This window comes from Stenotrophomonas sp. STEN240, assembly GCF_056756175.1.
The window spans coordinates 1-48,853 of the sequence record NZ_JBRRBO010000032.1 but is presented as its reverse complement, the minus strand read 5'-3'; the positions used below and the strand labels follow the sequence as shown (position 1 = coordinate 48,853).

Here is a 48,853-nt window from a genome sequence, read left to right as displayed (position 1 = left end):
GCCATGCTCGGCAGGGGGCTTTACCGGTAAGGCCTCTGCCGAGCATGGCTCGGCACTACAAGGTTGGCTTTACCGGCAGTGCCCCTGCCGAGCATGGCTCGGCACTACCTGGGCCTGGGTTTGGAATGATTTTTGCACGGCAATGGAAGAACCCTTCTTCCATGCCAGGCAATGTCAGAAAACGAACAGGCCGGGGAAAAAACCGAACTCCCCACCGAAAAACGCCTGCGCGAGGCGCGTGAGCAAGGCAATATCCCGCGCTCACGCGAACTGGCCACCGCTGCCGTCTTCGTCGCTGCGGTACTGACGCTATACGCGATGTCCGGCTCCATGGGCGGTTCGGCACGGCAATGGATGAAGGCCGCGCTGTCGCCCGAGCCCGGCCTGCTGGACACCCCCAACGCCTTGTTCGGCCACGCCGGCTGGCTGTTGCTCAAGCTGATGCTGGCCTTCAGCCCGCTGGTGCTGGTGTGCGTGGCCGCCGGCTTCATCGCACCGGTATTGATGGGCGGGCTGCGGTTCTCCAACAAGGCGATGATGCCGGACTTCAATCGCATGAACCCGATGAGCGGGATCAAGCGCCTGGTCGGCCCCGAAGCCCTGGCCGAACTGGTCAAGTCACTGCTGCGGGTGGCCTTTGTCGGCACCGCCGCCGGCCTGTGCATCTGGCATGGCGCGGATGCGCTGCGCGGGCTGCTGCACCTGCCACTGGAAAGCGCCATCGGCCGTGGCCTGGGCTTCACCCTCAAGCTGCTGCTGGCCACCGCCGGTGCGATGGCGCTGCTGGCCGCCATCGATGCCCCGTACCAGAAGTGGAACTGGCTGCGGAAGCTGAAAATGACCCGCGAAGAACTGCGCCGCGAGATGAAGGAAAGCGAAGGTAGCCCCGAGGTCAAGGGCCGTATCCGGCAGATGCAGATGCAGCTGTCGCAGCGCCGGATGATCGAGGCCGTCCCCACCGCCGACGTCGTACTGGTCAACCCCACCCACTACGCGGTGGCGCTGAAGTACGAAAGCGGGCGCATGAACGCCCCCACCGTAGTCGCCCGCGGCGTGGACGAAATGGCCCTGCGCATCCGCCAGGTGGCCGACGGCAACAAGGTCGCCATCGTCTCGTCGCCGCCTTTGGCACGGGCCTTGTATCGGGAAAGCCAACTTGGCAAGGAAATCCCCGTGAGACTGTATTCGGCTGTTGCCCTTGTCCTGTCCTATGTCTACCAGCTGCGCCAATGGCGTAGCGGCCCGATGCCGCAGATGGCGTCCATTGATATCGATGAATTCGGCAAGGGAGAAACCCGATGAGCAGCCAGACCTCGGGCATGTCCGCACGCCGCGTACTGGACATGCTGCGCCACGGGCTGGGCGCGCCGCTGATCGTGCTGGCCCTGCTGGCAATGGTGGTGGTGCCCTTGGCCGCACCGGTGCTGGACGCCCTGTTCACCCTCAACATCGCCATCTCGATGCTGGTGCTGCTGGCCGTGGTCTACGTGAAGCGGCCGCTGGACTTCACCATCTTCCCGATCGTGCTGCTGGTCACCACGATGCTGCGGCTGGCGTTGAACGTGGCCTCGACCCGGGTGATCCTGCTCAATGGCCAGAACGGCCATGAGGCCGCCGGCAAGGTGATCGCCGCGTTCGGCGAGTTCGTGATCGGCGGCAACTATGCGGTCGGCATCGTGGTGTTCGCGATCCTGACCATCATCAACTTCGTGGTCATCACCAAGGGTGCCGGGCGCGTATCGGAAGTGACCGCGCGCTTCATCCTGGACGCCATGCCCGGCAAGCAGATGGCGATCGATGCCGACCTCAACGCCGGTTTGCTGACGCGCGAGGAAGCCAAGCTGCGCCGCGAAGAGGTGCGCGAAGAAGCGGACTTCTACGGCGCGATGGACGGCGCCAGCAAGTTCATCCGCGGCGACGCCATCGCCGGCATCCTGATTCTTTTCATCAACATGCTCGGCGGCCTGGCCGTTGGCGTACTGCAGCATGACATGGCCTTCGGCGACGCCGCAGCCACCTACACGCTGCTGTCGATCGGTGACGGCCTGGTAGCGCAGCTGCCGGCCCTGCTGGTCTCCAGCGCCGTGGCCATGCTGGTCACCCGCGCCTCGCGCTCGCAGGACATGAGCGAGGCGATGATGGGCCAGGTGTTCGGCCAGTACCGCGCGCTTGCCATCACCGCCGGCATCATCGGCCTGGTCGGCCTGGTGCCGGGCATGCCCAACGTTGCCTTCCTGAGCCTGGCCCTGATCCTGGGTTTCATTGCCTGGAAGCTGTGGAAACGCGAAGCCAGCGCTGCCGCCAATGCGGCAGCCAACGCAAGTGCAGCCACCGAAGGCGGCATCAACGCACTGGGCCAGCCACAGCCCGCCCCCACCGCCGAGCTGACCTGGGACGAACTGCGCCCGGTTGATCCGCTGGGCCTTGAAGTCGGCTACCGGCTGATTCCGCTGGTCGACAAGACCCAGGGCGGTGAACTGATGGCGCGGATCAAGGGCGTACGCCGCAAGCTGACCCAGGACTTGGGCTTCCTGATCCCGCCGGTGCATATCCGCGACAACCTGGAGTTGCCGGCAACCCATTACCGCCTGTTGATCCATGGCGTCCCGGTCAGCACCGCCGACATCCACCCGGATCGCGAGCTGGCATTGGACCCGGGCAGTGCCATGGGCAAACTCGACGGCATCGCCGGCAAGGATCCGGCCTTCGGCCTGGACGCCACCTGGATCCAGCCGCACCAGCGCGCCCACGCCGAATCATTGGGCTACACCGTGGTCGACCCGGCCACCGTGGTTGCCACCCATCTGTCGCACCTGATCCGCGAGCACGCGCCGGAACTGCTGGGTCACGAGGAAGTGCAGCAACTGCTGGCCACCCTGGCCAAGAGTGCGCCCAAACTGGCCGAAGACCTGTCGCCCAAGGCGCTGCCGCTGTCCAGCGTGGCCCGTGTACTGCAGAACCTGCTGGTCGAGCGCATCCCGGTCCGCCAGCTGCGCAAGATCGCCGAAGCGCTGGTCGAAGCCGCACCCGTCACCCAGGACCCGGCCGCGCTCACCGCTGCGGTACGCAACGCCCTTGGCCGCTTCATCGTGCAGGAAATCGCCGGCTCCTCGCCGGAGCTGCCGGTGTTCACCCTCAACCCGCAATTGGAACGGGTCTTGCAGGAGTCAACACAAGGCAATGGTGCCGCACTGGAACCCGGTCTCGCCGAACGCCTCCACCAGAGTCTTGCCGAATGTGTCGGCAAGCAGGAGGCCCGCAACGAGCCCGCGGTTGTGCTGGTACCGGCCCCGGTCCGCGCCGCGCTGGCGCGCCTGGTCCGCCACAGCGTTCCCTCGCTGTCGGTCCTGGCCTACAGCGAAGTGCCGGAAGACAAACGCCTGAAGCTGGTCGGCACGATCAGTTGATGCAAGCCGAAAGCCGACGCCGGCAGCACTGCCGGCGACGGAAACCAGACACCTGCAGCAGCACGCACCCATTCCGCAAGAAGGAGCCCGTCACGCCATGTATGACATCGCCAACGCCACTCCTTCACCGCAACCCCACTCCCGGTACCAAAGCATGAAGATCAAACGTTTCGTCGCCGCTGACATGCGCACCGCCATGAACCTCGTGCGCAAAGAACACGGTCCCGATGCCGTGATCCTGTCCAATCGACGGATCGAGGAAGGTGTCGAGATCGTGGCTGCCGCACACTACGACGAAACCGCAGTACAGCAGGCATTGGAAGCGACCCGCCCGGCCCCGCCGGCACCGCCCAAGCCGCGCAGCGCCGCCGAAGCCATCATGGCCGCGATGACCCGCCGCAAGGCACCGGAGCCGGAACCGGTCACCGCCACCACCTCGGCCGTCGCCGCACTGGCGCGCTCGGCGGTAGGCGCCACCGGCCGCTCCATCGACAGCAGCGTTGAACTGGCACCGGGCAGCCGCTTCTCCGGCCTGCTCAAGTCGGCCGCGATCGAGCCGGTCGCACCGCGCCAGGCCGCCGTAACGCAGAGCCTGTTTGCCACCCAACCGGCCAGCGCCGACGAACTGCCGGTAGTGCCGGCATTCCGTCCCGCCGGCACGGCCGCAGTCGCCATCACGCCGCTTGCTGCCGCCCCGGTCAACACCGCGCAGGCCAGCTTTGCCGACGCCATTGCCGCCGTCACCATTGCGCCGCCCGCACCCGCACCGGTTGAACGCGCCCGCTTCGTGATCGATCCGCCGATGCCGGAGCCAGCCAGCCTGGCGCCCGTCGCGGCGCCGGCCCTGCCTGCCGCAGCGACGGCCGCTACCGCCTACATCGCAGCGCCGGTTGCAGCCAGCGCTCCGATCATCAACACCGCCGAAGTCGCGCAGCCCATCAACGCTGCCGTCACCGAAAGCGCGCCGGTTGCGGCCGCTCCGGCACTGAGCCCGGTGGCGACCAGCCCGGCCGTGGCCACCCGCGACGACGAACAGCTCAGCCAGCTGCGCCAGGAAGTAGCCGGCATGCGTCACCTGATCGAGCGCGAGATGAACCGCTTCACCGACGAACGCCTGCGTGGCAGCGCGGTGCGCGCCAACGCTTTGGACCTGATGGACGAGTACGGCTTCGACGCCGGCCTGGCCCGCGACGTCGCCACCCAGATTCCAGCCGATATCGATCCCAGCCGTGCCCGTGGCCTGATGCTGGGGCTGATTTCCAAGAAGCTGCCGATTGCCCCGGTCGATCCGATGGAAACCGGCGGCGTCATCGCCCTGGTCGGCCCCACCGGTGCCGGCAAGACCACCACCATCGCCAAGCTGGCCTCGCGCTTTGCCGAAGCCCATGCCGCCCGCGACGTGGCCCTGGTCACCACCGATACCCAGCGCATCGGCGCCCGCGAGCAGCTGTACGGCTTTGGCCGCCAGCTCGGCATCGCCGTGCACGAGGCCAACAGCGGCACCGATCTGAACCAGCTGCTGCAGAAGCTGGCCGACTACAAGCTGGTCTTGATCGACACCGCCGGTCTGGGCCAGCGCGACCGCGCCCTCACCGCCCAGCTGCAGTGGCTGCGCGCCGCCGGCCAGATCCGCACCCTGCTGGTGCTGCCGGCCAACACTGCTTTCCAGGACATGGACGAAGTGGTGCGCCGCTTCAGCGCCGCCAACCCGCAGGGCGTGGTGCTGACCAAGCTGGACGAGACCGGCCGCTTCGGTTCGGCCCTGTCGGTGGCAGTCGACCATCGCCTGCCGATCACCTGGGTAACCGACGGTCAGGACGTTCCGGAAGACCTTTATCGGGCCTCTGCCGCAAATCTGGTACTTCGCCTTGAAGATTTGCGCCGGGCGGCCGATATGCCCTGCAACACGGAGTTGAACAATGCAGTCGCGTGAGTACGCCAAGCTGACCAACACCTTCCCGCTGTCGGCTACCCGGCACGAACCGGCCGGCCCGGTACGCACCATCGCGGTGACCGGCGGCAAGGGCGGTGTGGGTAAAACCAATGTCTCGGCCAATCTGGCCGTGGCACTGGCAGGCATGGGCAAACGTACGCTGCTGCTGGACGCCGACCTGGGCCTGGCCAATATCGACGTGGTGCTGGGCCTGCAGCCCAAGCACACCCTGGCCGACCTGGTCGCCGGGCGCGCCACGCTGGAAGAAGTCATCATCGAAGGCCCGAACGGCGTGCTGGTAGTGCCAGCCGCTTCCGGCCGCCGGCACATGGCCGAGCTGCAGCCAGCTGAGCACGTTGGCCTGGTCAATGTGTTCTCCGAGCTCGAACGCGACCTTGATGTGATGATCATCGACACTGCCGCCGGCATCACCGACAGCGTGTTGACCTTCTGCCAGGCCGCCCAGGACACCGTGGTGGTGGTCTGTGACGAGCCGGCCTCGATCACCGACGCCTACGCACTGATCAAGGTGCTCTCGCGCGAGCGCGGCGTGGACCGCATCCAGGTGGTGGCCAACATGGTCCGCGACCCGAACGAAGGCCGCGCCCTGTACGAAAAGCTGGTGCGGGTCTGCGAGAAGTTCCTGATCGATGTCTCGCTGAATTACCTGGGCTGCGTGCCGCAGGACGACTGGCTGCGCCTGTCGGTGCAGCGCCAGCAGCCGGTGGTCAAGCTCTACCCTTCCGCGCCGGCATCGCTGGCCATCAACGAAATCGCCCGTCGCACCGCGCGCTGGCAAGCCCCAACCGCTCCGCGCGGCGGCGTTGAGTTCTTCCTGGAACGCATCATCCAGCAGAAGGTGAAGGCATGAACAATGCAGCCGCCCAATACCGTGAAGTCCAGCGCAACGCGGCCAATGACTGCATCGCCCGCCACGCCGACCTGGTCCGCCGCATCGCCCACCATTTGGCCGCGCGCCTGCCCGCCAGCGTCGAGGTCGACGATCTGATCCAGGCCGGCATGATGGGGCTGATCGAAGCTTCGCGCAGCTACGACGCCGAACAGGGCGCCTCGTTCGAGACCTATGCATCCATCCGCATCCGCGGCTCGATGATCGACGAGATCCGCCGTGGCGACTGGGTGCCGCGCTCGGTGCACCGCCGGGCCCGTGACGCCGCCGCCACCATTCGCCGCCTGGAGCAGAGTACCGGCCGTTCGGCCAGCGCCAGCGAAGTGGCCGAGGCGATGGAGCTGCCCCTGCCCGATTACATGCGGCTGGTCGAAGACGCCTCGCGCGGCCAGGTGCTGAGCCTGGAATCGCGCATCGAAGACCAGGGCGAACTGGATACCCCGACCACCGGCGGCCCCAATCCGCAGCAGGTTTTGGAGCGCAGCCAGTTCGGCGCCGAGCTGGGCAAGGCCATCGGCCATCTGCCCGAGCGTGAGCAGCTGGTGCTGTCGCTGTACTACGAGCAGGAATTGAACCTGAAGGAAATCGGCGCGGTATTGGGCGTAAGCGAATCCCGCGTCTGTCAGATCCACGGCCAAGCCATGCTGCGCCTGCGCGGGCGGCTGAAGATTTTCGAGGCGGCCGACGCCGGCCTTGAGGAACCATGAAGAGGAAAGTCTTTTGAACAAGAACATGCGCATCCTGATCGTTGACGACTTCTCGACGATGCGTCGCATCGTCAAGAACCTGCTCGGCGATCTGGGCTTCACCAATACCGCCGAAGCCGAGGACGGGCATGCCGCGCTGTCGCTGCTGCAGAGCCAGCCGTTTGATTTCGTCGTGACCGACTGGAACATGCCGGTGATGACCGGCATCGAGCTGCTCAAGGCGATCCGCAACGATGCCAAGCTCAAAACCCTGCCGGTGTTGATGGTCACCGCCGAAGCCAAGCGTGAGCAGATCATCGAGGCCGCGCAGAGCGGCGTGAACGGCTACATCATCAAGCCATTCACCGCGCAGACGCTGGAAGAAAAGCTCGGCAAGATCTTCGAACGCCTGGCTGCGAGCGCCTGATGAACCAGCTCGGGGAATTGAGCGACAAATCGGCCCTGGTGCAGCGCCTGCAGGACGCACTGGCAGCACTGGAAAGCGGCGACGAAGCCGGCTGGCGCAGGGAAATCGACGCACTGGCTGCGTTGCGTGCACAACCGATGATGTCCGGCCTGGGCCGGCTCGCGCGCGAGCTGGGCCAGGCATTGGGCGAACTGCCCAGCGTACCCAGCGAAGCCGGCGAGCTGGACGACGCCTGCGCGCGCCTGGACCACGTGGTGCAGATGACCGAACAGGCCACCCATCGCACACTTGATCTGGCCGAAGAATGCCGGGCGCTCACAGAGCGTCTGCGCAGCGACGGGCTCAATGCCGAACAGGGCGAAATCCTTGAGCGCATCCGCCACAACCTTACCGAAGTGGCACTGACCCAGAGCTACCAGGACCTTACCGGGCAGATCATCCGCCGGGTGGTTGGCATCGTCCGCCGCGTGCACGAAGGCTTCGGCGCGCTCGGCCTGCCGCCGCCGGAAGAAGACGCCCGCAACCAGGGCTTGGCCGGCCCGGCCGTCAATGGCCTGGACCGCCACGCCGTGTCGCAGGTGGATGCTGACGACCTGCTCTCGGACCTGGGGCTGTAAGCCATGAGTGCATTTGCCGACGACATCGCCGCCGACTTCATCCTCGAAGCGCAGGAGATCCTGGATCGCCTCGGCGAACAGCTGGTGACGCTGGAACAGGCACCGCACGATAGCGAGCAGCTCAACGCCGTGTTCCGCGGCTTCCACACGCTCAAGGGCGGCGCCGGTTTTCTGGCGATCCATCCGATGGTGGAGCTGTGCCACGCCGCCGAGGAAACCCTGGGCATGGCGCGTGCCGGCAAGGCTGAACTGCTGGCCCATCATTTCGATGCCGCCCAACAATCGCTGGACTGGCTGCAGGCCATGCTCGACGCGGTGTCTTCGGGCACCGAACCGGAGCATGCACCTGCGGCGCTGATCGCCCAGTTCGATGTCGGTGCTGCACCGGTCGTTGCAGTCGCGCAGCCGGTCGCCGCGTCTGCAGGTGGCAGCGAGCTGATCAGCGAAGACGAGTTCGAAGCCCTGCTCAACGAGCTGCACGGCAGCGGCACGCCCGGTGCCCAGCCCATCGCTGCGGCAAAGGCCGGCGATGAGCTGATCGACGAAGACGAATTCGAGGCCCTGCTCGACAAGCTGCATGGCGGTGCTGCACCCGGTGCAGTGGCCGTACACGCTGTTCCTGCGGCAGCAGCGGCGCCCAAGCCCGCCCCGCCGCGTGCTGCTGCGCCCGCACCGCGCCCGGCAGCAGCTGCCGCCAAACCGGCAGCCGCCAAAGCCGCCGAGCCCGAGCACACCGTGCGCGTGGACACCAAGCGCCTGGACGCCATCGTCAACCTGATCGGCGAACTGGTGCTGGCGCGCAACCGGCTCAAGACCCTGCGCGTGCGCTTGAAGGACGAAGAACTGGACCGCGCAGTTTCCACTTTGGATATCGCCACCGCACGCCTGCAGTCGGCGGTCATGCGTACCCGCATGCAGCCGGTCGGCAAGGTGTTCTCGCGTTTCCCCAAGGTCGCCCGCGACGTGGCCCGTTCGCTGCACAAGGAAGTCGATCTGGAATTGATCGGCGCCGATACCGAGCTGGACCGCAACCTGGTTGAAGCACTGGCCGATCCACTGGTGCATCTGGTGCGCAATGCCATCGACCATGGCGTGGAATCACCCGAACTACGTGAGGCCCAGGGCAAGCCACGGATGGGCCGGGTACGCCTGTCTGCTCAACAGGAAGGCGACTACGTCAGCATCGAAGTGCAGGACGACGGCGCCGGCATCGACCCCGAACGCCTGCGCGCCAAGGCCCGTGACAAGGGGTTGATCGACCCGGAAGCAGCCGCCCGCCTGACCAGCGAAGAATGCCTGCACCTGGTGTTCCTGCCCGGTTTCTCGACCAAACAGGAAGTCACCGACATTTCCGGCCGTGGCGTTGGCATGGATGTGGTGCAGTCACGCATCCGTGAACTCAGTGGCCAGATCCAGATCCAATCCGAGCTGGGCCGTGGCAGCCGTTTCCTGATCCGCGTGCCGCTGACGTTGGCGATCCTGCCAACCCTGCTGGTGCAGGCCGGCGACGACGTCTACGCGCTGCCACTGGCGCGGGTAATGGAAGTGCTGCATGCGCCGGCCACCTCGCTGGGCTGGTTTGACGGCCGCGCCGTGCTGGACCGCAAATCCCACACCCTGGCATTGCTGGACCTGCGCCAGTGGCTGGGAGTCACCCCGGCGCCAGCGACGCTGCTGACCATCGTCGTGCTGCAGATGGGCGAAGCCCGTTTCGGCCTGGTGGTGGACCAGGTACGTGGCCGCGAGGAAGTGGTGATCAAACCACTGCCGCGCGCACTGCGCGGCCTGAACGGTTATGCCGGCGCCACTTTGATTGGTGATGGGCGCATGGCGTTGATTCTGGATGTGGATGGGCTGCGCGGAGGGCAAGGGTAAGCGATGCAGCAAAACCCCCAGTTGAGCTTGCAATCACGCATCCCCTCTCCCGCCTGCGGGAGCACGCATCCCCTCTCCCGCCTGCGGGAGAGGGAGCCCCGCGAAGACGGGGCGGGTGAGGGCAGCTTTTAACCCGTAGAGCAAAACGCTGTCCCCTCTCCCGCCCGCGGGAGAGGGGCTTGAGCAAAGCCCCTCTATTCAAGACTGCTCCAACAGCGCCCTCACCCCAACCCCTCCCCCGCCTGCGGAAGAGGGGCTTAAGCAAAGCCCCCGATTCAAGACCGCTCCAACCAGGCCGATATACGCACCATGGACCGACTCAGCATCATTGGACTTTTCCTCGCCCTCGCCTCGCTGGTGGGTGGCAGCATCCTCAAAGGCGCCGGCCTGTCCTCGCTGTGGTCACCGGCTGCGTTTGTGATCGTCATCGTCGGCACCTTGGCGGCCATCCTGCTGCACACCTCGCCGGCGGTGTTCAAACACGCCTTCAAGATCGTGCGCTGGGTGATCCGCCCGCCGGCCAGCGATCGCCGCGCGCTGGTCCAGCAGATCGTGGACTGGAGCAATATCGCGCGCCGCCAGGGCCTGCTCGGCCTGGAGCCGCAGGTCGAGATGCAGGACGATCCGTTCATCCGCAAAGGCCTGCAACTGGTGGTTGACGGCGTTGAGCCGGACACCATCCGGCACATGATGGAAATCGAACTGGGCAGCCAGGAACAGCAGGATCTGGCCGCCACCAAGGTGTTCGAGGGCATGGGCATCTACGCCCCTACTCTGGGCATCATCGGCGCCGTGCTCGGGCTGATCGCAGTGATGAAGAACCTGGCCGACCCGAGCAAGCTGGGCCACGGTATCGCTGCCGCCTTCACCGCCACCATCTACGGCATCGCCTCGGCCAACCTGCTGTTTCTGCCGGTCTCGGCCAAGCTCAAGGGCGTGATCGCCAGCAGCTGCCGCGAACGCGAAATGATCATCGAAGGCCTGATCGCCATTGCCCAGGGCGAAAACCCGCGCAATATCGAAAACAGCCTGGCCGGCTTCGTGAACTGAACCATGGCCCGTCGCAAGCGCCACGAAGAGCACGCCAACCATGAAGCATGGGCCATCCCCTATGCCGATCTGATGACGCTGCTGCTCGCGTTCTTCGTGGTGATGTACGCGATCTCCTCCTTGAACGAAGGCAAGTACCGGGTCATGGCCGATGCGCTGACCACCGCTTTCGGCGGCGCCCCGCGCACCATCAGCCAGGTACAGGTAGGCAACAAGCAGCTGCAGGGTGGCGGTTTTGATTCACCCTCGGTGATCCGAGCACCGAGCATGACCGGCGGCGCACTGGCCGATCCTACCCAACTGCCTTCGATGGCGTCGCACATGCGCATGCCGGTTTCGGCGCATAACCAGGAACAGCTGCAGCGCGCCGAGCGCCAGCTCAACCAGATCGCCGACCAGCTGAGCAGGACACTGGCCCCGTTGGTCAAACAAGGCGTCATCACGGTGCGCCGCACCGAACTGTGGATCGAGGTCGAGATCAACAGCGATATCCTTTTCGTCACCGGTTCGGCCGCGCTCGATGTCGGTGCCCGCGAAACCCTGGGTACGCTGGCCGATGTATTGCTGGACGCACCCAACGGCGTGCGCGTGGAAGGCCATACCGACAACCTGCCAATCGCCACCGCGCAGTTCCCGTCCAACTGGGAATTGTCGGCGGCGCGCGCGGCCAGCGTGGTCCACCTGTTTGCCGACCACGGTGTACAGCCGCAGCGGCTGGCCATGGTCGGCTACGGCCAGTTCCGCCCACGCGAAAGCAACGATGCGCCCGAAGGGCGCAACCGCAACCGGCGGGTGATGGTGATCATCCTCGCCGATTCGGCAGCAGCAGCCGATCTGCCTGCAGCCGGCAACACCACAGCCAGCACCAGCGGCGATGACGACAGTGGCGGCGCTGCCGCCGCAAGCGCCATTCGCAGCGCGGTACCGGCGGTCATCGAAGGAGTCCACTGATGCGCATCTGGGCCATTGCCAACCAAAAAGGCGGCGTCGGCAAAACCACCACTACCCTGTCGCTGGGACGCGGCCTGGCCGCGCGCGGCCACAAGGTGCTGCTGATCGACCTGGACCCCCACTCCTCCTTGACCCGCGCCTTCGGTGTGCCTGTCGAGCCGGTGCCGCAAGGCGTGCAGGAGCTGTTCGCCGCACCACCGCACGAAATCGCCGCGCTGGCCCGCCACAGTGACATCCCCGGCCTGGACTATCTCTGCGCGCAGGCCTCGCTGGCCACGCTGGAACGGCGCAGCGCCAACCAGCCTGGCCTCGGCCTGGCCCTGCAGCAGGCCCTTGCACGCCACGGCGAACAGCACGACTACATCCTGCTCGACTGCGCGCCCACGCTGGGCCTGCTGATGATCAACGCCTTGGCAGCGGCCGACCGCCTGATCATCCCAACCCAGGCCGAGCCACTGGCCCTGCATGGTCTGGACGGCATGGTCCGCACCGGCGAGATGGTGGAGCGCTCACGCAAGCGTGCCCTGCCCATCTCGGTGCTGCCGACCCTGTTCGACCGCCGCACCCGCGCCGGCAACGAAACCCTCAAGCTGATGCAGGACCGCCATGGCGAACGCGTCTGGGAAGATGCGATTCCAATCGACACCCGCATCTGCAATCCGGCCGCATTGACCGTACCGCTGCTTGGCGATGATTACCCCGGTCGCGGCATGGCCGCCTACCGCCACGCGCTGGAATGGTTGCTGCTCAACGAGGCCGCGCAGCTGGAGCGCGCCGCATGAGCAACGACGTACTGGACGACTATCTGGGCGAACTGCTGATGGAAGCGGTACCGGCCCCGGTTGCTGCCGAACCGGTCCTCGCCGCACCCGCCGCCGCAAAACCAGCCTTTGAAGCGCCCGGCGACAGTGCCGAGCTGGAAGCCGTGTTTGAGGCCGCCTTGGCAGCCACGCAGTCCAAAGCCACCGCAGCACCGGCCGCGCCAACTCCGCCAACCAGCGTAGCTGGCGACAACGCTGCCCTGCAGGCCGCGTTCGACGATGCCATGGCAGCCACCAGCGCCGCCAACGCAGGCCGTCCGCCAACCTGGGACGACCTGCCGGACGAAGTGATCTACGAAACCGGCCCCGCTGAAAGCCGCAAGCTCGCCCACAGCGACAGTGCCTGTCTGCAGGCCGCGTTCGCGACTGCGGCGGGCCTGCCGGCGCCCCCGCCTGCGCCGCCGCGCAGCACACCCAACGTACGCGCACTGGAAACGCCGGTGGCAGACGCACGCCCCAGCACCTGGCAGGAGCTGCAGGCACAGGCACAGCGCCCGGCCAACAACCAACAGCGCCGCGCCTCCGAGCGCAGCACGCGTTGGCTGCGCCTGCGCTGCGGCCAGCAAACCTATGCACTGGAATTGTTGAAGGTGCAGGAGGTGGTCCTGCCGGTGCCATTGCTGGCATTGCGCGGCACCGGCCCGGCAATGCTGGGCATCATGAACCTGCGTGGCCAGGTGGTGCCGGTGATGGACCTGTGCCGCCACCTGGATGTACACAGCGCAGCGGAAGACGCGCAGACCCGGATTGTCGTGCTGGAAGAAAACGGCGAGACCCTGGGCCTGCGGGTGTCGGCGGTGGAAGACGTGGCCAACCTCAACGACTCGCAGATCGAGCCACCGGATACCGCGCGCATCTGCCAGATCTCCAACGAACTGTTCCGCGGCATCGCCCGCGTTGGCCAGCAACCGATGATCCTGCTCGACGCCGGCCGCCTGCTGCGCTGATTGCCGCCTGGCCTCCTCCCTTTCGCGCAGCGAAGGGGAGGATTGAGGAGGGGTGCTGTTGCCCCATGCCTCCTCCCTTTTGCGAAGCAAAGGGAAAGAAACAAAGGTAGTGCCGAGCCATGCTCGGCAGAGGCTTTACCGGTGAGGCTTCAGCCGAGCATGGCTCGGCTCTACACAGTCAAAAGCTACCCCTCCCCGGCCCTCCTCTGCGCTTTGCGCAAGGGAGGGAGCAGAGCTCACCCCTCCCCAACCCTCCCCTTCGCTGCGCGAAAGGGAGGGGGCAAAGCAGCCTCCACCTTCGGCGCAAGGAGGGGCTGATGCCACCAAAACCGTGCGCCGGTTAACACTATCTGCTGCAACGCATCGCAGCCCTAAAGATCGCTGGCGGATCGCCGCTATCTCTCCCAGTAACGTTTGTTCGGAGCAATGATGAGCACTGTGGCCCTGGCGCAGGATCTCGGCATCGAGTCCACCAGCGAGTTGAAGCAACAACTGGCAACCCATCTGCCGCAGGCCGGTCAGCTGCGTGTGGATGCCAGCCAGGTAGGCCGTGTGCACACCGCCGCGATGCAGGTGCTGTGCGCCTTTGTGCTGGCGCGCCAGCAGGCCGGCCATGGCACCGTGTTTGACAACGCTACCGATACCTTCCGCGACGCCGCGCGCCTGCTCGGTGTCCTCCGGACCCTGGGTCTGGAAGCAACCCCTGACACAACGAAATCTGTGGAGAACGCTGCATGAGCGCACGAATCTTGGTGGTGGACGACTCGGCGTCAATGCGCCAGATGGTCTCTTTCGCCCTCACCTCAGCCGGCTTTTCGGTTGAAGAAGCCGAGGACGGCGCTGTCGCCCTGGGCCGCGCCAAGGGCCAGCGTTTCAACGCCGTGGTCACCGACGTCAACATGCCCAACATGGACGGCATCGCGCTGATCCGCGAGCTGCGCCAGCTGCCGGACTACAAGTTCACGCCGATGCTGATGCTGACCACCGAGTCGGCCGCAGACAAGAAATCCGAAGGCAAGGCCGCCGGTGCTACCGGCTGGCTGGTCAAGCCGTTCAACCCCGAACAGCTGATTGCCACCGTCCAGAAAGTCCTGGGCTGATCAGCCCACCTGCCCTACCGATCGGATACCGCGCCAATGAGCATGGACCTGCAGCGTTTCCACGCCACCTTCTTCGAAGAAAGCCGCGAAGGGCTGGATGCAATGGAGGCCGGCCTGCTGGCACTGGAAGACGGCCAGCACGACCCCGAAGTCATCAACTCGGTGTTCCGTGCCGCGCACTCGATCAAGGGTGGCGCCGGTACCTTTGGCTTTGATGCCATCGCCGCACTGACCCACGTACTGGAAACGCTGCTTGATGAGCTGCGCTCCGGCAAGCGCGCACTGGAAGGCAACGCCGTCGATGCGATGCTTGGCTCGGTGGATGTACTGCGCGCCTTGCTGCGTGAAGTGGAGCATGGCCAGGCCGCCGATCCGGCTGCGGTCAAGGCGGTCACCGACCGCCTGCAGGCGGTGCTGGCGGGCGATGCCCCGGCAGCGGTCGTCGCCCCCAAGCAGGAAGAAACCCCGGACGCCTGGCAGATTGGCTTCGCCCCGGCGCCGTCGTTGTTCATGAGTGGCAACGATCCGCTGCGCATCATCCGCGAGCTGGAAACCCTGGGTTCGCTGCACGTCGAACCGCGTATGGCGCGCCTGCCCAGCTTCGATCAGCTCGATCCGCTGGAAGCCTACCTGGCCTGGGATCTGGGCCTGGTTGGCAAGGTGCCGCGCAGCCGTATCGAAGACACCTTTGCCTGGGTGGTGGACGACTGCGAACTGGACATCCGTCCGGCCGCACCGCCCAGCCTTGCCATCGAGGCAGCTCCGGTAACAGCTGCCGCCAGCACCGAGGCCGCCGCCAAGGCGCCGGCCAGCGCGCAGCAGCATGAAGCGGAAAGCTCGATCCGGGTCAGCGTCGACAAGGTCGATGCACTGATCAACCTAGTCGGCGAACTGGTCATCACCCAGGCCATGCTCAAGCAGGTTTCCGGCGGGCTGGATCCGGTCTTTGCCGAGCAGCTGTTTGCCGGCCTGGACCTGCTTGAACGCAATACCCGCGACCTGCAGGAAGCCGTCATCGGCGTGCGCATGCTGCCGGTGGATGCGGTGTTCCGTCGCTTCCCGCGCCTGGTCCGCGACCTGTCCGGCCGGCTCGGCAAGCAGGTGCGCCTGCGCACCATCGGCGAAGGCACCGAGCTGGACAAGGGCCTGATCGAGAAGATCGCCGATCCGCTGGTGCATCTGGTCCGCAACTCCATCGACCACGGCCTGGAAATGCCGGACGTGCGTCGCGAGGCCGGCAAGGACGAAACCGGCACGATTACGTTGGCCGCATCGCATCAAGGCGGGCATATCGTCATCGAGGTCAGCGACGACGGCCGCGGCCTGAACCGCGACAAGATCCTGGCCAAAGCGCTGGAACGCGGCTTGAGCGTGCCGGACAACCCCACCGACGCACAGGTCTGGGACCTGATTTTCCAACCCGGCTTCTCCACCGCCGACGCGGTCACCGATCTTTCCGGCCGTGGCGTCGGCATGGACGTGGTCCGCCGCAACATCCAGGCACTGGGTGGCGAGGTGCAGCTGGAAAGCCGCACCGGTGCCGGCACCCGCGTGCTGATCCGGCTGCCGCTGACCCTGGCCATCCTGGATGGCATGACGGTCTCCATTGCCGGCGAAACCCTGATCCTGCCGCTGGCCTACGTGCTCGAAGCACTGCAGCCACAGCCGGACGATATCCGCAGCATGGCCGGCGAAGGCCGCGTATTGCGGGTGCGCGGCGAATACCTGCCGATCCTGTCGCTGGGCCAGTACTACGGCTATCCGCACAATCCGCAGGCCGACCCGCTGGTGGTCGTGGTCGAGGGCGACGGCCAGAAGATCGCACTGGAAGTGGACGAGCTGATCGGCCAGCAACAGGTGGTCGTCAAGAACATCGAAAACAACTACCGGCGCATCAGTGGCGTTTCCGGCGCCACCATCCTCGGCGATGGCCGGGTTGCGCTGATCGTTGATATTGGTGGCCTGGTGCGCTCACTGCGCACCCAGCAAGCGGCCTGATCACACCGTAAACGCCTGCCCCTGACGCCGCTCGCCCCTCATCTGGGCGGGCGGCGTTCTGTTGTATGTCCGCGTATGCCCCACGCTCCAGCGGTCATTCGCGAGCGGTCCTTCGGCTGGCTGAATCACATCCGCAGAGTTTCTTCAAGAAGCTCGGAAATCTGCCGATACCGCATCGCAATGCAATCAGGTTTGTCCATCGACCTGGGCCTCCGTCGCGGCCCGCACCACTCATGACACTCCCCAGGGGCGCCGGACCTGAGGGTCGCCCCCAATGCTTGCCTACGGAGATGTCTGCAATGAAGTGGTTCCAGAATCTGTCGATCACCCGAAAGCTGGTGCTTGCTTTCTGCAGCACCAGCCTGCTTACCCTGCTGCTTGCGCTGTTCGCGCTGTGGCGCATGAACGTGGCCGACACCCAGATACAGCAGGTCAACAACAACTGGATGCCGGCGGTGCAGCAGCTCGGCGAAATGCGCGCCCAGCTCGGTGAATACCGTACCTTCGAGCAGGCCCAGCTGTCCTACCAGGGCAACCCGGCCCAACTGGCCGACTACGACAAGCGCCTGGCCGATACCCGCAAGCTGATTGAAGCTGCGGAGAAGGCCTATGACGAAATCGATTCGGATTACAGCCCGGAAGAGCTGGCCCTGTACGAAAAAATGAAGGAATTGCGTGCCGGCTATTTCGGCGCGCACGACCGCATAGCCGCGGCCATCGCTGCGGACGACTTCGTTACCGCCAGCAGCATTTCCAGCGACGAATCGCGCATGCTGCGCCGCGGCCTGTTCGACCAGCTCAAGCAGCTCTCGCAGTACAACCAGACCCAGCTGACCAAGCAGACGGCCGAATCACGCAGCGCCCACAAGCGTTCGCTGCTGGCCATCCTGGCCGGCTTGGGCGTGTCGCTGCTGCTGGCCGCAGCGCTCGGCTTGGCAATCATCCGTGCCATCACCGTTCCCCTGGCCGAAGCCGTGCGCGTGGCCGACGATGTCGCCGCCGGCAAGCTCGACCGTCGCATCGACACCTCGCGCCGTGATGAAGTGGGCATGCTGCTGCAGTCCATGCAGCGCATGCAGGCACAGCTGCAGTCGGTGATTGGCGCCCAGCGCAAGATGGCCCAGCAGCATGACGCTGGCATGATCAGCTACCGCATGGACGAGGCCGCCTTCCCCGGCGATTACGGGGTAATGGTCAAGGAAAGCAACGCACTGGTCGCTTCGCATATCCAGCTGCTGCAGTCCGCTCTGGAAGTGATCAAGCGCTATGCCAGCGGCGACCTGTCGGTGGACATCGAGCAGCTGCCCGGCGAGAAGGCCGTCATCACCGAGACCGTGGACGCGGTCAAGGCCAGCCTGTCGGCGATCAACAACGAGATCAAGCACCTGGCCAGCGCCGCTGCAATGGGCGACTTCTCGGTGCGCGGTGATGCCGATGCCTACCAGCACGACTTCCGCGACATGGTCAGCAGCCTCAACCAGCTGATGGAAACCACCGACGGCAATCTGTCCGAGCTGTCCAAGCTGTTGCAGGCCATTGCCCGTGGCGACCTGACCGCAAAGATGCAGGGTGACTTCCACGGTGTGTTCGCCAACATGCGCGACGATGCCAACGCCACGGTTGGCCAGCTGACCGACATCATCGGCCGCATCCAGCACGCCGCCACCAGCATCAATCTGGCCGCCAGCGAAATCGCCACCGGCAACAGCGACCTGTCGCGCCGTACCGAGCAGCAGGCCGCAAATCTGGAGGAAACCGCCGCCTCGATGGAGGAACTGACCTCCACCGTGCGCCAGAACGCCGAGCACGCCCGCCAGGCCAACCAGCTCGCCATCGGCGCGCATGGCGTGGCCAGCCAGGGCGGCAATGTGGTCGGCCAAGTGGTCACCACGATGAGCGCGATCGAAGCCTCGTCGAAGAAGATCGCCGACATCATCAGCGTCATCGATGGCATCGCCTTCCAGACCAATATCCTCGCGCTCAACGCCGCCGTGGAAGCCGCCCGTGCCGGCGAGCAAGGCCGTGGCTTTGCGGTGGTTGCCTCGGAAGTACGCACGCTGGCCCAGCGCTCCGCCGCTGCCGCCAAGGAAATCAAGGGCCTGATCGATGACTCGGTCGGCAAGGTCGGCGAAGGCTCGGTACTGGTCCGCCAGGCCGGCACCACGATGGAAGAAATCGTCACCTCGGTGCAGCGCGTGACCGACATCATGGCCGAGATTTCCGCCGCCTCGCAGGAACAGAGCGCCGGCATCGACCAGGTCAACCAGACCGTCATGCAGATGGACGAAACCACCCAGCAGAACGCCGCGCTGGTGGAAGAAGCCACCGCCGCCGCACGCTCGATGGAAGACCAGGCCAATCAGCTGGCCGAGGCGGTCGCCGTGTTCCGTACCGACAGCGTGCAGGTCGTGGCAGCACCGCCGCTGCAGAGCAAGCCCGCGCTGGCCGCGGCACCGGCACCCGTTCGCCGACTGCGCTCGGCGGCACCGGCACAACGCGGCAATGCCGCCGTGCGTATCGACAACGACAGTGATTGGCAGGAATTCTGATCAGCGAAGGCGCTCCCCTCCACAGGGGAGCGCCTTGCGTTGAAAAGGATGACTCCAGCGATAGATTCAGCTGCAAAAAACAAACGAAACCCCCACTTTTCAGGCTACTAGTACCCCATGTCTCTGCCCAACGGTTTCCTGACCCGCAGTATCGCAATGCGCTTGATGCTGGGAACAGCATTGGTCGCCACCTTCGCTTTCGGCTTCACCGCCCTGATCATCTACCTGCGCAGCAGTGACGCACTGCTGGGCGCTTCGCGGGTGAGCCTGGAGAACATCGCGCAGCTTGAAGCGCAACGGATCTCCACAGAACTCGGCCATGGTTTTGAGGCCAACGACACCGTCGCGCGCAGCTTCCTCACCCTGCGCCAGCAGGGTGGATTCAGCCGCCAGAGTGCGGCGGCCATGCTGCAGGCACAAGCCTTGGACAACCCGCAGTGGGTCGGTGTCGGCACCATGTGGGAGCCGCAGGCATTCGATGGCGATGACGCCAGCCATGTGGACAGCGAAGGGCATGATGCCAGCGGCCGCTTCATGAGCTATTGGGCCTGGCAGGATGGCGCGCCGGTGCGCGAACCCCTGCGTGACTATGATGTCCCCGGCAACGGCGATTGGTATCTGCAACCGCGCGCCTCCAACAAGCCCTCCGTGCAGGAACCTTACAGCTACGAAATTGGCGGCAAGGTCATCCTGATGACCACGCTGGCCACGCCCATCGTGCAGGACGATCAATTCCTGGGCGTTGTGACCGTGGACTTCGCGCTGCAGTCGCTGCAGGACCGCCTGTCCAAGATGCACCCTATGGAGCAGGGTTATGTGCGCCTGCTGTCACCGGCCGGCACCATCATCGCCGACCGTGACCCCGCCAAGGTTGGCAGCAAGGTCGATGACGCCGATACGCGCGCGATGCTGGCCGCCACCGCCAAAGGCCAGATCACCTTCGAGCAGCATCATGACAGCACGCTCGACCAGGAAATGATCGAGACCTATGTCCCGCTGAAGATTGGCAACGCCGCGCAGAATTTCGCCTTCGGCGTGGTCGTTCCACGCGCCCTGCTGATGCAGCAGGCACGCGCGTTGCTGTGGACCATCATCATCGTCGGCGTGCTTGCCGCCCTGCTTCTGTGTGGCGCGCTGTATCTGCTGCTGCGCCGATTTGTATTCACGCCGCTGAATGAGGCGGTAAAGATTTCCGACAACATCGCCGCCGGCAAGCTGGACAACACCATCGGCGCACAACGCGATGACGAGCTTGGTACCCTGCTCACCTCGATGCAGCGCATGCAGACCCGCCTGCAGGCCGTCATCGGCGCGCAACGCGAAATGGCCCATCGGCACGATGCCGGCAGCATCAGCTACCGCATGGACGAGGCCGCCTTCCCGGGTGACTACGGGGTGATGGTCAAGGAAAGCAATGCACTGGTCGCTTCGCATATCCAGCTGCTGCAGTCCGCTCTGGAAGTGATCAAGCGCTATGCCAGCGGCGACCTGTCGGTGGACATCGAGCGTCTGCCGGGCGAAAAGGCCGTCATCACCGAAACCGTGGACGCGGTCAAGGCCAGCCTGTCGGCGATCAACAACGAGATCAAGCACCTGGCCAGCGCCGCTGCAATGGGTGACTTCTCGGTGCGCGGTGATGCCGATGCCTACCAGCACGACTTCCGCGACATGGTCAGCAGCCTCAACCAGCTGATGGAAACCACCGACGGCAATCTGTCCGAGCTGTCCAAGCTGTTGCAGGCCATTGCCCGTGGCGACCTGACCGCAAAGATGCAGGGTGACTTCCACGGTGTGTTCGCCAACATGCGCGACGATGCCAACGCCACGGTTGGCCAGCTGACCGACATCATCGGCCGCATCCAGCACGCCGCCACCAGCATCAATCTGGCCGCCAGCGAAATCGCCACCGGCAACAGCGACCTGTCGCGCCGTACCGAGCAGCAGGCCGCAAATCTGGAGGAAACCGCCGCCTCGATGGAGGAACTGACCTCCACCGTGCGCCAGAACGCCGAGCACGCCCGCCAGGCCAACCAGCTCGCCATCGGCGCGCATGGCGTGGCCAGCCAGGGCGGCAATGTGGTCGGCCAAGTGGTCACCACGATGAGCGCGATCGAAGCCTCGTCGAAGAAGATCGCCGACATCATCAGCGTCATCGATGGCATCGCCTTCCAGACCAATATCCTCGCGCTCAACGCCGCCGTGGAAGCCGCCCGTGCCGGCGAGCAAGGCCGTGGCTTTGCGGTGGTTGCCTCGGAAGTACGCACGCTGGCCCAGCGCTCCGCCGCTGCCGCCAAGGAAATCAAGGGCCTGATCGATGACTCGGTCGGCAAGGTCGGCGAAGGCTCGGTACTGGTCCGCCAGGCCGGCACCACGATGGAAGAAATCGTCACCTCGGTGCAGCGCGTGACCGACATCATGGCCGAGATTTCCGCCGCCTCGCAGGAACAGAGCGCCGGCATCGACCAGGTCAACCAGACCGTCATGCAGATGGACGAAACCACCCAGCAGAACGCCGCGCTGGTGGAAGAAGCCACCGCCGCCGCACGCTCGATGGAAGACCAGGCCAACCAGTTGACCGAGGCGGTGGCCGTGTTCCGCACCACCGAAAGCAGCGCCACCACATCCGCCCCCGGGCACGGGCACGGGCAACCGCTGTGGGGCAGCGTCCGCAGCAACGGCTGCGTCCGCTCGCGGCCAGCGCACAGGGCGGAAAGTCTGCACGACAGCTGGATTATGCAGACTGGCGTGAATTCTGACCCCTGACTTCCAGCGCTGAGCTGCCGCAGGTTCCCCCAAGCCCCCGACTGCATCTGTCGGGGGCTTTTTCATGCCGCAGGCAAACACAACGGCGTTGGCCAGACCTGCAGCCGTTGCCCCTGCACTCGCCAGGAAACGTAAGAGAGTGGGTGAAATCATCTGAAATTGTGCGCCGTCGCACAGTTAACTGACAGGCGGATTCGCCAAATGCCCCACTGGTCCTGACTGTGCTGAATTCTTCAGAATTTCCGGAGTACAGCTCCCTACAGCGACGCGGGAAGGCGCCGTTATCGGCTATGACAGCACCCGCAGGGATGTGCGGTGTCGACATCACGCTGAGAGGTCCAGGCCATCCAAACGCCCGTCCGCAGCGCCTTATTCCGCAGTCGATCTGGAGAGTTAGAGATGGAGTTCTTCCGCAATCTCAGCATCGCAAAAAAACTTGCACTTGCTTTCACCCTTACTACGCTTACCACCCTGGCCATGGGTGGCTTCGCGGTGCTGCGCCTGAACCAGGCCACTGACCAGCTGGCGCAGGTCACCGCGCGCTACATGCCTGCAGTGCAGTACCTGGAGCGGATGCGTGCCGACCTGGCAGAGATCCGCATCGCCGAGCTGTCCCAGCTCTCGCACCTGCACGAGCCGGCCTTTGTGGCCGAGTACAACCAGCGCATCGTCGACCAGCAGCAGAAGTTGGCCGAGCACCGCAAACAGTACGAAGCCCTTCCCGCCGATGCCACCCAGCAAGCCCTGTATGCCGACATGGGCAAGACCTTGGAGGCCTACTTCAACGCCCACGCGCAGATGGAAAAAGCCATCAGCGCCGGTGAGTTCGAGCTGGCGCAGAATATCTCCAACGACCAGTCACGCATCAGCCGGCGTGATCTGTTCGACGCCGTCGAGAAGCTCAGCGGCCATGTCGCCTCGGTACTGGACAAGGAAGTCGCCGATGCCGATGCCGCGCAGACGCGCAGCAGCACCGCCATCATCTTCTGCATGGTCCTGCTCGGCCTGCTCTCGGTCGTCCTGGGCGTGGTGATCGTACGCGCGATAGTGCGCCCGGTGAATGAAGCATTGCGGGCCGCCGATGACGTTGCCAATGGCCGCCTGGATGGCAGCATCGACTGCACCCGCAAGGACGAAGTCGGCGCCTTGCTGGCGTCCATGCAGCGCATGCAGAACCAGCTCAAGGCGGTGATCGGCGCGCAGCGCGAGATGGCCCGCGAGCATGACCTTGGCATGATCAGCTTCCGCATCGATGAATCGAAATTCCCGGGCGAATACAGCCGCATGGTGGCCGAGGTCAACACCCTGGTTGCGCAGCACATCGGCGTCAAAATGCGGGTCGTGGAAGTCATGCGCCACTACGCGCGCGGCGACCTGTCGGTGGACATGGACCGCCTGCCCGGCGAGAAGGCCGCCATCACCGAAGCGATGGACAGCACCAAGGCCAGCCTTGCCGCGATCAACAACGAGATCAAGCGATTGGCGCATGCAGCCGCTGCCGGCGACTTCAGCCTGCGCGGCAATGCTGACCAGTTCGAACACGATTTCCGCGCCATGGTCGGCGGTGTCAATTCCTTGATGGAATCCACTGAAGACAACCTCGGTCATCTGTCGCGGCTGCTGCAGGCCGTCGCCCAAGGCGACCTTACCCAGCGCATGGAGGGTGACTTCCACGGTGTGTTCGCGCGCATGCGTGATGACGGCAATGCCACCATCGACCAGCTGGGCAGCATCGTCTCGCGCATCCAGGCGGCCAGTGGCAGCATCAGCCTGTCGGCCAGCGAAATCGCCACCGGCAACGACGACCTGTCGCGCCGTACCGAGCAGCAGGCCGCCAATCTGGAGGAAACCGCAGCCTCGATGGAAGAGCTCACCTCCACCGTGCGCCAGAACGCCGAGCACGCGCGCCAGGCCGACCAACTGGCACGCGGTGCTGCCGAGGTGGCCGCACAGGGCGGCGCGGTGGTCGGGCAAGTGGTCTCCACCATGACCTCGATCGAGCAATCTTCACAGCGCATCGCCGACATCATCAGCGTGATTGACGGCATTGCCTTCCAGACCAATATCCTGGCACTCAACGCTGCAGTGGAAGCCGCCCGCGCAGGTGATCAGGGCCGCGGCTTCGCGGTGGTGGCATCGGAAGTGCGCACCCTGGCGCAGCGCTCTGCAGCGGCCGCCAAGGAAATAAAGGGCCTGATCGACACCTCGGTGGAGAAAGTCACCGAAGGCTCGCAGCTGGTACGCCGCGCCGGCAGCACCATGGACGAGATTGTTGCCTCGGTGCAGCGTGTGACCACCATCATGGCCGATATCTCTTCGGCCTCGCAGGAGCAGTCCAGCGGCATCGAACAGGTCAATCAGACCGTGATGCAGATGGATGAGACCACCCAGCAGAACGCTGCGCTGGTGGAAGAAGCCACAGCTGCGGCGCGCTCGATGGAAGACCAGGCGCATCAGCTGTCCGCTGCGGTGGCGCAGTTCCGCCTGGCAGGCACGGTAAGCGCTTCACTGGCCAAGGTGGCGGCCAGTGCCAGCGCAGCACCGCCGCGCGGACGCCCGGCATTGCGCGCCATCCCGACCCCGACCAATCGCGCGCCGGTCGCCAGCGCCGATGATTGGCAGGAGTTCTAAGCGGTAACTGCCGGCAGCGGGCGCTCACTCTCCGGCCCGCCCGCTGCCGGCAGTACGCTCAGGCAACGCGCTCGCTGACATCTGCCGCCAACAACGACACGCCGGGAAATATGCCACTCGGATCATGCTGCTGGCGCAACTTGCGCAGGCGCCGCCAGGCGTCGGCCGAGTAACAGACAGCGACCTCATCCGAGCGGCCCTCAAGATCGAATTCGTTGATGTAACTCCCATTGGCATGTGGCGCCAGCTGGTCATACACAGCGCGCAACCAATCCCGGTTCAGCCCGTCTGCGTCCTCGTCATCCCACTGCGCATAGGTCGAGACCGAAACCCGCCCGTGGATCGAATACGCCGCGTCGTCGTGTTCATGGTTGGGCCGCAGGATCAGCAATGAGAACGTAGCCGGAGAAGGCCGCTCGCGCATGCCGGCAACCAGCACATCGGCTGCTTTTCCGGCCGCATCGGTCAGGATGTTGTCGGCCCGGTAGCGCTTGCTCACCATGGCTTGTTCGGTCTGCCGGTAGATGGGATCGAAGTTGTCGAGCACCTGCTCAGCAACATCACCCAGCCACGGCGCTACATCCATGCGCAGTGCTTCCTGCAGACCGCTGGCCTCGCCGGCGTCGTCGCAGAACACGCTGACGCTCAAGCCGGCAGGCACGCCAACCGCCCCGCCCAGTGCAAGCATGACCTGCACACGGTGGTCGTCCCTGCGTGCGCACAAGGCAAGCAACAGCGGTTTCAGGTCGGCCGTATCCACCGCGTAACTACGCGACAGCATCGCCTTGGGTGCCGGCCAGGTCTTGAGGTGGAACTGCACCACCACAAAGAACAGGCAAGGCCCACCACCACGCGCGGCCCATAGCAGCTCCGGATTTTCGGTCTCGTTGACATGCAGCAACCGCCCGTCCGCCGTCACCACATCCAACGCACGGATATTGAAGGTACTCATGCCACCCCAGGCATCACAGTTGATGCCCAGCCCACCACCGAGCAGAAACCCGGACAGCCCCACCTTCGCGCCATGGCCGGTCGGGAAAGCCAATCCATGCGGTGCCAGCGCATGCGACAGCTGGGCGCTGTTCACGCCCGGCCCGGCGCTCACCATCGCCTGCTCGGCATCGACATCAATCGCGTTGAGCTGGGCCAGGTCCAGCAATAGCCCACCACGATGCAGAAAGCTGCCCGCATAGCTGTGCCCGGACCCCTTTACCGCCACCCGCAGCCCATGCAAGCGCGCGAAGTTGACGCTCTTGATTACATCGTCAATTGAAGCGGCACGCACGATGTACTCCGGAAAGCGCTCGAAATGGCGCCGGTTCCAGGCCGAGCTGTAGTACCAGCCCGCGTACTCGGCATGATGTCGAGAGCGCACTTTTCCTTCCAGCGTCTGCGAGAAAGCGCGGTAATCATCTGGAAGAATCTTTGCATGCTGCGTATGCATGGCAGTTCCCTGGGATTGTCCGAAAGGGGAGGATCAAGCGGCCACGGCGCTGGTCGCCGAGTACAGCGGCAAGGGCTGCAAGCCAAGCCGCGTCTTGATGCGTGCGTTCAAGCGCCCTGCTTCGATGGTGTGTATGCCCGCTGCCAGCGCCCACTCGTAGGCGTAGGCGAAACTGATGGTGTACGGGCTGTAATCGGTAAGGTCGTAGCGCATCCCCGCCGACCAGATGCACATCAGCGCGCCGTCGACGAAACAGATCAAGCCCCCCACCACCACCCCTTGATCTTCGACCAGCACAAGCCGTATCAACCCATCACAGGTCCGCACGAAGCGCGCCAGCGTCTGCGCCGGGAAGTACTGCGGGGTGCCATTGCGTGCGGTGGTCTGCTGGCACAACTCGGTCAACTGCTCCAGCCGATCATCGAAGGGTGGGCTGAGCATGTTGATGACACCGGCACCGGCAGCGAACTTGCGCAGCTGGCGGGTCATTTCGTAGCGGCCGTCCTTGGGCAGGGCCTTCACCACTGCGTCGAACCCGGCAAACCGGGTCATGTCCATGAAATAGCGGTCGACCAGATAACGCACCACCAAGCCGTGTTCCGCCAGCTGCTGCCGCGCCTGCGCACCGGCAACGTTCAACAGCCCGACGTATTGCGCATTCAATGTTGCCGCCAGGTTCTTCAACGCGGTGACCAGCAGCGCCTGCACCGCCGCGCCTTCCAGCACCAGTACATTGCTGTCGAAGCAATGCATGGCATGACTGAACAGCGCGCTCTGGTCGCAGTCACTCTCGATGCCGGCGGTACGCGCCAGCAGACCGAAAGGATCCACGGTCTGCACCGACTGCAGGTAAGCCGGGACAAAACCTACCAAGCGTCCGTCTTCCCGCGCCAACAGGTAGAACGCGCCCTGGATGGCCAACAACGGTGAGCGCTCGGCAGCGCACAGAAAGCGCCAGTCGTAGAAGAACGAGGCGCCGCTGGCCTGATGAAACGCACGGTATTCGTCCTCGTCCACCGCTTCGATGGACTGCAGGATCTGCACTTCGATGGACATTGGCCGGCCCTCGGGATCGCCCAGCGCCCCGATGGGTCAATCAGGGCAGGAACGAGGATTGGTTTGTTGAAGGCGATCAAGCAGCGCCGGTGCCGCCAGCTACCGGCGAACGTGGCTACCGCTTGCGACACTCGATGATGGCCGCGTGTGGCTCATCGACATACGCCTGCAATGCGGGTGGTACCCCGGCCAGATCGTGGCCGGCAACAAGCGTGGGGTTCGACCACTGGATCGACTCAGCGCCGGCCTTGTGCAGCGCCGCCTCGATCGCCTGCTGCGACCAGTACCAGGCGTGCACGCTGGCATCGTACTGGCGGTAGCGAAGGTCCAGGCGCAGGCGCCCGCCTTCCTGATACGGATTGCTGCTGTCGTCCGCCGTCAGCGTGAAACCGCAACCCTCGTAATAGCTGGTCGCGGGCGCGTAGCGCGGATGGATCGGCAAGGCCACCAGCCGCCCGCCCGGACGCAACGGTGCCATCATCTCGGCCGCCATCTGTTCCAGTTCGGCCGGGGTGGTGGCATAGGGCAGCACATATACCGCCAGAACCACATCGAAGGCAGCGTGGCAGCTTTCATCCAGCGTGGAACGGAAGCTGATGTCCAGGCCATCGCGCTGTGCGCAGCGGCGCGCGTAATCAAGCATTCCTTCGGCAAGGTCGTATCCCACCACCTTGCGTGCGCCGGCCCGCTTCAACAGCCGTGAGTAGTAACCGCTGCCACAGCCGTATTCCATGACGTCCAGGCCCTCAAGTGGCCCGAGTGCTGCAAATACGCTGGGTGTTTCAATGTATTTGCGGAAAGGCCATGTCGCCATGTCCTCGTAGAGCGCGCCCAACTGATCGAACTGATCTGCTGCTTCCCTGCTCATCTGCTGTCCCCTTGCGTTGAGGGTACTGCCCGGAAGTTGCAGATCCTCTCGAATCGTAAGATGTTAAATTGTGATGTAAATAACACTTTTAAACTATTTCACGCTGTCATCTCCAAAATTAAGCCGGCGCTCAGCTTGATAAAAAGCGAGAGTCAAAAAACCGTCGCCACCGCGCCCAGCCTCCTCGCTCATGCGCTGCCAAGGCGGGTGGCAAGTAAATTGCCCGGCATTCGCCACGGGTCGTAACAAGCTGGCTAAAGATGTTAAAAAGGCGGCCGTTATCACAGTTTGTGGCGCTTTCCGAATGGCCACACTGATCATCGGCCAACCAATACAGTGTCCATGCCCGACCACGAATCGCCTGCACCGACGCCCTCGCCCCACGCCGGCAAGCTGTATGCCGACGACCGCTACATGGTGCGCAATCCGCACCAGGTAAGGCACCTGCTGCAGGGCATGATCGATCAGCGCTCGCTGGTCAACGTGCACCCGGACGGGCGCGATCAATCCTTCCCCTCGGCGGTGCTGGAAGTGGACATGCACGGCCTGGTACTGGATGCCAGCCCGGTGCCTTCGATCAACCGCACCGTGGAAACCGCCAGCACCCTGCTCTGCTTTGGCCAGGTGGACAAGGTGATGGTGCGCTTCCAGCTGCAAGGCCAGCGCCGCGTCGAGCGCGGCGACCATGTCGCCTTCGAGGTGCCGCTGCCGGAGGAGGTGTACCACCTGCAGCGGCGCGAGTTCTATCGGCTGGAAACACCTGTGGGCGACTCGCCCTACTGCCTGCTGCCCGATCCGGACGGCGGCGAACCCAGCCGCTGGCGGGTGCTGGATATCAGTGCCGGCGGCATCGCCCTGTTGCTGCCGCCCGAGCAGAACCTGCTCAAACTGCAGAGCCGTTACAGCGACTGCGTACTGCAGATTCCGGAAGGCGGCACGGTGAAAACCCCGCTGGTGGTATGCAACCTGCGCCAGCAGAAACAGCCCAACGGCAGCGAAATGACCCGTATCGGCCTGCGCTTTGACGACCTGCCGCGCGGCGCCGACAACATCATCCAGCGTTACATCTTCCGCATTGACCGCCTGCGAAAAGCACGCAGCAACGGCGATTAAGCCGAAAGCCTTGGCTTTTGTCTGGCCTTGGCATGGCAGCGGCCGACTGCTGCCCTTGAGCCGTCATCCCGACGCAGGCGGGAAACGCTCCTGCTCCCACCTTCGCTGTTACGCCCACGTCCCCTCGGTACCTTCCGCGCACGCGTAAAACGACAAGCTCTTTGCGCTGAAAGCCAGAGCGAGCCCCATCTGCGCGGGAATGACGGCAGCAGGGCCCGCCAGAACACCGCCCCTGCAACAGATTCCTGCCCGGCACCTAAAGTCCCGGCCGCCAACGCCGATACCGGTGCATCAGCCGCATCGCATCGGCAGCCCGCCAGGACCAGGATCCGCCATGAATGACTCCCGCACCACCGCCACCGACACCACCGGCGGCGAATACCTCAGCTTCACCCTCGGCAACGAGCACTACGGCGTGGACATCCTCAAGGTGCAGGAAATCCGCGGCTATGACGCGGTTACCCGGGTGCCGGATGCACCGGACTACATCAAGGGCGTGATCAACCTGCGCGGCACCATCGTGCCGGTCATCGACCTGCGCCTGAAGCTGCGCCTGGACGAAGCCCGCTATGACGCCTTCACCGTGATGATCGTGCTCAATGTCGAAGACCGCGTAGTCGGCATCGTGGTGGACAGCGTTTCCGATGTGATCCCGCTCAACGCCGATCAGATCCGCCCGACCCCGGAGTTCGGCGCCGCTGTCGATACCCGCTTCATCTCCGGCATCGGTACCCAGGACGATCGCATGCTGATCCTGCTGGATATTGAAACCCTGCTCGACACCGCCGACCTCGGCCAGCCCAGCGCCACTGAAGAAGCCGCCTGACAAGCGCATCTGCGAAGCCGATCACATTTTCACGCATGCAATTCAAGCGCGGCAAATCGTGGCCGATAGCCCTTGCATGCCCGTCCTCCCCGACCGGCCCCACTTCCTCATCCCGGAGTCTCCGATGTACAAGCACCTGCTTCCGCTGTTTGCTGCCACCGTATTGGCCACCGTCGCCTTTGACGCTGCCGCCGATGCGGAGATGATCCCGCCGGAAAACGCCGCGCGTTTCGCTGGCAAGGACGGCATGGTCTGCGGCAAGGTCGAAAAGGCCCGCTACGCCGAAGGCTCCGAGGGTCAGCCGACCTTCCTGCACATGGGCGGCATGTTCCCGCGCCACACCTTCTCGGCCCGCATCGCCGGCAGCAACCGCAGCAAGTTTGGCTTCCCGCTGGAAACGCTGGAAGGCAAGACCGTCTGCGTGATCGGCAAGATCCAGCGTGATGCCTCGCGCGCCGAGATCGAAGTCGCCTCGCCGGCCAACCTGAAGCTGGCCAACATCAAGTAATCCGCCTTTTGTCACGCCGGCAACGCCGGCGTGCCATCCCACGCCAGTGACCTGGCAGGGACTGTTCCCGGAGATCGCGCAAGATGCAGTGGATCAACTCGCTGAAACTCAAGCCGAAGCTGATGCTTACCTTTGGCGTCGTGCTGTTCGTCATGTTGTTGCAGGGCATCGTCGCCTTCCGCGGCCTGCACTCGCTGAACAACGTCACCACCGACCTTGCTGAAAAGCGCATGCCCAGCCTCCGCACCAACGGTGAGTTGAGCGGCATGGTCAGCGAGTACCGCAATGCGTCCTACCAGAGCCTGGTACGCGCCAGCGACGACGTCAAAGCCGATGCCAAGGCACGTGCCACCGAACTGCGCATGCAGATCGACACCACCATCGCCGCCTATCCCAAGCTGATCGACAGTCCCGAACAGAAGAAGCTGTTCGACACCTTTGTCGCCGATTGGGGCAAGACCGCTGCGTCCTATGATGCGGTGAGCGAGATGCTGGCGCTGGACCTGCCGGATGACGCCATCGACACCTTTGTCGGCGAAACCCGCAACCTGCACCGCAACGCCTATGCTGCCCTGCAGGCACTGGCCGCCAACGACAACCTGCGCGCACAGGCCGCTGCCAAGCAGGCAGCCGAAACCTACCGCACCTCTGCACTGGTCGGCATCATCGCCGTACTGATTGGTGGTGCTGCAGGCCTGGTACTGGTCTGGTTGTTCGCCCGCTCGCTGGTCGCGGCCATGCGCGGCGCGGTTGACGTTGCCAACGAAGTGGCAAGCGGCAAGCTCGATGGTTCCATCGATGTCTCCCGCGCTGATGAAGTAGGCGATCTGCTGCGCGCCATGCAGCGCATGCAGCGCGATCTGCGTGAGCGCATCGAACACGAGACGGTGATCGCCAATGAGAACCTGCGCATCCGTACCGCGCTGGATTACTCCTCCACCGGCGTGTTCCTGACCAACAACGATCTGGAAATCGTCTACGCCAACCGCGCCCTGCTCGAAAAGCTCAGCGAGCACCAGGAGCAGTTCAGCAGCACGCTGACCGACTTCGACGCCAGCAAGCCCTTGATCGGCCAGCCGGTGACCGTGCTTGAGCACGGTGGCGAAGTCGACGGCAAGGTGTTGGAAGCACTGGACAAGCACGGCGTGTTCAAGCGTGAAATGCGCTTTGGCGAAGCCGAGTTCGCGCAGACCATTTCGGTCATCCGCGACGACAACAACCAGCCGGTCGGCCATGTTGTCGAATGGCGTGACCGCAGCACCGAGGCGCAGGTCGAGAAGGAAGTGGCGCGCATCATCGAGGCCGCCGCTGCTGGCGACCTCAGTGGCCGCATCGGCACCGCCGACAAGGACGGCTTCTTCCTGCAGCTTGCCAGCCAGATCAACGGCCTGCTGGATGCCAATGCCAGCAGCCTGGAACAGATCTCCGCACTGCTGTCGGCACTGTCGCGTGGCGACCTGACCGTGCGCATGCACGGCGACTACCAAGGCGTGTTCGCCACCATGCGCGATGACGCAAACGCCACTGCCGAACAGCTGACCGGCATCGTCGGGCGCATCAAGCATTCGTCGGTGTCGATCAATTCGGCCGCCAGCGAGATTGCCGCCGGCAACAACGACCTGTCGCGTCGTACCGAGCAGCAGGCTGCCAACCTGGAAGAAACCGCCGCCTCGATGGAGGAGCTCACCTCCACCGTGCGTCAGAACGCCGAATCTGCCCGTCAGGCAAACCAGCTTGCCATCGGCGCAGCCTCGGTTGCCTCACAAGGCGGTGAAGTGGTTAGTCAGGTGGTCACCACCATGACCCAGATCGAGCAGTCCTCGCGCAAGATCGCCGAGATCATCTCGGTCATCGACGGCATCGCTTTCCAGACCAATATCCTGGCCTTGAACGCGGCAGTGGAAGCCGCACGTGCTGGTGAGCAAGGCCGCGGCTTCGCCGTGGTTGCCTCCGAAGTACGCACGCTGGCGCAGCGCTCAGCCGGCGCCGCCAAGGAGATCAAGGGCCTGATCGACGACTCGGTCGGCAAGGTTGCCGATGGCTCGGCGCTGGTCCGCAAGGCCGGTACCACGATGGGCGAAATCGTCGCCTCGGTGCAGCGCGTCACCGACATCATGGCCGAAATCTCCGCTGCCTCGCAGGAGCAGAGTGCCGGCATCGAGCAGGTCAACCAGACCATCGTGCAGATGGACGAGACCACCCAGCAGAACGCCGCCCTGGTGGAAGAAGCCACAGCCTCGGCGCGTTCCATGGAAGAACAGGCCGCGCAGCTGGCCAACGTGGTCTCGGTGTTCCTGCTGGAACAGGATGAGCAAGCCGATGCGGAGCTCAGCACGCCCGCTGCCAAGCGCCAGCCGTTGCAACGCACCGCACCGGCGCGGACACCGACACCCGCTCCGCGGTGTCGGGCCAACACCTCCAACGCTGTAGCTGAATTAGCAGACTCCGACTGGCAGGAGTTCTGATCTACCAAAAACCCCAGCTAAGGCTGGGGTTTTTACCTACTTCATTCGCCAATCCTACGGCCGATACCAAAGTATCCCCCGCCAATTGCGCCCTGCGCCCTATTCCCATGAATATCCAGCAGCTCTGGTCCAACTACCTCTCCAACATATCGGTGCGGCGCAAGCTGAACCTGCTGACGGTGCTGATCGCACTTGGCGTCATTGCCTTGGCCGTGCTCAGCGCCCGCATGCAATACCTGGATCTGATCGAGACACGCAAGCTGTCGCTGAGCAATCGCGTGGAGCTTGGGAAGACCGTGCTGGCCAACTTCCACGACCGAGCAAAGGCGGGGGAACTGAGCGATGCCGATGCGCGCCAGCAGGCATTGGCAGTGTTGGCCACCATGTACTCGGACAGCGGTGGCTCTTCGTTTGAAGTGTATGGCGACGACAACACCATGCTGCTGCATCCCTTCAACAAGGAGATGGTCGGCAAGCAGCTGTCGCAGTTTACCGACAGCAACGGCCTGCGCATGTACGAGGAGCAGGTCAAGGCTGCACGCAATGGCGGTGGTTTCGTGCAGTACCTGGTGGATCCGGCGGGCACCAAGGGCAGCGTCGAGCAGATCTCCTATGCCACCGCCTTTGCGCCTTGGAACATGGTGTTGTCCAGCGGCGTCTACATGAACTCCAGCCTCACCCATGCATTGCAGTTCACCGGCATCATGACCTTGGCCGGCGGCTTGCTGATCCTGCTGGTCATCGCCTTGAACTGGTTCATCGGCAGCCGCATCGTGGTACCGCTTCGTAGCGCCACCGGCATTGCCAAGGCGATTGCCAGCGGCCGCCTGGACAACGTCATCCCGCCGCCGAGCAAGGACGAAACCGGCCAGCTGCTGACCAGCATGCGCGACATGCAGACCCAGCTGCATGCGGTGATTGAAGCGCAGAACGAAATGGCCCGGCAGCACGATGCCGGCTTCATCAGCTACCGCATCGACCCTACCCCTTTCCCCGGCGAATACGGGGTAATGGTCAGTGAGACCAATACCCTGGTTGCGACCCATATCGGGGTGAAGATGGACGTCATCGCCCTCGCCCAGCGTTATGCGGTGGGCGATTTGAGCCAGGATATGGCCGATCTGCCCGGTGAGAAGCGTGTCATCACCGAGACCATGGCGACGATCAAGCGCAATCTGGGCGCCATCAACGCGCAGATCAAACAGCTGGCCAATGCGGCTGCAGCTGGCGATTTCAGCCAGCGCGGCGACGAAGCCCGCTTCGAGTACGACTTCCAGGCCATGGTCCGCAGCCTCAACGCGATGATGCAGAACAGTGACCAGAACCTGGGGCAGATTTCCGGCTTGCTGCGCGCATTGGCCGACGGTGACCTGACCGTCAGCATGCAGGGAAAGTTCGAAGGCGTGTTTGCACTGATGCGCGACGACGCCAGCCGTACCATGGCCCAGCTTGGCGCCATCGTCGCGCGCATCCAGCAGTCGGCCCACAACATCAATGTATCGGCCGGTGAAATCACCACCGGCAACAGCGACCTGTCCCACCGCACCGAGATGCAGGCCGCCAATCTCGAGGAAACCGCAGCCTCGATGGAGGAACTCACCTCCACCGTCCGCCAGAACGCCGAGTCCGCGCGCCAGGCAAACCAGCTGGCGATTGGCGCGGCCACCGTCGCCACCCGCGGCGGGCAGGTGGTGGATGACGTCATCACCACCATGGGCCAGATCGAGCTGGCCTCGCGGCGCATTGCCGACATCATCAGCGTGATTGACGGCATCTCGTTCCAGACCAACATCCTGGCCCTCAACGCCGCCGTCGAGGCTGCACGTGCAGGCGAGCAGGGCCGTGGCTTCGCGGTCGTCGCCGCCGAGGTGCGGACCTTGGCGCAGCGTTCAGCCGGTGCAGCCAAGGAGATCAAGGGCCTGATCGACGACTCGGTCGGCAAGGTCACCGAAGGCTCGCAGCTGGTGCAGCAGGCCGGCACCACCATGGATGAAATCGTCTCCTCGGTGCAGCAGGTGACCAGCATCATCGGTGAGATCTCTGCGGCCTCGCAGGAACAGACCGCCGGCATCGAGCAGGTCAATCAGACGGTCATCCAGATGGACGAGACCACGCAGCAGAACGCCGCTCTGGTGGAAGAAGCCATGGCCGCCGCGCGTGCCATGGAAGACCAGGCGCAGCTGCTGAACCAGGCCGTGGCCGTGTTCCATCTGCAGCAAACCACAGGCCGTGCGTCGCACGCCGATTCCGCCCCGCTGGCCCTGGCCAGCTGAAGAGACACGCCGATCATGTCCATCCCCGGCAGCGCCGAGCGCGACTTCGAATTCAGCGACCGTGATTTCCGTCGCGTCTGCGAACTGATCCACAACCGTGCCGGCATTGCGCTGGCACCGGCCAAGCGCGACATGGTGTACGGCCGCCTGTCGCGGCGCCTGCGGGTGCTGGGGCTGCGCTCGTTCAAGGACTACCTGGACCAGCTGGAAAGCCAGGACGGCGAGGAATGGCAGGCATTCACCAATGCGCTGACCACCAACCTCACCTCGTTCTTCCGCGAGCCACACCACTTCGACAAGCTGCGCGAAGAACTGCAGATGCGTGCACCACGCGCGCCGCTGAAGCTGTGGTCGTGCGCGGCCTCCACCGGTGAAGAGCCCTACTCCATGGCCATCACCGCCTGCGAGGCGTTCGCCAGCATGACCCCACCGGTGCGCATCATCGCCACCGATGTCGACACCCAGGTGCTGGCCACCGCCAGCCAGGGCGTCTATGCGATGGACCGCATCGCCGGCCTGGACCCCGCCATGAAGCGGCGCTACTTCCAGCGTGGCAGCGGCCCCAATGAGGGCAAATGCCGCGTGGTGCCGGCGCTGCGTTCGCTGATCGAGTTCCGCCCGCTGAATCTGTTGTCCAACCGTTACGACGTTGGCGGTCCGTTCGATGCGCTGTTCTGCCGCAACGTGATGATCTATTTCGACAAACCCACCCAGCGCGGCATTCTTTCGCGGCTGGTGCAGCACATGGACGAAGACAGCCTGCTTTACACCGGGCATTCGGAGAACTACCTGCACGCCGCTGACCTGATCCAGCCGTGCGGCCGCACCTTGTACCGTCGCAGCCGCAGGAATGGCGCATGAAAAGCCCGCACCAGCACCCCGATGAGGTGATGCGCTACCGCGACACGCGTTTCCAGACAATCGCCGCCAAGCTGTTGCCCACCCAGTACCTGGTGGTGGACGACGACACCGCGTTGACCACCATTCTCGGTTCCTGCGTGGCTGCCTGTATCCGCGACCCGATTCTGGGCATCGGTGGCATGAATCATTTTCTGCTGCCCGAGGGCAATATCGGCGACGGCGCGCCTGCGCGTTATGGGAGCTATGCGATGGAACTGCTGATCAACGACCTGCTCAAGCGCGGCGCCCACCGCAAGCGCCTGGAAGCCAAGGTATTTGGCGGCGCCAACGTGCTCAAGGGCTTCACCAGTAATCCGGTTGGCACCCGTAACGCCGAGTTCGTGCGCCAGTACCTGCATGCCGAGCACATTCCCATCGTTGCCGAAGACCTGTGCGGCATCCACCCGCGCAAGATCTGGTTCTTCCCGATCACCGGGCGGGTGGTGGTACAGCGCCTGCCGCATGCCCACGATGCCGAAGTCGCCGCGACCGAGTCGGCCATCCGCGCGCGTCTGTCGCGCACCCCGGTCAGCGGTGGCGTGGAGCTGTTCGAATGATGCTGCAAACGCCCTGCCGGGTATTGATCGTCGACGACTCGGCGGTGGTTCGACAGGTGTTGACCGAAATCCTGTCGGCCGATCCCGCCATCGAGGTTGTCGGCACCGCCGCCGACCCGTTGTTGGCACGGGAGAAGATAAAGCGCCTCAATCCCGATGTGCTGACCCTGGACGTGGAAATGCCGCGCATGGATGGGCTGGCGTTCCTGGAAAACCTGATGCGCCTGCATCCGCTGCCGGTGGTCATGGTGTCCTCGCTGACCGAGCGCGGTGCCGATACCACCTTGCAGGCGCTGGCGTTGGGCGCGGTTGATTTTGTGTCCAAGCCGAAGTTCGACGTGGCACGCGGTCTGGATGCCTATGCCGAGGAGATCCGCGACAAGGTGAAGATGGCCGCCCGCTCGCGAGTACGGGCCATCGGCACGGCGCCGCGCCGCCCGCCGCCGCAGGCAGCCAGCCCGGCGCATATCGGCTTCCGTACCACCGACCGCTTGATTGCCATCGGCGCCTCGGCCGGGGGCACCGAAGCACTGCGGGTGGTGCTGGAGGCCATGCCCGCCGATGCACCGGCCATCGTCATGACCCAGCATCTGCCGGCCAGCTTCAGCACCGCCTTCGCCGAACGTCTGGACCGGCATTCGGCGATGTCGGTGCGCGAAGCCAGCGATGGCGAAGCCATCCTGCCCGGCCATGCCTATCTGCCTGCGGGCGGGCGCCACCTGCGGGTGATACGCGATGGTGCGCGTTGGCGCTGCCGGGTTGATGACAGCGTGCCGGTGAACCTGCACAAGCCCGCAGTCGACGTGCTGTTCCGTTCGGTGGCCAGCAGCGCTGGCGCCAACGCCATCGGCGCCATTCTCACCGGCATGGGCGAAGACGGTGCGCGCGGCCTGTTGGAGATGAAACAGGCCGGCGCGCCTACCCTGGCCCAGGACGAGGCCAGTTCCGTGGTCTGGGGCATGCCCGGCAGCGCGGTACGATTGGGTGCGGCCGACGAGGTCATCGCGCTGGACAGGATCGCCGAGCGCATCCTCGCCCTGGCGCGCAGCTGAGCGCACTGCTACTGCACCGATAGTGCTCAGCTGGCGGTTTCGGTCTCGCGCATCGCGTCAAGCAGGGCAATGATCACCGGCAACTCGCTTGCGATGAATTCCGCATTGCTGGTCACTTCGGCAAGGTCCACTTCCGGCTGGCTGCACAGCAGCTCCACTCGATCGCAGATATCCATCAGGTGCGCCACCTGCAGCAGCCGTACCCCGCCGTTGATGCGGTGGACCAGGTTCGACATTGCCCTGGTCCCGAAGCTGGGCAGCAGTGCGCGCAGCTCGGTGAGGTCACGCACAAAACTGCGGTGCGCTTCGACAACAAGATTGCGCGTCATTGCCTGGTCGCCGCCAGTCAACTCCTGCAGGGCCGAGGCGATATCGCGCATCTGTTCCTGGCAAGGTGCCTCTGCGCCCACCCCGGCCTTCTCGCCCAGCAACACCAGCATGTTGGAAAGCGTGCTCAGGCTCACCGGCTTGAACAGGCAGTCATTCATGCCGGACGCAATGCACTTGGCCCGCTCTTCGGGCTGCGCATTGGCGGTGAAACCGATGATCACGCACGGCGGCAGGCCATAGGCCTTCTCATGCCGGCGTATCGCACGCGCCATGTCATGGCCGTTCATGACCGGCATGTTGCAGTCGGTGACCACCACGTCGACCCGCTCTTCAATCCAGCATTCCAGTCCTTCGCGGCCGTCGGACGCACTGCGCACGTTCTGGCCAAGGAACGCCAGCTGCTGGGTCAGCAGGCTGCGGTTCGCCGAATGGTCATCCACCACCAGCACCTTCAGGCTCGGATGTTTGGCGTCAACGGTCTGCAGCACCTCGGCGGTTCCGGGGATGCTGGGCAGCACTTCCAACGGCAGGTTGAGCAGCACCGAGGTGCCCTGCCCCAAGGTGCTGCGGATGGAGATATCACCGCCCATCAGCTCGCACAGGAACTTGCAGATGGGCAGGCCCAAGCCGGTTCCGCCGCGCGAACTATGACCATGGTCGGCCTGCGCGAAAGGATCAAACAGCAGCGCCACTTCACCCTCGGCAATGCCGATGCCGGTATCAACCACCTCAAGCTGCAGACGCAGCTGCCCCTCGGCCACCGGCACGCCGCGCACTTTGATGGTGACCTGGCCCTTGTCGGTGAACTTGATAGCATTGCCGACCAGGTTGGACAACACCTGCTTGAAGCGCATCGGGTCGATCAGCACATCGCAATCCGCTGCCGGGTCCAGTTCCAGCCGCAGATGCAGGGTCTTCTGTCGCGCCAGGCCATTGAATACCCGCGCCACCGACTCGGTCATCTCGCGCAGGTTGGCGCGCTTGGGGCTCAAGCTGACGTGGCCTGACTCGATACGCACCACGTCCAGGATGTCGCCAATCAACTCCAGCAGGCCATGCGCGGAATCGTAGGCCACGGCAATGGCGGACTTGTCCAGCCGGCCCTGGTCGGCGTGCTTCTGGGCCAGCTCCAGCATGCCGATGATGGCGCTCATCGGCGTGCGGATCTCATGGCTCATGGTTGCCAGGAAGGTGGTCTTGGCGCGGCTGGACTGATCGGCGGCGTTGAGCGCACGCCGCAGTTCCTCCATCAGGTGCAGGCGGTCACTGACATCGATCCAACCGCACACCACGCCCTTGGCCTGCCCCTGGGAATCGAAGTACGGGTAGATCCAATGGTAGATGCTCAGCACGCGGCCGGGCAGGTGCAAGGTGCGGTCCACCTCCAGCGGCTTGCCGTTGGCCATCACCCACAGGTAGTCGTCGTGGAAACTCTGCGCCTCGCGCGGGTCCATCTTCGCGCCTTCCATCGAGGTTTTGCCAAGCACTTTTCGCTCGGTGACCGACAACATGTCCAGATAGTTGGTATTGCAGGTGACCAAGCGGCCCTGCTCGTCACGCACGTAGATCGGATGCGGGGTTCCGTTGATCAACGCGCGCATGAAGTTGACCTGCTCGCCCAGCGCGTCCTCGGCCACTTGCCGGCGCCGGTACTGCGAGCGGATATGCATGTTCCATATCAGCGACACCAGGATCAGCACCAGCGCGCCAGCAGTGATCTTGTAGATGAGCGAACGGAAATCCGTCCATGCCGCTGGCGAGGCATCCGGACGCGGACGCCAGCGGTTCTGGAAGATATCCACTTCATCGGGCGGGATCTGCGCCATCGCCTTCTCGATGATGCTGGCAAGCTCGGGTTGATCCTTGCGCGTGGCAATGGCCAGCCAAGCCGGCGTGTCCTCGACCACATCGGATACCCGCAGCTTGTCGTCATGCAACACCGAGGTGTAGTACAGCGCCATCGGCAGGAAGGCGATGGTGGCATCGGCCTTCTCGTCGCTGACCAGTTCCATGGCCGCCGCCAGCGTATCGGTCTCGATGAACTGGTAGTCGGTGGCCGGCACCAGCAGTTCGCGCAGGGCATGGCTGGCCGGCAACGCGATGCGCTTGCCGCGCAGGTCCGCCAACGTCAACAGCCCACCCTGCTCCTCGCGGGTGATGATGCCAAACGAGGTCTGCACGAATGGCCGCGAAAAGTTGAACCGCTGCGCACGCGAACTGGTGGGAACCAGCATGGTGGCGTCCGCTGCGCCTTCCTCCAACGCCCGCATCTGCTGGTCAAGCCGCGACACCCTTACCGGCTCGAACTCCAGCCCGGTACGCTGGGTGATCGCGCGCATGATGTCAGCGCTCAGGCCACTGAAGCGGCCATCGGTATCGAAGTAGGACAGCGGCGCAGTGTCATTGCTGGCAACAAAGCGCACCACCGGGTGGTCGGCAATCCAGCGCTGCTCGGCGCTGGTGAGTTCAATGCGTGCCATCGGCACCATGCCGCCGCCACCGGACCAGCGCTTCAGCAGCTCGGCACCATGGGTCTGCTGCAGCTTTGCCAGCGCCAGGTTGACCACCCGCTCCAGGGGGAGTGCATCTTCACGCACCGCAAAGGCGAAGCCGCCGGTGTCGATGCGCGGCATCGCGGCATTGCGCACATAGTTGAAATAGCTGAGGTTGACCAGGTAGTTGCTGGACACCGTATCGCCCAGATAAAGGTCTGCACTGCCAAACGCCAGCGCAGCCAAGGCCTGTTCGCGCGAACGATAGTTGGTGATGATCGCATCCGGGTACAACTCGCGTATCTGTACCTGCGGCAGATAGTCCTCGGCCACGGCAATGCGCATGCCAGCCAGCGACGGCGGCATGACCCTGCGCTCGGCCTTGCGTACGTAAAGTACTGGCGCGTCTTCCACATAACGCTGCGTCAGGCGCACCGAATGGCCGGCCAACTCATAGTTGTTGGCACTGCCTACCAGGTCGATGCGCCCATGTTCCAGCGCCCGCAATGCAGCGGCCCGGTGCGGGTAGCGGATGACCCGCACCGGCACTCCCAGCATCTGCCCAACCGCACCGAACACATCGGCGGTTATGCCCTCATAGCTGTCATTGCCGGAGAAAACTTCCAGCGGCATGAAGCTGGGTGAGGCTACGCCCATCACCAGCTCGCCCTTGTTGCGCACCCATTCGCGGTCGCCCTTGTCCAGCTCCAGCGAGACATTGGGAATGCCGGTGCGCGCATGCAGGGTCAGCTCGATGACCTCGGCGGACGCCGCGACCGCGGCTGGTGCCACAGGCAACAGCAAGGCAACCAGGAGCCATGCCGCACGCACGGAGCGGCGCGTAAGCGTAATAAGCGGCATGGTTTTAATACCCGGTGATTCGACTATTGGGCGAGGCTGTGCTGCAGCTTGAACAGCTCTGCGTCGGTACGGACGCCAAGCTTGCGGAATGCGGCCTGCTTCTGGCCGCTGATGGTTTTCATGCTGCGCATGAACTTGCGTGAAATCTGCGACACCGACATGCCATCCAGACAGCAGCGCAGCACTTCGCGCTCCTTGGGGGATAGCGTCGGGTCATTCAGAAGCCGCTGCCCACCCTTTACGTCCGGTGTGGTACGGCCAGCGGGCAAGGGTTGGCGGCCAAGCCGGTAGGCCAGGCCAGGCGATACATAGGTTTCACCGAAGGCAACCTTGCGGATGGCCTCCACCAGCAACTCGGCGCTCTCGGACTTACCGAAGAAGCCGTTCGCACCGACGCTGAGCGACAGATTGACCACAGACGGCGATTCGGCCGATGACGCCACCAGAATGCAAAGCGAGGGAAACCTGCGGCGTATCAGGCCGATCAGGTGCAAGCCATCCAGCTCGCTGGCGCCAAGCGAATAATCCAGCACCAGCAGATCCGCCGGCGTAGCCGTCAGCGAGGCAAGCAGGTCGCGGCTATTGGAATAGACGCCGACAACTTTCAGGTCTGCCTCACGCGACAGACGCAGTTCCAGCGCCATCTGTATTAACGAATGGTCATCCAACACCGCAATGCGGAGTGGCGCCATGATCGACCATTTCACTGCATCAACTCCTCTACACTGCAAAAACCCCGCAATACGAACCAGGTGCTGGGCGACATAAAGCCCAGCGTTTCGACACCAGCCAAGCAACCCGCCAACGGCGGGCATTCTGTCTGTTCAACACGGAACGGCCCTCGATCGGATGACCAGAGCCGCACCTTTCAATCAGGGAACCGGCGTTCTGCGTACTTCAACGCGCAGCACAACCCGGCGATTCGGCGCATAACAGGCCCGCCGTGTGCTGTCGATGCTGATCTCGTATTGCGCTGGTGACGCCGTCGTATTGCCGGCCGCGTCGGTGGCGCTGATGGTGAACATGTGCTCGCCCTCGGCCAAGGCGACGCCCGGCGTAAAGGTCCACACGCCGTTGGCGTTGGTGACTGCCATGCCCAGCAAGCTGCCGTTGTCGTAGATACGCACGGTGCTACCGGCCTCGGCCTTGCCCGACAGGGTTGGGGTAGCGTCATCGGTGTGTTGACCGTTTGCGATCACACCCTGCTCGGCGCCCACGTCATCGAGTACCTGCTCGATGGTCGGGATGTTTGGCGCGGTGAGATCGACCTCCAGCATGAACGGACGGCTGGGGCCGCTCTCGCCCTTGGCGACCAAGGTCACGGTGGCGTGGAAAACATGCGCACCTTCGCTCAGCGCCGCCGGCGGAGTGAACTGCCAGGTGCCGTCGACATCCGCCACAACCTGCCCAAGCAGCACGCTGCCTTCATAGATTTTTACGATGCCGCCAGCAGTGGCCGTGCCGAACAGCGTCGGCGTGCTGTCATCGGTTGCGCCACCGCTGAAGACTTCATCGGTTATGCTGCCGACGTCGTCTTCGGCGTAATAGATATTGATCTTTTCCGGACGCGTATCGACGGTGAACTCGGTGACGTCGGTCTGTTCACCACTGTTACCAGCGCGATCCACTGCCGAGTAGCTCAGCATGTGCAGGCCATCGGCCAGCGGAGTGTCCGGGGTGAAACTCCAGGTGCCGTCGGCACCGACGGTGGTGCTGCCGATCTGCTTGCCCTTGTCATAGACAATCAGCTTGGCATTGGCTTCCGCAGTGCCGGTAATGGTCGGCCGATTGTCATCGGTGACGGTCTGGTCGGTGATCGCACCGGTGATGCGACCTTCGTCGTCCAGAATACCGGTGATCTTCGGAATGCCCGGCGCAATCTTGTCGATGGTGATGACATACGGCTCGGAATAGCCGCTGGTATCCTTGTTCGGATACTCGTACTTGACGGTCATCGAGTGCGTACCGGACGCATATGCGGACGACGGCGTATACGACCACACGCCATTTTCGTCAGCAACGGTATAGCCCTGCAGGTACTTGCCACGGTAGACGTGCACCTTCACGCCGGGATCGGCGTGGCCCATCAAAGTCGGATAGACGTCGTCGGTGTAACCGCCATTTTCGATTACGCCCTGGATGACGCCATGGTCGTCCATCACTTTTTCAATGACGGGAATGTCGTCAACAGCGAACGGCACAACGGCCGCAGGTGCGCCAACCAAACCAGGACTGGTGATTGCTTCTGCTTCCGGCGCTGTGTTGGATTCTGCTGGCGCAGCGTTCTCGTTGGTAATGGCGTTCGAGGCGCGGTCGTTGATCGCAGCGTTCTCGTTGGTATTGGCGTCCGAGGAGAGGTCGTTGATCGCAGCGTCGTCCGCGCTGACATCGTCTGCTTCGGTGTGCACTTCCGCCACTGGACCAGCGGTGTTGCCAGCATCCTGTACTGCGGTAGAGGCGTCTGGCTTTACAGAAGCTGACGCTGGCTGGCCTGCAACTGCGTCAGCACGCTGATCTTCCAGCACGAAAGCACTGGCAGCCGGCGCAGGCTGCGCCTTGCTGCCACCGCTGCTGTTGTTGCTCAACGCAGCACCAGCAGCCAGCGCCGCCACACCGCTAAGCGCGCTGCTGAATACCGAAGAACCACCTTCGGCGAGCGCGAAACTGCTCGGCGAAAACGCGGGCTGGCCGGCAGCCAACGTGAGCTGTGCCGAAGCGCCATCAGTGATTGCCGAAGCTTCGGTAGCGCCGGGCTCGCCAGCCGCCAGGTACTCCAGATATTCGCCGTCAGCACCCAGGCCGACCAGCTGGCCTTCGTTGCCGTAGAAGTCTTCGATGACTACAGACGCCGACTCAGCACCGGCCTTTTGCTGCTCAATCACCAGGTTCTTGCCAACGCGCTTCACGCTGATATCACCCGCAGCAACGCCACCGTGCATCTCGGCAAGCACATAGCGCGCGCCCTTGATCGCAGCGATACGTGCGCCCTTCCCGTTCTTCATGCCCGAAAACTGCTGGGCATGTACCACAGAACCTCCGCTAACCACTGACACCATTGCAGTCATTACATTTCACTCGTTATTGTTTGCTTAGTGGGAATTGCACGATCCGATCGGACTGGCCAGTACCTGAATGGAATCCCCATGCGTTTCATGCGACAACAGAAAGCCCCGGCTTCACTCGAGAAACCGAAAAGGCTCGTACTTCGTTTCAATTCACCGCAGCGTCACGCGAAAACTTCAGCGCTCGGCCGTTGATGAATTACCCGCGGCACCAATGGCAGCTAGTTTCACCTGTGATAACGATAGATCTCCTCCCCCGCTGCGTTACATAGGGATGATCTTAAAAACCGGGAAGGTCACTGAAGGCGCGCCGATCACAGCTAACATTGAATCTGCGTCTTTCCACCGCCCAGCCAAGCACCGGGCAGCTCAACAACAGCAGGCCAGTTCCCCTGCCATATGGCGATAACAGAGCCAGCCGCTCGAGCAGAACACTGGCGGTCGCAATGGGAATCACGGAGCTCCTACGCCCGGCGCGGCGGAAACAAGCGCAGTGAACGGAAAATCAGAACAAACACCACACATTTGGGACGAATCCTATTCGTCATAGCCCCGCGCGACCCCAGACTTCCGCTCCTCGTCGGGAGCAGTTGGCATCTTGCACTCCCGGATTAAAACCCGCCCGTCTCCGCAGGCGGCTCCATCTGGAATTGCCATGACCGACACACCTGCACCGGCTGACGAAGCCGCCGCGATGACCAAAGACCAGATCAATATCGAGGACACCCTGCTGCAAAGCGTGTCCTGGATGTGTGATCACTACGACATGCGGCGCAGCCCGGCAGCACTTGTTGCCGGCCTGCCGTGGAACGGTGCGCTGTCGCCCTCGCTCGCGCTGCAGGCGCTGAGCAATGTCGGCTTGACCGGCGGCGTGGTGAAGCGCGGGTTGGCGCAGCTGCCGGCGCAGGTGATGCCGATGATCCTGCTGCGCAAGAAGCAAGGTGGCGCCGTCCTGCTGGAACGCAGGGAAGTACGCGACGAGGAAAACAAGCGCCAGCTGCGTTACACGGTCATTCTTCCCGAAGTTTCCGCCGAGCCGGTGGATATGTCGCACGAAGACCTGGACGCGATCTATTCCGGTCACGCCATCCTGGTCAAGCCGCGCGCGCACGTGGACAACCGTGCCGGCGAAGTGCTGCCCGAAGCGACCGGCCACTGGCTGTTCAGCACGTTGTGGCGCTACCGGCGCTATTACCGCAGCGCCGCCATCGCAGCGGTGTTGGCCAACGTATTGGCGCTGGCCAGCATCTTCTTCACCATGAATGTCTATGACCGCGTGGTGCCGAACCAGGCGTTCATCACGCTGTGGTCGTTGGGCATCGGCGTGATCATCGCGATGGTGTTTGAGGCGGTCATCCGCTTCGTGCGCGCGCACCTGCTTGACGTTGCCGCCAAAAAGGCCGATCTGGTGCTGGGCGCGATGCTGTTCCGGCAAGCTTTGTCGGTGAAGATGGAACACAAGCCGGCCTCCTCCGGCGCCTTCGCCAATCAGCTGCGCGAGTTCGAATCGGTGCGCGATTTTGCCACCTCGGCAACGCTGGCGGCGATCTCCGATCTGCCGTTCGTGCTGATGTTCGTCGGCGTCATCTTTGCCATTGGCGGGCCATTGGGCTGGATTCCGCTGCTGATCCTGCCATTGATCGTCATCATCTCGGTCAGCATCCAGTGGCCGCTGGCCCGGGTGATGAAAGAGAACCTGCGCGAGTCCTCGCTCAAGCAAGGCGTGCTGATTGAATCCATCGAAGGCATGGAAACGCTCAAGTCCACCGGCGGCAGCGCCAACATGCAGCGCCGTTGGCAGCACTTCAGTGCGTTGCAGTCGGCCACGTCGATGAAGTCGCGGCGCCTGTCCAGCATCGCTACCGGCACTGTCACCCTGCTGCAGCAGCTGCAGACGGTGGTGCTGGTCATCACCGGCGTGTACCTGATCACCGCCGGCACGCTCAGCATGGGTGCACTGATCGGCACGGTGATGCTGGCCGGCCGTGCCACCGCCCCGCTGGGCCAGGTGATCGGCCTTGCGGTGCGCTTCCAGCAGGCCAAGGCCGCGCTGGGCTCACTGAACAAGTTGATGGAAATGCCGCAGGACCGCGACCCGGCCCAGGACTATCTGCCGGTGCCAAACCTGACCGGGCAGCTGTCGCTGAAGAAGATCGGCTTTTCCTATCCGGCACCGCCGATGCAACCCAATCCGCCGGTGCTGACCGATATCAATCTGTCCATCGCCCCAGGCGAGCGCGTTGCCATCCTGGGCCGCATCGGCAGCGGCAAATCCACGCTGCTGCGGGTGATGTCGCGCCTGTACTCGCCCACCGAGGGGCAGATGTTCACCGATGGCCTGGACGTCAACCAGATCGACCCAGCCGATTGGCGCAAGGCCGTGGGTTTCGTCAACCAGGAGGCGCGCCTGTTCCATGGCACCTTGCGCGAGAACGTGATGCTGGGTTGCCCGGATGCCAGCGTGGACGAGTTCCTGCGGGTATTGCGGCTGACCGGGCTTGACCAGTTTGCAGCCTCGCACCCGCGCGGCGTCAACCTGCCCATCGGCGAAAACGGTGACGGTGTGTCCGGCGGCCAGCGCCAGCTGATTTCGCTGGCCCGCACCTTGCTGGCCCGGCCGCGCCTGTTGCTGATGGACGAACCCACCAGCGCCATGGATGCCCAGACCGAAGCCCAGTTCCTCGAACACCTGCACCGTGCTACCCAGGGCCAGACCCTGGTGGTGGTGACCCACCGCCCCTCACTGCTCAACCTGGTGGACCGGGTGATCGTGATGGACAACGGCCGCGTGTTCGCCGACGGCCCCAAGGCCAATGTACTTGCTGCGCTGGGCGCCAACGCTGAAAAGCAGGCTGCAGCGCCGGGCAAGCCTCAAGCGGCGGCTGCAGCTGCAGCGCCGGCTAACAGCACGGATGCGACCAACACGACTGCGACGGCGAACGCCGTTGCCGTTACGACGCCAGCACCGGCGCCGTCCATTCAAGCCGCACCCATTCGTGTGCGGCACACCAAAACGCCTCAGCAGGAGGCTCACTGATGTTTCCGTGGAAAAAAACCAGTAAACAGACGGGTTCAATCAACGCCGCCGACGCTGCGTTCATGGACGATGTCTCCGAGTCGCTGCTCGCACAGACCACACCGGGTTCGCGCCTGGTCACCTACATGATCCTGCTGGTGGTGGTGGTCGGGGTGACCTGGGCGCACTTTGCGCGGGTGGAGGAAATCACCAAGGGCGAGGCCAAGATCGTTTCCAAAAGCCGCGAGCAGGTGATCCAGAGCCTGGAGGGCGGCATCCTTGCGGAAATGTCGATCCACGAAGGCGACATCGTCGAAAGTGGCCAGGTACTGCTGAAGATCGACCCGACCCGCGCCAATGCCAGCTACCGCGAAGCACTCAGCAAGGTCATTTCGCTGAAAGCCACCATTGCCCGCCTGCGCGCCGAAGCGTATGGCGAAGCACTGGTATTCGATGAGCAGGTGAGCCAATTCGCCGATGAAGTCGCCAGTGAAACGCGTGCCTTCAACGCCCGTCGCCGCTCGCTGGACGAAGGCATTGCCTCGCTGGAGCAGAGCTACGCTCTGTCGATGCGCGAGATCAACCTTGCCCAGCCATTGGCGGCCAAGGGCCTGCTGTCCGATGTCGAGCTGCTGCGCATGCGCCGCCAGGCCAACGACATCCGTTCGCAGATCGTGGAACGCCGTAACCGTTACCGTTCCGACGCCAACTCCGAGCTGGTCAAGCTGGAGATGGAGCTGTCGCAGACCAGCGAGAATCTGGTGGGTCGCGCCGACGTGGTCGAACGCACCACCATCACCGCACCCGTACGCGGCACGGTGAAGAACGTGCGCGTCAACACCGTTGGCGGCGTCATCCAGCCGGGCGAGCACATCCTGGAAATCGTGCCGCTGGAAGATCAGCTGCTGGTGGAAGGCAAGATCCGCCCGTCCGATGTCGCCTTCCTGCGGCCGGGCCTGCCGGCCAAGGTGAAGATCACCGCTTACGACTACGGCATCTATGGCGGCTTGGATGGCAAGGTTGAACTGATCAGCCCCGACACCCTGAAGGATGAAGAGAAAGGCGCAGCCGGTCGCCCCGACAGCACCTATTACCGGGTGACCGTGCTGACCGAAAAAAGTGCCCTGGAAGCCGGTGGCAAAGAGCTGCCGATCATTCCCGGCATGATCGCCTCGGTGGAAATCCGCACCGGCGAGAAGACCGTCCTGGAATACCTGCTCAAGCCGGTGCTGAAGGCACGCGAGGCATTCCGCGAGCGGTGATATTGGCCATCTGACCAGGCCTGCGTGGCCCGGGCAAGTACAGCGCGGCTGGGGCTCCCCAGGCACTTTCCGCCAAGAACGGTGCCTCCTGGCCGCGCTGTGC

33 protein-coding genes and 2 pseudogenes are annotated in these 48,853 nt (G+C 64.1%); 29 read left to right on the top strand and 6 right to left on the bottom strand.

Features of this window, described 5'->3' with window-relative positions:
* Positions 1–171 precede the first annotated feature (171 nt).
* The 19 genes and pseudogenes from flhB to ACVOKO_RS13685 all read left to right on the top strand — a co-directional run bounded on the left by flhB (position 172) and on the right by ACVOKO_RS13685 (position 24,665).
* Positions 172–1,302: a flagellar biosynthesis protein FlhB gene (gene flhB / locus ACVOKO_RS13775; protein WP_346499471.1), complete on the top strand. Its 1,131-nt coding sequence runs from the start codon at positions 172–174 to the stop codon at positions 1,300–1,302.
* On the top strand, positions 1,299–3,407 hold the full coding sequence (gene flhA / locus ACVOKO_RS13770) for a flagellar biosynthesis protein FlhA (protein WP_430980784.1): 2,109 nt from the start codon (positions 1,299–1,301) through the stop codon (positions 3,405–3,407). The genes flhB and flhA overlap by 4 nt, the downstream gene beginning before the upstream one ends.
* Before the next feature lie 154 nt (positions 3,408–3,561).
* Positions 3,562–5,340 carry a flagellar biosynthesis GTPase FlhF gene (gene flhF / locus ACVOKO_RS13765; RefSeq protein WP_346499470.1) on the top strand — a complete coding sequence of 593 codons (1,779 nt, stop codon included), beginning with the start codon at positions 3,562–3,564 and terminating at the stop codon, positions 5,338–5,340.
* On the top strand, positions 5,327–6,211 hold the full coding sequence (locus tag ACVOKO_RS13760) for a MinD/ParA family ATP-binding protein (RefSeq protein ID WP_057628672.1): 885 nt from the start codon (positions 5,327–5,329) through the stop codon (positions 6,209–6,211). Before flhF ends, ACVOKO_RS13760 begins: the two co-directional genes overlap by 14 nt.
* Positions 6,208–6,957 carry an RNA polymerase sigma factor FliA gene (locus tag ACVOKO_RS13755; protein ID WP_346499469.1) on the top strand — a complete coding sequence of 250 codons (750 nt, stop codon included), beginning with the start codon at positions 6,208–6,210 and terminating at the stop codon, positions 6,955–6,957. Before ACVOKO_RS13760 ends, ACVOKO_RS13755 begins: the two co-directional genes overlap by 4 nt.
* A 13-nt stretch (positions 6,958–6,970) precedes the next feature.
* The gene (gene cheY / locus ACVOKO_RS13750) at positions 6,971–7,363 is read left to right on the top strand and encodes a chemotaxis response regulator CheY (RefSeq protein WP_303749801.1); all 393 of its coding nucleotides are present in this window, start codon (positions 6,971–6,973) and stop codon (positions 7,361–7,363) included.
* Positions 7,363–7,980 (top strand): protein phosphatase CheZ, encoded by a 618-nt coding sequence (locus ACVOKO_RS13745; RefSeq protein WP_346499468.1) that lies wholly within the window; start codon positions 7,363–7,365, stop codon positions 7,978–7,980. The genes cheY and ACVOKO_RS13745 overlap by 1 nt, the downstream gene beginning before the upstream one ends.
* A gap of 3 nt (positions 7,981–7,983) precedes the next feature.
* The gene (locus ACVOKO_RS13740; RefSeq protein WP_346499467.1) at positions 7,984–9,855 is read left to right on the top strand and encodes a chemotaxis protein CheA; all 1,872 of its coding nucleotides are present in this window, start codon (positions 7,984–7,986) and stop codon (positions 9,853–9,855) included.
* A gap of 309 nt (positions 9,856–10,164) precedes the next feature.
* On the top strand, positions 10,165–10,905 hold the full coding sequence (locus ACVOKO_RS13735; protein WP_346499466.1) for a flagellar motor protein: 741 nt from the start codon (positions 10,165–10,167) through the stop codon (positions 10,903–10,905).
* Positions 10,906–10,908: 3 nt separating this feature from the next.
* Entirely contained in the window at positions 10,909–11,856 is a 948-nt protein-coding gene (motD, locus tag ACVOKO_RS13730) for a flagellar motor protein MotD (protein ID WP_346499465.1), read from the top strand.
* Entirely contained in the window at positions 11,856–12,638 is a 783-nt protein-coding gene (locus tag ACVOKO_RS13725) for a ParA family protein (protein WP_346499464.1), read from the top strand. The genes motD and ACVOKO_RS13725 overlap by 1 nt, the downstream gene beginning before the upstream one ends.
* Positions 12,635–13,624: a chemotaxis protein CheW gene (locus tag ACVOKO_RS13720; RefSeq protein WP_346499463.1), complete on the top strand. Its 990-nt coding sequence runs from the start codon at positions 12,635–12,637 to the stop codon at positions 13,622–13,624. Before ACVOKO_RS13725 ends, ACVOKO_RS13720 begins: the two co-directional genes overlap by 4 nt.
* Positions 13,625–14,053: 429 nt before the next feature.
* The gene (locus ACVOKO_RS13715) at positions 14,054–14,362 is read left to right on the top strand and encodes an STAS domain-containing protein (protein WP_346499462.1); all 309 of its coding nucleotides are present in this window, start codon (positions 14,054–14,056) and stop codon (positions 14,360–14,362) included.
* Complete coding sequence (locus ACVOKO_RS13710; RefSeq protein WP_062167746.1) at positions 14,359–14,724, top strand: response regulator; 366 nt, start codon at positions 14,359–14,361, stop codon at positions 14,722–14,724. The genes ACVOKO_RS13715 and ACVOKO_RS13710 overlap by 4 nt, the downstream gene beginning before the upstream one ends.
* A gap of 36 nt (positions 14,725–14,760) precedes the next feature.
* Complete coding sequence (locus tag ACVOKO_RS13705; protein WP_346499461.1) at positions 14,761–16,722, top strand: chemotaxis protein CheA; 1,962 nt, start codon at positions 14,761–14,763, stop codon at positions 16,720–16,722.
* A 65-nt stretch (positions 16,723–16,787) separates the two neighbouring features.
* Positions 16,788–17,561: pseudogene (locus ACVOKO_RS13700) on the top strand (MCP four helix bundle domain-containing protein); the annotation flags it as partial.
* Between the two features lie 96 nt (positions 17,562–17,657).
* Positions 17,658–19,271, top strand: a pseudogene (locus ACVOKO_RS13695) (methyl-accepting chemotaxis protein); the annotation flags it as partial.
* A 117-nt stretch (positions 19,272–19,388) separates the two neighbouring features.
* Positions 19,389–22,034 carry a methyl-accepting chemotaxis protein gene (locus tag ACVOKO_RS13690; protein ID WP_346499459.1) on the top strand — a complete coding sequence of 882 codons (2,646 nt, stop codon included), beginning with the start codon at positions 19,389–19,391 and terminating at the stop codon, positions 22,032–22,034.
* A 399-nt stretch (positions 22,035–22,433) separates the two neighbouring features.
* A complete protein-coding gene (locus ACVOKO_RS13685; protein WP_346499458.1) occupies positions 22,434–24,665 on the top strand; it encodes a methyl-accepting chemotaxis protein in 2,232 nt (743 codons plus the stop codon).
* Between the two features lie 58 nt (positions 24,666–24,723).
* On the opposite strand, the gene ACVOKO_RS13680 is transcribed toward ACVOKO_RS13685, so the two are convergent.
* From ACVOKO_RS13680 to ACVOKO_RS13670, 3 genes are all read right to left on the bottom strand, one after another.
* Positions 24,724–26,109 (bottom strand): FAD-binding oxidoreductase, encoded by a 1,386-nt coding sequence (locus ACVOKO_RS13680; protein WP_346499457.1) that lies wholly within the window; start codon positions 26,107–26,109, stop codon positions 24,724–24,726.
* 33 nt (positions 26,110–26,142) lie between these two features.
* Positions 26,143–27,165 carry a GNAT family N-acetyltransferase gene (locus tag ACVOKO_RS13675; RefSeq protein ID WP_346499456.1) on the bottom strand — a complete coding sequence of 341 codons (1,023 nt, stop codon included), beginning with the start codon at positions 27,163–27,165 and terminating at the stop codon, positions 26,143–26,145.
* 115 nt (positions 27,166–27,280) lie between these two features.
* The gene (locus ACVOKO_RS13670) at positions 27,281–28,033 is read right to left on the bottom strand and encodes a class I SAM-dependent methyltransferase (RefSeq protein WP_346499455.1); all 753 of its coding nucleotides are present in this window, start codon (positions 28,031–28,033) and stop codon (positions 27,281–27,283) included.
* 342 nt (positions 28,034–28,375) lie between these two features.
* On the opposite strand from ACVOKO_RS13670, the gene ACVOKO_RS13665 reads away from it, so the two are divergent.
* The 8 genes from ACVOKO_RS13665 (at position 28,376) to ACVOKO_RS13630 (ending at position 37,727) form a co-directional block, all read left to right on the top strand.
* The gene (locus ACVOKO_RS13665; protein ID WP_346499454.1) at positions 28,376–29,146 is read left to right on the top strand and encodes a flagellar brake protein; all 771 of its coding nucleotides are present in this window, start codon (positions 28,376–28,378) and stop codon (positions 29,144–29,146) included.
* Positions 29,147–29,480: 334 nt separating this feature from the next.
* Complete coding sequence (locus tag ACVOKO_RS13660) at positions 29,481–29,972, top strand: chemotaxis protein CheW (protein ID WP_346499453.1); 492 nt, start codon at positions 29,481–29,483, stop codon at positions 29,970–29,972.
* A gap of 124 nt (positions 29,973–30,096) precedes the next feature.
* Entirely contained in the window at positions 30,097–30,480 is a 384-nt protein-coding gene (locus tag ACVOKO_RS13655; RefSeq protein WP_430980783.1) for a hypothetical protein, read from the top strand.
* An 83-nt stretch (positions 30,481–30,563) separates the two neighbouring features.
* Positions 30,564–32,945, top strand: a complete 2,382-nt coding sequence (locus ACVOKO_RS13650; RefSeq protein WP_346499452.1) for a methyl-accepting chemotaxis protein — start codon at positions 30,564–30,566, stop codon at positions 32,943–32,945.
* 107 nt (positions 32,946–33,052) lie between these two features.
* Positions 33,053–35,218 (top strand): methyl-accepting chemotaxis protein, encoded by a 2,166-nt coding sequence (locus ACVOKO_RS13645; RefSeq protein ID WP_346499451.1) that lies wholly within the window; start codon positions 33,053–33,055, stop codon positions 35,216–35,218.
* Between the two features lie 15 nt (positions 35,219–35,233).
* A complete protein-coding gene (locus ACVOKO_RS13640) occupies positions 35,234–36,079 on the top strand; it encodes a CheR family methyltransferase (protein WP_346499450.1) in 846 nt (281 codons plus the stop codon).
* Positions 36,076–36,675 carry a chemoreceptor glutamine deamidase CheD gene (gene cheD, locus ACVOKO_RS13635; protein ID WP_346499449.1) on the top strand — a complete coding sequence of 200 codons (600 nt, stop codon included), beginning with the start codon at positions 36,076–36,078 and terminating at the stop codon, positions 36,673–36,675. Before ACVOKO_RS13640 ends, cheD begins: the two co-directional genes overlap by 4 nt.
* Positions 36,672–37,727 carry a protein-glutamate methylesterase/protein-glutamine glutaminase gene (locus ACVOKO_RS13630; protein WP_346499448.1) on the top strand — a complete coding sequence of 352 codons (1,056 nt, stop codon included), beginning with the start codon at positions 36,672–36,674 and terminating at the stop codon, positions 37,725–37,727. The genes cheD and ACVOKO_RS13630 overlap by 4 nt, the downstream gene beginning before the upstream one ends.
* Positions 37,728–37,753: 26 nt before the next feature.
* On the opposite strand, the gene ACVOKO_RS13625 is transcribed toward ACVOKO_RS13630, so the two are convergent.
* The 3 genes from ACVOKO_RS13625 to ACVOKO_RS13615 all read right to left on the bottom strand — a co-directional run bounded on the left by ACVOKO_RS13625 (position 37,754) and on the right by ACVOKO_RS13615 (position 44,412).
* The gene (locus ACVOKO_RS13625; protein ID WP_346499447.1) at positions 37,754–41,341 is read right to left on the bottom strand and encodes a transporter substrate-binding domain-containing protein; all 3,588 of its coding nucleotides are present in this window, start codon (positions 41,339–41,341) and stop codon (positions 37,754–37,756) included.
* 92 nt (positions 41,342–41,433) lie between these two features.
* Entirely contained in the window at positions 41,434–42,117 is a 684-nt protein-coding gene (locus ACVOKO_RS13620; protein ID WP_346499446.1) for a response regulator transcription factor, read from the bottom strand.
* A gap of 165 nt (positions 42,118–42,282) precedes the next feature.
* Positions 42,283–44,412, bottom strand: a complete 2,130-nt coding sequence (locus ACVOKO_RS13615) for an Ig-like domain-containing protein (RefSeq protein ID WP_346499445.1) — start codon at positions 44,410–44,412, stop codon at positions 42,283–42,285.
* A gap of 715 nt (positions 44,413–45,127) precedes the next feature.
* Between ACVOKO_RS13615 and ACVOKO_RS13610 the strand changes: the two genes are divergently transcribed.
* Together ACVOKO_RS13610 and ACVOKO_RS13605 are read left to right on the top strand one after the other, a co-directional pair.
* The gene (locus tag ACVOKO_RS13610; RefSeq protein ID WP_346499444.1) at positions 45,128–47,509 is read left to right on the top strand and encodes a type I secretion system permease/ATPase; all 2,382 of its coding nucleotides are present in this window, start codon (positions 45,128–45,130) and stop codon (positions 47,507–47,509) included.
* On the top strand, positions 47,509–48,750 hold the full coding sequence (locus ACVOKO_RS13605; RefSeq protein WP_346499443.1) for an HlyD family type I secretion periplasmic adaptor subunit: 1,242 nt from the start codon (positions 47,509–47,511) through the stop codon (positions 48,748–48,750). The genes ACVOKO_RS13610 and ACVOKO_RS13605 overlap by 1 nt, the downstream gene beginning before the upstream one ends.
* The last annotated feature ends 103 nt before the right edge of the window (positions 48,751–48,853 follow it).

What these genes read in the sequence shown, in the direction of transcription:
- ACVOKO_RS13715 (WP_346499462.1), top strand. Translation starts at nt 14,054, where the DNA reads ATGAGCACTGTGGCCCTGGCGCAGGATCTCGGCATCGAGTCCACCAGC.
- ACVOKO_RS13610 (WP_346499444.1), top strand. Translation starts at nt 45,128, where the DNA reads ATGACCGACACACCTGCACCGGCTGACGAAGCCGCCGCGATGACCAAA.
- ACVOKO_RS13720 (WP_346499463.1), top strand. Translation starts at nt 12,635, where the DNA reads ATGAGCAACGACGTACTGGACGACTATCTGGGCGAACTGCTGATGGAA.
- ACVOKO_RS13640 (WP_346499450.1), top strand. Translation starts at nt 35,234, where the DNA reads ATGTCCATCCCCGGCAGCGCCGAGCGCGACTTCGAATTCAGCGACCGT.
- ACVOKO_RS13740 (WP_346499467.1), top strand. Translation starts at nt 7,984, where the DNA reads ATGAGTGCATTTGCCGACGACATCGCCGCCGACTTCATCCTCGAAGCG.
- ACVOKO_RS13755 (WP_346499469.1), top strand. Translation starts at nt 6,208, where the DNA reads ATGAACAATGCAGCCGCCCAATACCGTGAAGTCCAGCGCAACGCGGCC.
- ACVOKO_RS13725 (WP_346499464.1), top strand. Translation starts at nt 11,856, where the DNA reads ATGCGCATCTGGGCCATTGCCAACCAAAAAGGCGGCGTCGGCAAAACC.
- ACVOKO_RS13605 (WP_346499443.1), top strand. Translation starts at nt 47,509, where the DNA reads ATGTTTCCGTGGAAAAAAACCAGTAAACAGACGGGTTCAATCAACGCC.
- ACVOKO_RS13735 (WP_346499466.1), top strand. Translation starts at nt 10,165, where the DNA reads ATGGACCGACTCAGCATCATTGGACTTTTCCTCGCCCTCGCCTCGCTG.
- ACVOKO_RS13655 (WP_430980783.1), top strand. Translation starts at nt 30,097, where the DNA reads ATGTACAAGCACCTGCTTCCGCTGTTTGCTGCCACCGTATTGGCCACC.
- ACVOKO_RS13705 (WP_346499461.1), top strand. Translation starts at nt 14,761, where the DNA reads ATGAGCATGGACCTGCAGCGTTTCCACGCCACCTTCTTCGAAGAAAGC.
- ACVOKO_RS13665 (WP_346499454.1), top strand. Translation starts at nt 28,376, where the DNA reads ATGCCCGACCACGAATCGCCTGCACCGACGCCCTCGCCCCACGCCGGC.
- ACVOKO_RS13615 (WP_346499445.1), bottom strand. Translation starts at nt 44,412, where the DNA reads ATGAAGAACGGGAAGGGCGCACGTATCGCTGCGATCAAGGGCGCGCGC.
- ACVOKO_RS13690 (WP_346499459.1), top strand. Translation starts at nt 19,389, where the DNA reads ATGTCTCTGCCCAACGGTTTCCTGACCCGCAGTATCGCAATGCGCTTG.
- ACVOKO_RS13645 (WP_346499451.1), top strand. Translation starts at nt 33,053, where the DNA reads ATGAATATCCAGCAGCTCTGGTCCAACTACCTCTCCAACATATCGGTG.
- cheD (WP_346499449.1), top strand. Translation starts at nt 36,076, where the DNA reads ATGAAAAGCCCGCACCAGCACCCCGATGAGGTGATGCGCTACCGCGAC.
- ACVOKO_RS13680 (WP_346499457.1), bottom strand. Translation starts at nt 26,109, where the DNA reads ATGCATACGCAGCATGCAAAGATTCTTCCAGATGATTACCGCGCTTTC.
- ACVOKO_RS13710 (WP_062167746.1), top strand. Translation starts at nt 14,359, where the DNA reads ATGAGCGCACGAATCTTGGTGGTGGACGACTCGGCGTCAATGCGCCAG.
- ACVOKO_RS13650 (WP_346499452.1), top strand. Translation starts at nt 30,564, where the DNA reads ATGCAGTGGATCAACTCGCTGAAACTCAAGCCGAAGCTGATGCTTACC.
- flhF (WP_346499470.1), top strand. Translation starts at nt 3,562, where the DNA reads ATGAAGATCAAACGTTTCGTCGCCGCTGACATGCGCACCGCCATGAAC.
- ACVOKO_RS13760 (WP_057628672.1), top strand. Translation starts at nt 5,327, where the DNA reads ATGCAGTCGCGTGAGTACGCCAAGCTGACCAACACCTTCCCGCTGTCG.
- ACVOKO_RS13675 (WP_346499456.1), bottom strand. Translation starts at nt 27,165, where the DNA reads ATGTCCATCGAAGTGCAGATCCTGCAGTCCATCGAAGCGGTGGACGAG.
- ACVOKO_RS13660 (WP_346499453.1), top strand. Translation starts at nt 29,481, where the DNA reads ATGAATGACTCCCGCACCACCGCCACCGACACCACCGGCGGCGAATAC.
- ACVOKO_RS13630 (WP_346499448.1), top strand. Translation starts at nt 36,672, where the DNA reads ATGATGCTGCAAACGCCCTGCCGGGTATTGATCGTCGACGACTCGGCG.
- motD (WP_346499465.1), top strand. Translation starts at nt 10,909, where the DNA reads ATGGCCCGTCGCAAGCGCCACGAAGAGCACGCCAACCATGAAGCATGG.
- ACVOKO_RS13670 (WP_346499455.1), bottom strand. Translation starts at nt 28,033, where the DNA reads ATGAGCAGGGAAGCAGCAGATCAGTTCGATCAGTTGGGCGCGCTCTAC.
- flhA (WP_430980784.1), top strand. Translation starts at nt 1,299, where the DNA reads ATGAGCAGCCAGACCTCGGGCATGTCCGCACGCCGCGTACTGGACATG.
- ACVOKO_RS13685 (WP_346499458.1), top strand. Translation starts at nt 22,434, where the DNA reads ATGGAGTTCTTCCGCAATCTCAGCATCGCAAAAAAACTTGCACTTGCT.
- flhB (WP_346499471.1), top strand. Translation starts at nt 172, where the DNA reads ATGTCAGAAAACGAACAGGCCGGGGAAAAAACCGAACTCCCCACCGAA.
- ACVOKO_RS13745 (WP_346499468.1), top strand. Translation starts at nt 7,363, where the DNA reads ATGAACCAGCTCGGGGAATTGAGCGACAAATCGGCCCTGGTGCAGCGC.